Below are 57,671 nucleotides of genomic sequence, written 5' to 3' on the forward strand. Positions count from 1 at the left end.
TATCTTTACAATGGAGATGGATTACTCACAGAGAGAACAGAAGATGGGGAAACCACTCGCTACTACTATGACGGTCAAGTTATTATTGCGGAAGCGACGATAGTCAATGATAACCCGGAATTAAAAGCAAGGTATATTCGAGGTAAAAAATTAGAAGCGATACAATATGAAGATAACACCAAAGCCTATGTACTATACAATGGACATGGGGATGTAGTAGAACTACGAGATGAGCAAGGGAACGTACTCAACGAATACAGCTATGACATATGGGGTAACCCAATTGTCGAGAAAGAAACCGTGCATAATCCATTCCGTTATTCTGGAGAACTATGGGATAGTACTACAGAGTTGCAATATTTACGTGCACGCTGGTATGATCCTAGTGTAGGTAGGTTTATTAATGAAGATAGTTATGAGGGCACACTTACTAGTCCGTTAACGCACAATCTGTATACGTATGTGGAGAATAATCCATTGAAGTACATTGATCCAAATGGTCATAAACCAATGTACTTCTATGATTATGATGAGAGTCTTGATCAGCATTACTATTATTACAGATCTTCTGTAGAGGGTTTGGATGCTATTAACACTATTTATGGCTATTTCCCTTTTGGTAGTGCTCTGAATTTTGGTATAAAAGAATTACATGAATGGGCTAGAGATTATGAAAGTGATGAGTTAGATTTAAATATGCATGAACATGGGGAATTCCTTCAAGGTACAGAGTTTGCTACTATACTTGATACAGTAGGGACGTTTACAAAGTCAAAGATATTAAATGTGTTTACAACATTTCTTGGCAGTACTTTGACAACAATGACATTAATTGAGGATTGGGTAAATGAGGATCAAATGGATGATTTGGTACAGGATTTACTACCAGAAGATCTTATGAAAACATATACACTAGAAAATTTAGAGACGAAATATTTATTGGCATCTGGCTATATACAAGCTTTAACTGATGAAGGGATATTGGAATATTCCTATTCAACTGGGGGCAATTTAACCCATAATTTAGATGAAGAAACTCATCTACAATTAATTATTGATTTAAATGTCTTGTTTGCTGATTTAGGACTTGATAATTAATTATGTAAAAAGGAGGAGATTCTTCTGAAATATATCGGTAAAAATGTATTTAAGATATTAATTTGTTTTTTAGGTATATATTTTATTTATAGTGGAGTACAAGGGCTAATTACTGAAGAAGTAGCATTCCATAAAAGAAATGGAAGTAGAGTAATTGCTGAGTATCCTGAAAATGTATATATATCAATTTTTTATATTTTATCTGGTCTATCTTTTGCCGCATATTTTATTAAGGAACAGATAAAATATTTTAAACAAAAATAGGCTCTATACTAGCATAGTTGGTTGACAAATTGGAATGTAACGAGTATTGCTACAATGAATGAAAAAATGAATTTATGTTATGAAAGGCTATGTCAACCAACGATTTTGACGTTGAGCAGAAAAATAACACACCTGTTATTAGATGAATTATTGTTCCACAGGCGGGTTATTAATCTGCTTGTGGCCTTTTTCATGTTTGTGATAAGTGTTTGTTTCCAATAAGGGGACGGGTAAAAGTATAACCGCCGCCGACATTGTATTCAGTGTTCAGCAAGGGTGCATATAAAACCCAAGTAGCGGACAGAGGTTGGACAAATGATTCTATTGCAGATGCAATGAATAGTCCCTATAAGACAGGTAAATCCGAGAACAAGTACACAGGAAATTCTGTTACAGCTTATTTTGTAGACGATGTGCACTATGTAGCAGTAGACGCCGTTACAGGTAAAGTAATACAGGTTTCAGATTTAAACGAAGACGTGTGGCATTTTGACTTAAGAAAATAGAGGTGAGGATATGGTCACTCGTAAAAAAGGCATTATAAATGGTATCATTTACGATCATACAGTTTATCATGATGGAAAATACAGAATGTATCCAAGTATTATAGGCTTGAGAAATTTGGTTAAAAGAATTATTGAATCTGGATCAACCACTGAATATATTAGATTCAATCCATTTTATAGAAATGCAAAAATTAATCGGCAAATAGAATTGGATGAGTATATGTTCTATATGGAGTGTAGAGAGCAGTTTGATGGCAAAGATTTTGAGGAGCATATCGGAATTTGCCTAGATAAACCATATATTGATCTTAGTGATGAAGAAATCAGATGGGGAAAAACGTTGTACCCATTATGTCGTTATGATGATGTAGAAGGATACAAAAAAGCACTTGAAACGTATGATCAATTTTTATTTGAGTTAATCCCTAAATTAATGGAAATGGCTAAATATAAAATGGATTTGAAGGATGAAGATTTAGCTTTTGGTTATTTTTGTTTTGAAGTACACAGTGGATAAGCTTCAATTGATTTAGTAAACAATGCATTAGACCTAGACCTTGATTGGCTTTGTGCCTTTCAAGGTTTTTTTCTACCAGTTAAAGTCAACCAACGATTTTGACGTTGAGCAGAAAAATAACATGCATTTTTGAATGATTAGATGTTTTCCGATTAAAAAATGCTTTCTTTGGAATTTTTTTATTAAGTGGACAGATGAAGTTGTTGATCTGACATTAGCATTTTGATGCCACTTGCTTAAATATCGTTATATTGATAAAATATGCATATATAATTGGAGGTGCAAGAAATGCCTAACATCAGACCAAGCTCCGACTTAAGGAATAAATACAATGAAATATCTGAATTTTGTCATAAATACTCGGAGCCTGTTTATATTACCAAAAATGGACAAGGTGATTTAGCTGTTATGAGCATCGAAACTTATGAAAAGCTTATAGGAAAATTTGAACTATATAAGCTAATCGAAGACGGTACGGAAGCGATAAAAAACAATAAACGAAAGCCTGCTGAAGATGTTTTTGATTTTATTGAAAATGAGCTTACTGAATGAAGCATTATAAAGTATGGGTGTCTCATCCAGCGGAAAATGATTTAAAAGAAATTGCGTTGTATATTGCAAAAGAGTTAAAAGAACCTCTTATTGCCAAAAGCTTAATTAGTGAAATGAAACAAGCAATAATGAATTTATCTACATTGCCGACTCGCCACGAGATTGTTTCTGATGAACGTTTGGCTATGCAAGGAATTAGAAAGCTGTTTATTAAGAACTATATTGTGTTCTATACCATTTCAGATGAAGAGTTAGCAGTAAATATTATAAGAGTGCTTTCACATAGACGAAATTGGCTTCATTTGCTCTAGTTTTGGTTTTGTAAGGTTCATCATTGAACCTTAGAATCCATTGTATCACCTGATCAGTATAGATAAAGCCGAACTTGTTCCCGCAATTCCTAACAAGAAGTTAGTGGGGAACAGGTTCGGCTTTAAACAATGCCATCCTTCAAGTAGTCAACTAAATGAATCTTTTTTAGCATGAACTACCTAGTTATTTAACCGACATAGTCAACCTTTGCAGTATCATTTCCTTTTACAACGATAGACTGACCATAGATCAACAATGCTGTATCGTCATTGCTTTCATTTGTTATCGTAATTTCTTCGGAAGTGGTGCGGATGTTAAGTGTTGCACCTTTAAATACAATTTTAAAGGAGAAAGATTTCCACTGATCTGGAATCAAAGGATTCAAAACTAGTTTCCCGTCTTTCACTTTCTTCCCGCCAAATCCTTCTACGACGGACATCCATGTTCCTGCCATACTTGTCGTGTGACAACCGTCTTCTGTATCATTGTTGTAATTATCTAGATCTAAGCGAGATGTTCGCAAGTACATTTCATATGCTTTTTCCTTATATCCAAGCTCACATGCTAAAATAGCATGAACACATGGAGACAGAGAAGACTCATGCACTGTTAACGGCTCATAGAAATCAAAGTTTTTCTTCTTCGTTTCTAGGTCATATTGATCTTCTAGGAAATATAAACCTTGCAACACATCTGCTTGTTTAATATAGCAAGAACGTAAAATTCGATCCCAAGACCAGTTCTGATTTAACGGTAGATGTTTTGCTTCTAATTGTTTTACTGGTAATAAATCTTTGTCCATGAACCCATCCTGTTGCAGGAATATTCCCGTTTCCTCATCTACAGGATAGTACATATGGTCGATCATGTGCTGCCATTTGTCCATTTCATCTGCTGATAACCCTAGTTGTTCCACTAATGTATTGTAGTTCGCTGCATCGTTACTTTGGATATATTTTACTACCTTTAACGTATATTCTAGTGTCCATGCAGCAATACGATTGGTGTACCAGTTGTTGTTTACATTGTTTTCGTACTCATTCGGACCTGTAACTCCAAGCATCATGTACACGTTTTTGTGCTTCACAAACTGTACGCGTTGTGCCCAAAATCTTGAGATAGCAGCCAATACTTCCAATCCATATTCTGATAAGTAAGCATGGTCATCCGTATAACGAACGTAATTGTAAATCGCATAAGCGATGGCTCCGTTGCGGTGAATCTCTTCAAACGTAATTTCCCACTCATTATGACACTCTTCACCGTTCATCGTCACCATAGGATAAAGTGCTGCACCGTCTGTAAATCCAAGCTTTGTCGCATTTTCTTTTGCTTTCTCCAAATGTTTATGACGATAAACAAGTAAATTACGTGCAATACTTGGGTCCGAAGTACTTAAATAAAACGGAAGGCAGTATGCTTCTGTATCCCAATACGTGCTACCTCCGTATTTTTCACCCGTGAATCCTTTTGGACCAATGTTGAGACGAGCATCTTCTCCTGTGTATGTTTGATTTAATTGGAAAATATTAAAACGGATTCCTTGCTGAGCTTCTACATCACCTTCAATGACGATATCACTGTCTTTCCATTTTTTCGCCCACGCTTGTGCTTGCTCAACTAGTAACGCGTCGAATCCTGTTTCCACCGCAGGATGTAATACGTCCTTAGCTACAGCTTGCAGTTGTTCTACTCCATGATCACGGCAAGTCACATTCGCCACGTATTTGTATAAAGTAATTTTTTGACCAGCCTTTGCCTTTACTGTGAACGTCTGTGAGACAAATTTCTCCTTATTCACAAGTTGCGGCGAGTAAGCTGCTTTCACTCCATCAACATGGACTTCGATTTGCATCGTAGAGCATACGTGAAAATCTAATTTTTTCGTTTTTACCGTTAAGGAAGCGCAATCATTTTCGTTCGTTTTTAAAACTTCATCCCAGAACTTTTCATCATAATTGCTATCTTTATTTTTAACGTCACCATCTAAATATGGTGTCAAAGTAATTTCGCCTTCAAAATTAAGGGGAGTAACGGCATAGCGAATAGCTCCTAGCTCTTTTCTTTCCAAACTAACGAATCGCAGCGCTTCTACCTTAACCTGTTTGCCGTCATTCATTACTGCGATAAAACTACGCTTCAAGTAACCTTCTTTCATGTTTAATTCTCTAATAAAGTCTTTTACTTCACAATGGTTTAAGTCCAATACTTCTTGGTTAATGTGAACATTAATCCCAATCCAATTGGTAGCGTTTAATACTTTGGCAAAATACTCTGGATATCCGTTTTTCCACCATCCTACGCGTGTTTTATCTGGATAGTATACACCGGCAACATAATTGCCCTGTAGGGTTTCTCCGCTATATTGTTCTTCAAAATTTGCTCTCTGTCCCATATGGCCATTGCCAATGCTGAATAGACTTTCAGATATTTCATGGTACTTAGCATTAAACCCCTCTTCAATTATTTTCCACTCATCACTTTTTAAATATTTGTGCATGAGGTATGCTCCTCTCAACATGTTTTTATGGAATCGTTTGCATAAACAATCAAAAAAACGATATTTTGCATGAATTTTCTTGAATATACAAGCACATAAACGATATTTTGGATGAAATCGTTTGCACAAACGATCAAATTTTTTTTCTTACACTTCCAATGGTAAACGGTCCAATGACATCTCTAGAAAAGATGAAATACTGTAATTTGCTTTTTCTAACGAATTGGATTCACCGACTCCTATAGTATACATCTTAGCTCGGATAGCTGCCTCAATACCTGCTTCGGCATCCTCAAAAACGACACAGTGGCTAGGATCTACATTTAACGCTTTTGCAGCTTGCAAAAAAACTTCAGGATCAGGTTTGGCGTTGGACACTTTATTCCCGTCGATAATGACTTCAAAATCATCCAGCATATTCATATTTTCCAAAATAACCATTGCATTTTTACTCGCTGAACCTAAGGCTGTTTTTATACCAGCTTGACGAATGGATTCAATGAAAGTTTTCACACCAGGAAGTATTTCAGTTTCATCCATCTGATGAATATATTCCAGGTAACACTCATTTTTCTCTTGAGCTAGCTGGTTTTTTGTTTCATCGTCGAGTTGTAACCCTCCGATTTCTAACAATATATCCAACGAGCGCATACGACTGACACCTTTTAATTGTTCATTTTGCTCTTCTGTAAAAGTAAAGCCAAGCTTATTTGCTAATTTGTTCCACGCCAAATAGTGGTACTTCGCAGTATCAACAATCACTCCATCTAAATCAAAAATACATGCTTGTATTGCAGTCAAGTAAAGAACCCCTTTCTCTCGATTATTATCGCATCATTGTAATTGTAGATGATTAAACGTTTTAGTTTAATCAGCATGTTCACTTATCTCGTCTTTGACTTCACCAATAATGGTGTATAAAGTCATCATTCAAACTTGTAAAACTAAAATCGGCGTATAACCCTTGACAATAATAGAACGAATTACCGATTTAATATTAAAGTTGGCTTTTAATTAGTTTTAACATTTTGTTGAACTGTTGATATACAAACCACCTAGTGTTCGTTGACCAATGTGACATCGGTTCTGCCAAGACAAGATGATGTGCCTTGAGAAGACACTTGTATGAAGACGAATAAGAAATCATAAGAATACTTTTCATTTCTTTTGTAAATGTAGAAGTGACTTTGACTGTTTTGAAAACCACTTCAATGTTTCAACGAATACGGTAAGTACGAATTTGTTCAGAAATTCAGCAATCCGTGCTGAATATCTCTAGCTTGTCTCTTTTTTACATTATTGGTGGTTAAGTATACCAAGTATTCATTAACACAGCTTCATTATACCAAGTGAGGTGTCTTTTGTATACATAGATCATTTGTCAAAAAGCTTAATAAATCACCCATGATTCCACGATATTACTTACTTCTATAGAATAACTTAGGTGCAAATTTTTAGTTAAAAAATATTATCATGGAGTATGCCAAACAAGTGAAATGCTGGTACAGTAATTGAAAGTATTGTATTTTCGAAGCCACAAATCATCATTAGAATCTGTTATTCCATTTATTTGCTCTGGTACTGTCATACAAATGAAAATAATAAATGATAGAGATTGCGTATCACAAATAAATAACGCATATGATAATGCAGTGAAAATTTTAAAAATTATGCTATTATTGTTCACCTATATTGCATTTAAAGTAAATCTCTTCAATGTAGCGCTGTTTATGTCCTATGTATTTTTCTATGTTATCTGGAAATAGTTTAGCACCCTCCAATTTTATCATTCCGTACATTTCTCTCTCTTTTGAATGGGTTTGTAAAAAATCACGAAATGCAATATGTTTTTTTAATTCTTGAGAATTCTCTGGACAAACATATAGATGATGCTTCATTAGATGATCTTTGTTATTGTATTTAAAAGCTTCTCTACCTTTTATGCCCAAATCACCTTCATGTTGATAGCCAATTCCATTTAAACATTCAATCAAACTAGAAAAACAATCATAGTTTGGTATGATGACATCTATATCAATAATCGGCTTGGCGGCCAATCCTACGACGGATGTACTTCCTACATGCTCAATACCAGTAATAAGATCACCTATCACTGGGAGTAATTCTTGTTTAATTTTTTCAAATTCTGCTATCCAAGTTTCATCATAAGGTAATACAACAACGTTTCTTGTTCTCATATGTATTCCTTCCGAAAAATTTATTTTACACAAAATTATAGCAGTATGCACAACATTAAGGCAATAAGAAGGAAATTGAAAGAGGAAGTACAGCTAGTTTGGCAATTCAAATTTTCATACCTAATCAGTGGGTTATTGCTGCTTAGTATCCTATTTAGGATTTACGAGAAGGATGGATGATGGGCTTCAAAGTGTTACAGGATATAGGGTTTTGCCTAAGGACGAATGAAGATAGGGGAATATTTAATCTATATTTTCAACTTGTTTAAGCGGTCTGTTAAAACATAAAGGAATCATCAAGCAGGATGAAATGCTATTGTCTATGAAGGAGCGTATAAAGGAGAGTTTCTTAGTTATGCAAGATGTTAACTCCCAACTTTTTACCAAAAGTGTAGAAGAAGAATTGTTGCTGAGCGTAAAAAATGAATCGAATGCTTCCCTAGAAGAAATTGTAACGTTATTAGGTTTGGAAGAAGATAAAGAATCCCATCCTATGGCTTTATCTGGTGGACAAAAACAAAGGGTAGCCATCGCCTGTGCAGCTATTGCTGAAAAACAATTCATTGTTTACGATGAACCAACGAGCGGTTTGGATTATGAGAATATGATAAAGATGAGTAAATTGATCGCTAAAATGAAAGACAATACTTATGCTACCATTGTTATTACGCATGATCTTGAACTAATACTGAGTTCTTGTGATCGCGTCATTCACTTAGAAGATGGAACTGTAAAAGAAGATTATGAACTAAATGCAGAAGGCATAGAAAGAGTTAAATTCTTTTTTATCCATCTTTCATAGTCACATATAGTTAAGTGCAGTAAGTGATATATTTATATTTTATTACTGTAAAGCATGCACCTCTCACATGGAATTTACGTGGTTTACCACTTTACATTCAATTTGTATAAGTGCATGCTTCTATTTTCAAAGGATAATAGAGTAGATTATGGCATACTATTTATGGTTATTTCTTTTCATCGTTCTTGCCCTCATTCTTGCTTTTCGTTTTATCTTTCTTATAAGAGCAAAAGGTATTTTACTATTAATAAGCTTCCCTTTCTCGTCAACTACTTGAACCATGAAACTCTTTCTACTGTTGTTTTTAACGTTTGGGTAAACAAAGGTTGTTAATTTTATACAATTTTTTCTTGGTGTAGTAACCATCGTAATCTGATAATTTTTACTAGGTGTGTAGCTCAACGCACCTCTACGATTTAATGTTACATTCGCATTTGTTATCGTTACAGAACCAATGCAAACAGCATTATTTGGAATAGGGATAATTAAAACGCACAAGGTACAATTTCCACCACAAGGATTGTTATCAAATATACAACATGTATCCCCACATGGATCGCCACTATCAGGTGTTTGTCTAACTCTAAACGTTTGTGTACTTACCTTTACTTTGTTTCTGATCATAAAATCGCCTCCTCTTAAGATATATTCATAAAGGTATATTATGTCCTGTGCTGTTGGTGCCCCTCATATTAAAATTTTTGTCCCCATTCTCAATCATTCATCAACTCCACAACCAATCGTTTTTATCTCAAACAAAACGTTGTCATACTATTACGTTTTATGTTTTGATGCCCAAAAAGGCCATATCAAATCTCCATTACAAAATTTCTACATAAACTATCTATATAAGCTGAATGAACTTGTTCATACAACTTATTACCACGATGCATAAGATGAAAAAATCTCAACATCACACTTTTTACGCGTGGCTACTGAATCGTAAATTTGTATTAGATCATTTCTTCATCTTATATAGAGTGCTTGGAGGTGAAAATCAATTTGAACCATATTAGAAAACATACAAAGCGGGTTAGACGAGTGTCTGGGAGAAGTCCATTTCCAAACTGTAGAATTCAAACCCCTGGTATTCGTTTTTTAAACTCGGCGGTAGAGCCCTTTATCGATGCCAATCCTAAAACGGTGAATAATACAGGAAAGGAAAATTTGCTCAGTGTATGGCAGGCAGATCGTTTTTCTAATGGTGGGACAAGTGGGCTCGTAGCTGGAGCAAGTTTCAATGGAGGAAGAACGTGGAAAATTACAGGACTTCCTTTCAGTGAATGTGTTCGGGGAGGTGTGCCTTTCCCTCGTGCATCAGATCCTTGGGTTTCTTTTGGACCCAATCGGAAAGCATATATATCAGGAATTTCAGCAAATTTAGCTAACTTAAACACAGCTATTTCAGTGGTGACGACAAAAGATGGTGGAAGAACATTTAGCAGACCTACAGTGATTGTGCAAGATAAGGGAAAGCGAGCCGTAAATGATAAACCATCCGTGACAGCAGATCCTATTCAATCTAACGTAGCTTATGTAGTCTGGACACGTACGCAATTTATTTCTGGAGGTAATTATAGAAATGCTGCCCGGCTTGCCAAAACAACCGATGGAGGAAGGACGTTTCGATCTAGAAATATTTTTAATGCGGGAATAAACAACAATACGATAGGAAGTATCATTGTTCCTAATCCGAAAACAGGTGTACTATACCATTTCTTTGTTTTTGTAAAATTTAATGGCAACAAATCCACACACTTTAATCTCCTTCAAACCTCTAGAGATAGAGGAGAAACGTGGTCCAAAGCTCGAACCATTAGTAAAGTGACGCTGCCTCTTACTTTTGAGATAGATTCGGGTGGAAATGTAGACAGTTCGTTTACCTTTTTAGGTATTCCCTTTAGAACCGGCTCTGCACTTGCTGTTTCAGCAGCAATAAATAAGAAGAATGGAGACTTGTACGTCGTTTGGGAGGATGCTAGATTCTCCAATCGAAAAGTGCCTGAAGTAGCTATCTCGGTGTCAAGGGATGGAGGTAGAACATGGAGTAAACCGCGTAGAGTAAACCGACCACTCCTTACTCCAGCTTTCACCCCCACTGTAAGTGTCAACGATCAAGGTCAAGTAGGGGTGACCTATAGCCAGAGTTTAAAAAGAAAATCTATCAACACCTTGCCCACCCAATATAAAATCAAATTTTCCTTCGATGGTGGTAGAAGCTTCTCTAGTAAAGAAACCAATCTAGGTAAACGATTTGACTACTTGAATGCCCCATATTCAGAACCAGGTTACTTCACTGGTGATTATCAAGGTTTGACGACTCTCAAAAATACTTTCGTTCCTTTTTTCTCCAAAGCAAACCCTACAAACGTTCGAGCTAAAGCAAGTACGTTCGTAGCTAAAGTAAAACCAAAAAAATGAACAGTTTAAGATAAAGTGAAATAACACACAAAACTAAAAATTAAAATCGTGACTAAGTAGGTGAAGATAAGAAAAAAGTCCATCTAATAAAACGAAGACGAAAAGCCATCAAAATAAAAAAGGGGTCAATGTCTATGAAACCATTCACTCCTTTTTACTATTTATTTACTTTTGTTTTGAAATAACCTGAAGTTTGGAGTTGATTTAATAAGTCATTGAAAGCTGGAATATCTAGTTGTTGTTTTGCATCGGATAGAGCCACTGCAGGATGCGGATGCACTTCTACCATCACGCCATCTGATCCTGCGGCTAATGCAGCTTTTGCAGTAGGTAGCAGCAACTCTTTGACTCCGGTAGAGTGCGTGACGTCTACGATAACGGGAAGATGTGTTTGTTGTTTTAATATGGGGACAGCAGATATGTCTAACGTGTTCCGCGTAGCCTTTTCATACGTACGAATTCCACGTTCGCACAAGATGACATTATTATTTCCGCCTGACAAAATGTATTCAGCAGCATAGATAAACTCTTCAATGGTGGCAGATAATCCTCTTTTTAACAGAATGGGGTGATTAACTGACCCTGCAGCTTTTAACAGTTCAAAATTATGCATGTTTCGAGCACCGATTTGAATGACATCTACATATTCGGTAGCTAATTCTATATGTTGAGGCGCTACAATTTCGCTAACGACAGATAGATTGTATGCTGACCCTATACGCTTTAAAATCTCTAGTCCTTCGATTCCTAACCCTTGAAAATCATAAGGTGAAGTTCTAGGTTTGAAAGCTCCTCCTCGTAAAAATTGTAGCCCTATCTGTTGATGATTTTTAGCTATTTTTTCTACTTGCATATAACTTTCCACTGCGCACGGTCCAGCTATGATCACAGGCTCACCGTTTCCTATGGCAAAACCTTTTACGTTTACAACCGTATTGTTAGGTTGAGATTGACGACTGACGAGTAGCTGTTTGCTATGGCTATCTTTCTTCTCTTCTAGTGATGCGTTGAAAATTTGTTTGTACAAATGTTGTATAGTAGAAGTTTCATAAGGTCCATCATTGCTTTGTGAAAGTGTATCTAGCATTTCTTTTTCTAGAATGGGATCAAATGCGTGTAAATCAGCATGTTGTTCTGTCTTACTGATTTCTTGCAACACTGCGCCTCTTGCATTGATGAGTTTCATTATCTCTAAATCTATTTCTTTGAGTTTATTTATCAAAGACTCTGTATGTTTGTTTTTCATCACTTTTACAACTCCATTTTCTAGTTTTGAATAATCTTTTTGAAAATTGACTAAACCTTCTTTTTCTCCTTCTTCATATAAATCTCTTCGTTTTATTCTTTTAAAATTTTAGTTGTTGTAATTATCCCTTTATTTACATTATTTGAAAATGTTTTTACGGTATACTTTTAAGTTGATACGAAAGACGCATACTCACACAGAAAGTCTGCTGTTTTATTGCGTTTTAAAAACATAAAAAAGGAATGTTGCATTTTTTAAGCAATGAAAACATGGTAAGCATACAAAGTCATTTCATATTAAATTATTAATTTGAAACAAACATTCGTATATCTATGGTGTAATTAGGTTGTCTGCATATGTTGAGACTGAAACACAGCCATGTTCATATTCACTAAGTCTTGTAAGTATTGTTGTCCTTCTGGTGATGTGGATCTCATCGTTTGTTCACAGCAATCAATTTCATCTGGTATTTGAAAAATACGTTCAAATAATAAATCAATAACAATAGAAATGGTTGTTCCTTGTTCATCTATTTCTGCTTTGGTTATTTTAACCCAGTCTTTGAGTTGAATTTCTTCTTGTACAACATCTTTATGGTGACTCTCATTTGGAACGTCATCATTAAATTGCGGATTTACATTTTCAACAAGTCGATATAGTCGCTGCAAACGTTCATCATGAGCAGCGCCACTTTCATAAGAAAAGGAGTAGCCAACACGACCCATACCATAACTAAAGTCAGGATTTCCTTGCAATTGTTCGGTGCTAGTTTGCTGTAAATCGTATTGTTCTGGATTCCGACTTAAAAAAGTATCGGGTTCCATCACAAGCATCTGTACAACATCAATGCCAATTTTATTTTCATTTGCTTGTAAAAACTGTTCTGAAGCCAGTGCTTCTTCATCGGTTTCTGACGGTAATCCTCCCATGACAGATAGCCTAATTTCAATCCCTGCTTCATGTAAATTATCTATAATTTGTTGGTAGTTATCACTGTTAACCCCTTTATTCATCATATTTAACAAGCGTTGCGAGTTCGTTTCGTATCCAACGGACATCTGTACAACACCGTATTGGCTTAATGTTTTACAAAATGTAGCGTCTAGTAATATATCTTCTAGGCGATTTCTTGTACTGAATGTAGCGCGATAGCCTTTATCATAAACAATTTTAAGCGCTTTACAAATGAGTTTTAAATTTGTATTTTCATCTACAAAGTTAATTCGATGTGTCGGATAGAGGTCCAAAATATGTATGCATTCTTTGGCGATTTGAGATGCGGTTTTTTGTTGATAATGATGCTCAAATTTAGAGCGGTTACCATAAGAACAGAAAGCACATTTTCCCCAATAACAGCCGACACAAGTGATCAAAGCAAATTGTATATTATCTGATAAATATTTTTTGAGAGGTAAGTTGGTAAAGTTGGGGGGTGGTACATCGGTAATGTTCATTTTCTTTTGATAAATGGTGGACTCTTCGGGATCGTCATGTATCCAAATGATGTTTGGTACTTCTTCTTTTTTTCTCTCACCTTTTACATAATGATGTAACATAGATAAGGTTTCTTCTCCGCTACTTGTACCAATGGCATCTACCCATCTTGAAAGATCGGGAAGTTTTCGTAAAGTAGAATGTCGGAGCATTAATTGTTGACCTCCCAAAATAACAAACGTTTCTGGAGATTTTATTTTAATCCATTTTGCCATCATAAGCGAAGGGAACAATTGACTATAGTATGGAATGGAGATAGCAACGATGTTTGGTTTTGCTTCATCTAGCATGCTTTCTACCATGAGATGTAACACTTGCATAGGGACATCATCTGTAACATCATCTATATGTAATGTATTTACTTCTTCTAACATTTCTTCTACATGATATCGATGTTTCGTTAAAAGAGAACCTTCTAAAATAAGCTCAATGCCTCTTCTGACGAATACAGTTTCTGAACGATGAGTTTGTTTTTCATCATATGTTGTATTAAAAATGGGCTCATATAATGCATGATATTGTTCTATTAAATAGAGAACTAGTGATTTTCGGTACTGATCTGCAATGTCTAAAGAGGTTTTGTTATTTATTTTTTCTAAATGACTCCGAAAAATTTTCGGATGAAAGAGTTTATGGCATAATTCAATGTTCATATCTTTTTGGTCTGCATGAATGTTTTTATCCATTAAATAAGACGTTAACATCGGCAAACTTAAATAAGGGAAAAATCTAGCTTCTGATATGGGTGGAAATAAAGTGAGTACGTCTACTTTTGTCAAGTCTGTCCCCTCCAATATGACATCTGATATATTGTTATTTTACAACGATAGTGCAAAAAATGATATTTTATGTAATAAAATTAATAAATGTAAAATTAATTTTGTATAAAAATACAAGAATAAAAATGTAAAAGGTCGGGTTAAATCATTAAAAGAGAATATAGAAAAAGTGTTTACGCTAGGAAGCGCAAACACTTTTTCTATTCGTTTCTTAGTACTTGTACTTGTAAGATGCGTTATCCAACTTTACACTTTTTGTTGAAATTTCTAAGTTTTTAGTTTTCATATTCATCCTCCTATGCTATTATTAAAAATAAAAATTAATTATTTTAATTAATAGTTTATACTTAGTTAAATATGTTTGTCAACATAGTTTTCAGAATTATTTAACTTATGATTATATTATCACAATAATAAATATTTAGGAGAGAGTCTCGTGTATAAATATGTCGAGCTAAGTAATTTTGTAAACAATAAGGGGATTACAACTGCTTCTTCTGCAAAAAAAAGTTCGTTCGCTTTCGGGGGCTGGTATTCATTACCTAGAGAGCATTTTTCTAAAGAGATGACACTTAAAGAAGACATTCCATTTCAATTTCATTTAGAAGAAAATGCAGATAATATGGAACTTGAGGGTCAGTCTATTTTGGTTGAAACTAGTCATTACGATACTTTATATATTCTAGGAGCTAGTAATAACGGAAACTTTTACGAATCACTTTCTTTTTTTCAAGACGACAAATTATGTTACACTGTCCCTATTTATTTTCCTGATCTTACTTCAAATATTCCAATTCATCACGAAAAAATAGCAATGACCATTCCATTTATGCACAATCAATTCGGCGATGTACATCATAGTAAAGCATACTTATGGTTAAATACCGTGTCGTTAGAAGATTGTAATCGATGGAATACGATCAAATTCCCAGACAATCCTTCTATTCATATTTTTGCTATGACACTGAAAGGAGGCTCCAGCATTTGAATCCATCTAAAATTAACTATGACCCAAATCTCAATTGTTATTTTCTCACTGTCCGGGGTATATTACTACGTCAATTAGATGATAGAGATGTTTCCTTGCTTTGGAATCAATCCGGTCTTATTTATGAAAAAATGCAAGATAATATCTTATTTACACCGTATTTCACTAGTTTATCTGACTCATTATCCCTTTATTTGAATGTAGAAAAAAAGAAACAAACCGAGGAGGATTTCTCCGTTTTTCTACAAAAAATAAAGGAGCGTATTTTAAGTGGAAGTACGGTGTTAGTGTATAGTGACGTATTTGATCTACCACATACGTTGTATTATCAAAAGAAACATAATAATCATGCCATTGAAATTTATCATGTTGGCAATGACGAAGTTGAAATTGTAGATCATTATTATAAGTTTGAAGGCAACATGTCTATTTCGCAATTGAAATTCGCATTGGAAAAGACGAATGAAAAAAATAATGTTTCTGCATTTGAGTTCGCTTATTTGGATACAACGAAAGCTGTTAGTCCGGATATGCTTCCATATTTATGGGATACGCTTCATTTTCATCGTAAAATCATGAATGGTAAAGATCCATATGATGATGAACAGCATCAGAAATGGTATGGCATGGAGGCAGTAGAAGCATTTACACGCTACATACATCATGAGGTTTTTGAAGATGGATCGAATGTAGATATCTCCTATCATGGTTTGAAAGAATATGGGGGTTCCAAAAACAACATGGCAAAAATATGTTTAGATTACGGACATCTGTTAGAAGGATTAGAGGAACTAGGAAGAGATTATCAACATATTGCAAACAAAGTACTTACCATCGCTAATATGATTCTGAAATGTTTTATTTCTAAAAATTTTGATCATTATGAAACAAGAATAATGAACAAATTACAGGAATGGAAAGAGGATGAGGAGAAAGCGACAGAGAGGTTGAATGCGCTATTTGAGCTCCATCATTATACGTTAAACACTTGAAACGGAGGTGAGCGTATGTTTAAAGTGAACGAAACATCATACACAGCATTAGAAGTGGAACAGTGGCACAAATCTTTGCTCAGTAAGCTACATTCGTTCGATGCAGTGACATCTCTTGCCATGTGTATGGACAAACCTAGTCTTCAATTAGCGTATATTTTATTTTGCAAACAGTTTCAAATTTCACTGCTTTTGCTTGAGTCGGGAACACCTTTAGAAACTGCAAAGCAAAAAGCATCACAGGCTGGTTGTGACGTTTTAGTATATAGCGATGATGAGCAATGGTTAAACATAGAAGAAACAGACAGTGCAGTTCAAATTAATTCGCCTTCCATAGCATCGCTGATGGTATATAGTTCTGGAACGACAGGTCAACCGAAACTGATACGTCGAAGTTATCAAGAAGTAGATGAGGAAATAGATGCCTATAATAGTCATCTAAGAACATCTGCTGAGGAAGTACCCATTATGCTCGTTCCAGTGACACATGCCTTTGGGTTGATTGGTGTTTTAGCTGCGCTGGCAAGGGGTGTTAAACCCGTCATTGTATCTTCAAAAAATCCAAAATATATGCTTAAAATAATAGGAAGTTACGAACAGCATATCGTATATGGCGTACCTCATTTATTTCAAATATTCATTCAAATGGGAGGGGATAATCACTGCTTCCATAAAATCATTACAGCCGGCTCTCTTTTGCCTTCTTCATTGTTTCAATTCTTGCAGGCAAAAACAAAAAAAGCCATCATGCAGCAATATGGAAATTCGGAGCTAGGGTGCATTACGTTGGGTAATCGTATTACCGCTCCACAAGATGTTGGAACCCCGCTTACCCATCTAACTGTAGAAATTGTAACAGCATCAAACAATGAAATTATAGTACGTCATCACGATGATGTCATTCATACTAATGATTCTGGATATTGGGATGAAAATGGACATTTACAATTGAATGGTAGAATCGATGACATCATACTCGTAGGCGGAAAGAATGTCATTCCTTATGAGGTAGAACAAGTGATACTACGACTTGACGATGTAAAAGAAGTGGTTGTCTACAAAACAAATCATCCCGTATTAGGAGATAAAGTAAAGGCAAAGGTTGTCATCCATAAAGGGAATAGGGAACAGAAGAAGAAACAAATACAGAATTGGTGTTTAGATCTTCTTCCTAGATATAAAGTGCCAGCTGAAATTCACATCGTAGAACACATACCAAGAAACAAGATGGGTAAAATCAGTAGAAAACATTTACAAGAATTGGAGATGACGAAGTCATGAAAAATACAGAAATTATTGCAAAATTAAAAGAGATTATTGAAGAGGATTTGGAGCATGAATTACCGGAGCAATTAAATGAATCTCACCAAGTGTATGAGGATCTAGGCATAGATTCTATTATGGTATTGCAATTATTAGTATACGTGGAAGAAGCGTTTAACGTTGCTGTTCCTGAGGAAGATGTCGATCCAGAAACATTCCAAACGATTGGGAACTTAGTAGCCTTTATAAAGCAATTGCAAGCAGAAACAGCATAAGGTGGAGGGATGTTCTTTGGAAAAAACATTGAAGTTAGGCATCATTGGTTTTGGTAGAATTGTCGAACTCATTCACATTCCTATTTTACAAAAATTAAAGTCGCAGATGGAGATTGTCGGTGTTTACGATGTGACGGAAAGTCGTTTGAAATTAGCTGAAAAGCGAGGATATGCCATCTTTTCTGATTTACATGCATTTTTTCAGCTGGAGATGGATGCCGTCGTCATTGCTACCCCACCAAACTCTCATTTCGATATAGCGATGCAAGCAATAGAAAGAAAGAAGCATGTATTAATAGAAAAGCCAGTTACATGCACGTATCAAGAAGCATTCACATTGCAAACTGTTGCAGATAAGCATGGAGTCGGTGTTACCGTTTTTCATAATCATCGTTTTGATCCAGATTTTTTATTCGTACAGGAAACGATAGCAAAAGGGACACTCGGATCATTAACTTTTCTGCAAAGAAATCATCATAGTAACCAAACGGGAAGTAACTTTGGCGTAAAGTCATTTGATCCATCTTGGCGAGTACAGAAAGCATATGGAGGGGGAGCGCTATTAGATTGGGGAGTCCATTTAGTAGATCAACTCTTGCATTTGCAATTAGGTGAAATCGCTTATATAGATGGGAAAGCTATTTCATTACCTTTAGCAGAAGGGGAAGTAGATGATTTTGTGTATGTATATTTACATATGAAAAATCACATGATGGCATCTCTAAATATAAACTTTAGAACACAATTGCCACAACCAGCATGGATGGTAGGTGGTACGGAAGGCACGATGCAAATAGATGGACAAACCGCTACCATCAAAACGATAGACGGTGAAATAGAAACGTTTAGTATAGCGAAACCTTCTCGCCTTTCTGCCAAACACATATACGAATCATTTCTTAATTTTATGATAAAGGGAACTCCGCTGCATGTCCCATTGTCAGATGCCGTGGAAGGGATGCGTATTCTCGAGCATATTCAAATTCAAAATGAACAGGCAAATGTATCAATATAAAGGAGGAGAATTATGGGGGTTTTATTTTCTTCGGCACAGTCTGAATTTGAAATCATTAAAGATAAATGGATGCAGGAAGTAGAGAAGATAGGAATGAAAGGTCAATTCGTTGGAGGTAGACCTGTTGATCAATTTGAAAAAAACTTCGCAGCTTATGTAGGAACAAAACACGCTGTTGGTGTAGGGAATGGTACTGACGCGTTGTTTCTATCGTTAAAATCGTTAGGTGTTGGACCTGGGGATGAAGTCATTACGGTAGCGAATACGTTTATTGCAACGGTGGAAGCTATTCATCATACTGGGGCTACACCCGTGCTAGTAGATTGCACTGCAGATACATATTTGATGGATGTAGAGCAAGTCAAACAAAAAGTCACTGCAAAGACGAAGGCGATTATACCCGTTCATCTCTATGGTCAATGTATGGATATTCGGGAGCTAACACAATGGGCACGTGATAGAGGCATCTATATTATTGAGGATACTGCACAAGCGATAGGGGCAGATGTAGAAGGGATGAAAGCAGGTAGTATGGGAGATCTCGCTTGTTTTAGCTTTTATCCTGGTAAAAATTTGGGCGCGTTAGGTGATGGCGGATGTATTGTGACGAATAATACGGAATTAGCAACCCAGCTCAAAAAATTAAGAAATCATGGAGGACAGCATCTATATGATCATCAATGTCCGGGCTTTAACAGTCGCTTAGATGTGATACATGCTATCGCTTTAAATGAAAAGTTGCATTATATGAATGAATGGACAAAGCATCGACAACGATGTGCGGAACTTTATATTGAACAATTGAAAGGGTCTTCCGCAGTGAGCCTGCCGTTTTATGAGCAGATCGAGAGACATGTTTTTCATGTTTTTGTCATTCGTGTACAAATGGAAAATAGAGACGCACTTAAAAAGCATTTGCTTAAAAAAGGTATTATTACCACGACTCATTACCCAAAACCTATTCATCTTACTGGGGCATTCTCGTATCTTCCATATGAAGAAGGGACTTTTCCGATAGCGGAGCAATGTTCACAAGAGATGCTTTCTTTACCGATGCATATCGCACTTAGTGAAGCAGATATAACAGCAGTATGTGAAGCCATCAAAGAACAGCTACATGAGGAATGAAATTTCGATAAAGGGGTGATTACGATAAATAAAAAAAACATCAGTAAAGATGAAGTCGTTTCTTTTATTACAAATCAAATTGTTGAATTGTTAGAAAAGCCAGAGTTAAAAAACACTTTAACGTTGGAAAGTGATTTGTTTGCTGCCGGATTAGACTCGGTGATGATTGTGAACTTAGTTATTCAATTGGAACAAGGCATGAATATCTTTTTTGAAGATGAAGAATTACTTGCTGACCATTTTGCAACGATAGAGATGATTACGGGTACCATGATGAAAAAATTGGAGTTGGAAGTGCAATGATACATATTCACTGTTTTTTAGATTGCTTAGCCGCTATTATTAAACCGAAAGTGAATCCAAATCCATTATATTTCGGCTCTTGGGATACGCCATTTGCAGTGACAGAGCAAAACAAGTTGACATATTATTCTACGCATCTCTCATCGGAAAAAGATAGAAAAAAATTTGAAACGATATATCAAGGTAGAGTAATAGAAGTATACGATCACGAAATGACAAAAGAGGAAAACTATGAGCATATTATACGTGATCTAGCCCTATTACCGTCTGATTGGCATATGGTAGTGCAAATCGATTTATTCTACATTCCGTATGAGTCTAAAACCTATCAAAAAAAGCATCAACCACACTTTGTTATAATTAGGGATGACAAAAATGGAGTACATGTTCATGATCCATCATTAGGTTTTGAAGGGTCATTAGAAGAACAAATAATACACGATGCTATCGCTCAAAATGCTTTCGGCGCTGCTTACATTATGGATACGTCAGATATAGTGAATCCAACCAAAGATAACATACTTTCATGGATCATGCCTACGTTGCAAGCTGACCAGCATTCATTAACACATAAAGTACTGGAAATGATAGAGCAGATACAACATGGTAGAGATGGCATGGAGTTGAAATCTTTACCTATATATTTTGGTGATCTCGGTATTCTTGCTAAATGGAAAAAAAGTTACATTCCTGCTTTTCAATATTTTCAGACCGATAATTCCGAACATTACATCACGAAAGTGAACGAATTAACAAGCAAATGGAATGGCTTTGCTTTTCAAGCCATAAGAGCCTCTGTTACCAATAATACAAGTAGCTTGGAGCACTTAAAACAATTAGTGCACGACATAGAGCAGAGAGAACACAACATCAAATCAGATTTGATTTCTTGTATTGAACAGTGGAAGGTGACATATGAGTAAATTAAACGTTGCTTATATTTCTGGCAGTGCAGCAAAAGTAAACGAAAAAGTCATCGATGATCAATGGACACAGTATCTAGGGGAACATGTAAATCTTATTGGGATACCTCCTTTTCGCTTTTTCAAACTATTCGGAGGATCGCTTAAAAAGTGGGTAGATCATTTTCCAAGTGGATTAGAACAATCAGCACATGAGTTAGAACAACTCTGCGAGAGGTTTAAGCTTGATGCCATATATATTAATGTTCCGTTGCTGACTCCTTATTTGATGCTTTGCCGAAATGTAAAAAAATTAAATGTTACGTTTATATCGATTGCTCATTCTGTTGCTTCTCCATACTGGTTAAAACATTGGCTCGCTGTTGCCCCGTGGGTGACGAATAAAGATATTATTTTATCTAGCACCCATTCTTGCAAAGATGCATTACTGAATATTTCACGGAAATATGAAACGGTGCGTTATCTGCCACTTTGCATACGTCACGATGCGTTAAATGATAAAAAAGCGGCAAAAAATGAAAATATGATTTTTTCTATTGGAAGAATTCAGGTAGTGAAAAATATCCACGTCTTATTAGAAAGTTTTGATCTCATAAGAAAAGCCGTACCGAATGCAACATTAGTGATAGCGGGAGAGTATACGGGCAACAATGAACAAGAAATAGCTCATTATCAACAGAGAATACAAGATGCCATATTGCATTATGGTCTCGAGCAGGCGGTTCATTTTACAGGGCCGATAACAGGGGAAGAAAAAAAATATTGGTTTAACAAAGCAAAAATATTAGTCAACCTATCTACTGATCCGGGAGAAACGTTTGGGTTTAATTTATTAGAAGCGAAAACCATTGGCCTACCTGTTGTCTGTAGTAATTGGAACGGTTTCAAAGAACTAGTGTTACACGGTAAAGACGGATTACGGGTACCTTGTTCATGGGAAGGGAGCATGCCAACGGTAAATAAGGAGCATGTTGCGAATGCTTGTTTAAAGCTCATGGAAGATGACGAACTGTATAAGACTATAAGTCAAACGGCAATGGAGAGGGCAAAGGATTATGATGATCAAAATGTGATGCCACAACTCGTATCAATGATAGAGAACGCGCAGCAAACCGGTATAGAAGCTCATGCTGACGAGGATGTGGTGAATGTAGCTAGAACCAGTATTGCACAAGGGGAAGACATCTATGAGATGCAGAAGGTGAAGCATATGATGATGGTGCATGACATACCTTTGCAACGGTTATTAGAAGATGAGCAAGTGCATGATGAATCGTGGATGAAAATGGTGAAGCCCATCATAAGTCATTTTGCAGGGGGAGAGCATGTTGGATAGCATCAAACTGTATTTAAAAATCATTCCATATATTCATGCTAGAGTAAAACTTACTACGGTTGCTTATGTTTCCTTAATGATTCAACTCGTTTTAAGAATGCTGCAACCATTAATATACGCTAAAGTGATTGACGATGTTTTAATACAACGTCAAACAGACATGCTATTACCTTTAATAACGTGGTCTTTCGGATTAGCACTGTTATCTTTTATATTTTCTTTAGTACATGCTATTATATTTCGTTATTTAGGGATTAAGCAAACACTCGATATAAGAGATGTTCTCATGAAAAAAATTAGAAAAATAGATATTAATGAAATTGAAAAAGAAGGCGCAGGTAAGTTTTCTGCATTGCTGGGCATGGATACGGCAACATTAGGTAATTTTATGAATCATGTGATGGTGCAGATGGTATCCCTATCTCTTCAATTTATCATTGCTTTAGTGATTTTATTTCAACTAGATTGGCAACTAGGGATAGTCGCATGTATTTGTATTCCCATTTTATTCTTTATCCCAAGACTGTATAAAAAACCGTTGAAAAAACATATTGACCATGTACGTACGCATAATGAGGAAATTGGAACGCGATTAATTGAAAACATAGATGGATCAAAAGAGATTAAAGCGTATGGCTTAGAAGAATGGGAAGAACAGCGAAATGATAACATGTATAAAGGACTAGTTAAGTCAAGTACAAAAGAGGCGATGTTTCGGGCTCTGACGCAACAGCAAAGCTCGCTGTTTATTAGTTTGTTCATTGTCATTGTGTATTGGATCGGAAGTCAGCAAGTCATGGCGGAAGTCTTGACAGTCGGTGCCATGGTAGCTGCCATCACATATTTACAACAATCTTTTCAACCTATTTTAGGTATGAATCAATTTTTTGGACAATTGCAACAATCAGAAGTAGCCTTGAAAAGGATCATGGACTTTATTCATAAACCAAATGACATCCTCAGCTTAGCAGAGCGAATGGACGCTGATTATGTAGTAGAACAAGATCATGCACCTGCAATTCAACTGCAAGATCTATGTGTCACATATGAAAAAACACATATTTTACATTCACTGCATGTGCGTATTCCTAAAGGGGACACGGTAGCGTTTGTAGGTAGAAGTGGATCCGGTAAATCCACCTTGTTTCGTACCATCCTCGGATTTATGACGAAGGAAGGGGAGCTAAGGATTCATGGAAACGAAATAGAGCAGTTAACAAGGCAATACTTGAATGAAAAAATAAGTGTTGTGTTTCAAGAAACATTTTTATTCAAGGGGACGCTACTAGAAAACATTAACATTGGGAGATTAAAAGCGACAGAAGAAGAAGTATTAGAAGCGGCCCAAAAAGCGAACTTGACTTCATTAATAGAGCAGCTTCCCGATGGACTGCATACGGTTATCGACAATAATGGCTTTCAATTGTCTGGTGGACAACGTCAACGTGTTGCGATTGCCCGTGCTTTTCTCAAAATGCCAGAAATACTTATTTTAGACGAACCAACTTCATCTTTAGATAGATTGACAGAAAATGAAGTGATGGAAGCATTAAAACAACTAATGCACGGTAAAACAACCCTTATATCTACGCACCGATTAGATACGATTATGGATGCAGATAACATCGTGGTGATGGATAAAGGGAGAATCATAACGGAAGGAAAACATGAGCATGTATTAGCGACATCTCCGTTATATGCTTCCATGGTGAATGAATTTCAGCATAAACAGCACAAGCACTCTATGGGAAATTAGGTGATGCAGTTGAAATTAACACAATTTTTTGAACAATATGCAACAGAAAAAGCGGGAGTATTCACGCATAATTCTGATCATAAACCGCCATCATTTCAATCTTACTATAGTATCTTACACCAGGCTAAAAAACAAAGCGAGCGTTGGAAGGCGTATCATGTAAAACCTAAATTTATTGCGGTTATTTGGATGGATCAAAGCGTTGAAATGATACAAACGATATTGTCCGTCATCTATGCATCTGGCATTCCTGTTCCGCTTCACGCCAATATGAAGGAGAGTGAAGTAGCTGCTGTTATTTCACAAACAGAAGCAGATATCGTTATGCTGTCTACCAACAAAATATCGTTAGTACAACCATCTTTTTCATCTTGTATGTATGTGGACGCAACAATGAATAAAGTTATTCATGATCAACGCCGTGTAAGAACGTATCATCCTCCACCGGAAACGAGTATGATCTTTATGTCTTCAGGATCAACAGGCAAAGCCAAAGGAATTATGTTAAGTGATCATAATATGATAGCGAATGCGATTGCGATTCAACAATACGTACGGTTGGATGATAAGGATCAAATTTTACTTTTTAAGTCGCTTGCTTATTGTTCCTCATGGAGCGGAGAATGGTTGGTAGCTCTTCTAAGTGGTGCAAATACCCTGCTACGAAAACCATTTGTACACGCATTGGAAATGGTTCAATTTATTAAGCATCATCATCCAACATTTTTATGCACCATTCCTTCATTGCTCATAGCGATGAACAAAATTAATTGGAAACCAGAAGATCTTCAATCGTTACGAAAAATGGTGATTGCAGGAGGTAAAATGCCAGCCACTATGTTAGAAGAATATGTAGAGAAGCTACCTCATATCCAGTTTTATCCTTCCTACGGATTAACGGAAGCAGCTCCAAGAGTGAGTTATTTACCGCCTGACATGGTAAAAGACAACCCTTCATCTGTGGGATTTCCCGTTGCTGGTGTGCAAGTGAAGATTATGGCAGAAGGGAAAGAATTACATAGCAATACAGAAGGGGAAATTGTCGTTGCTGGTTCCAACGTGATGCAAGGGTATTATCATGATCCGCAGCTTACGGATTCAACATTGCAGAATGGGTGGTTACATACATCGGACATAGGGTACAAAGATGAGCGTGGTCTGCTGTATGTTACAGGTAGAAAAGATCATCGTCTTAACGTTAGTGGACATGCCATTTATCCAGAAACGATTGAAAACATTTTACTAAACCAAAGCTTAGTTAAAGAAGTCGCTATCGTGGGAGAACAGCATGAAGTATGGGGACAGCAAATTATAGCACTCATTGTCCCGGAGGAAACTAGAGTCACCCAAGAAGATCTGTTTTCCTTGTTTCGAACTTGCTTGCAGCCCATTTTAAGACCGAAAAAAATAAGGTTGCTCTCATCATTACCAAAAACGAGTCTCGGAAAAATAGATAGAAAAAAGTTACTACAAATAGTAGAGGGGGATGAAGATGGAAAATAACCAACAAAACGAGTTTATTGTAGAGCAAACGAAAAGTCTCTTATCACAAATAGCCAATATACCAAGTGAACAAATTCAATTACAACATACACTAGCGGATGATTTAGGTATAGACTCCATTCAACTCCTTGAAATGTTTGAGCAAATGGAAAAAGTGTTTGAGATTCAACTGGGAGTAGACGATTTTAATCCTTCATTTTTTCACTCTGTACAATCTTTCATATCTTTTGTACAGATGAGGAAGAAGTAAAGAACATGATAAATAAATTAAATCAGTTTGCAAGTGAATTAAAAGAAACGTATCCATTTTATCAAACATTTTGCAAAGAAAAGCAACTACATAGTAAACCCATTGACTTCTTTCAGCTTCCTGTGATAGATAAGCAGTGGATGAAACAACACTATGATCAATTTTTACATCCAACGATGGAGGCAAGCTACGTATCTTATACTTCTGGAAGTACAGGTACGCCATTTAAATGTATTAAATCTGCCGAAGAGCATATGAAATTATCCTTAGCTATTTTTAAACAAAGAAGAAAATGGGGGCTTCCGATAAAGCACAACAAACTCGTTTTAAGTAATCGATTATTATCCGGTGAGAACTCCTTATTGCATTATGCTAATAAAATGGCGAAGGACAAGCCTCATATGATTCAAGGTAGAGCATCGAGCCTTGTCGCTTTTGCAAGCTATATTCAAAAGCATCAATTGAGCATTCCTCCACAGCTTACGTTTGTGCAAAATAGGGGAGAAGCATATACGATGCAGCAAAAAAAGTTTTTGGAACACGTATTTAACGTTCCGTTTATGGACTATTACGGACTGGAAGAGCTTTGGGGAATTGCATTTACTAATGATCACGAAGAATTGGAAGTGGATATGGATAGTGTGTTTGTGGAGGTAGTTCATCCGGACACCTTACAGTCGCTTCCTCCTGGAGAATACGGTGAAGTCCTCGTCACTTCTTTTATCATGAAAAGCTTACCTTTCGTTCGCTATCGAACAGGAGATATAGGTAAATTAGTACTGAAAAATAATAAGGTAATACTACAATTGCTTCCGGTGAGAACGTCACAGATTACCTTACCAGAAAAACAGTTTCATGCTTCTATTTTTCGTTATTTAGATCGCTTTTTTTATGAACTTTCATTAGAGAGCATGCAGCAATATCAAATTTTGCAAAAAGCACCCGATGATTTTCAATTTTCCTATATTGGAGATCGTCAAATCGATGAGGAACGTATCTATTCGAAGCTACAATCTTTTTTGAAGCAGTATCTGGGCACTCCTGTCAAGTTAACGATTGCAAGAGTAGAGCAATTAGTTAGTGACGAACATAGTGGCAAAGTACATTTTTTCCGAAGTCTAATTGATGAAAAAGGTGGGAAGGAATCATGAACGATAATATCAATAAAAAACATATCTTCAATCTTGCGCCAATGGAATGTACCACCTCATGTATTCTTACGTACTTAAATATGAAACAAAAAAATAGTAGTTACTTTCTATTAAGCTATTGGCATTTGACTTACTATCAACAAGTGCTAATGTCAGGAACAAAAAAAAGTAATTTAAATTCCCTATACGGCGTAAAACAAACGTACTACGAAGCATCAGTGGCAAGCATAGTAAACTGCTTACATAACAATCAACACGTTATTTTAATGTGCAGACCAGATAGATTAAACTATTTTCCTAGAGAAAATTTAATATTCAACAATTTAAACTTTATGCATGCCATTCTCATCTATAACGTCGATGAAGAGGAGCAGTTTCATTTTATTGATCCTACAGAAGATTATGTTGGAACCATGTCAGCAACGGAAGTTGAACATCTCATCCATCGAAAAGCAATGTGTCTAGCTTTAGATGATAAACTCGATGTCAAACAAAACGAAGAGGAACTAATTTTATCCAGTATTCAAGAGGTGTATAGAACGTATATGTCTTACAGTGTACATGCTCTTCATCCGTTTAAAAAAGATTTTGCTTACTTAAATTCATGGAGTGCATTGCGAAGAGAGCAATGGCTAAAACAACATAATGTCATGATTAGTGCGATTGTAAAGACGAGAAAAGCAGTTTGGCAAGCATATGAGGATGTAAACTTCTTTACACCTGCTCAACATAAAGAGTTGGAACAAGGAATGAACAAACTGTTAAAACAATGGATGTACTTAAATTTTTCGTTATTAAAGTTTAAAAATAATTCCTCACAACAACTCATTGAAAATATTTGTCATGTTATTGATGACATAGCCAGGAGAGAAAAAGATTTTATCTTGCTCTTGAAACAATATGCAGATGAAACGAAGGTTGCATCATGATTCCGCAAGCTAGTATTTCTAGTTGGCTTGCAAACAAAACAGAAAAAGTTTGGTTTTCCAATATCAATTGGGAACAAAATGAAGGAAATGCCGTTCAACTGTTTCCATCTGTAAAAAATAAAGCAATCGACGCACTTGTTTCACAAATGGACGCACATCAGTTGCTTTTAGCACATGCAGAGGATACAGTCATGGTATCTCATCAAGTAGATCCATATTTTTTAGAGTATTTGACGCAAGCAGGGATACAACTTCCTAAGGTTATCATAGGTAGTATGGAAGAACATACTGCCTCCATCAGAGGAAAAACCATTCTTCCCTATCTTGTGGATGAGAAGTTAGAGTCATTTTTACAGAAGCAGAAATGTACTATGATGGGACCGTCTGCTGCTTTATCTTTGAAATTAAATCATAAGTTAAGGACGAGATCCATTTGTGAAGCAAACCAAATTCCCGTCACAGAAGGGCAAATTTGTTCCAATGCAGATGAATTGAAAGACGCTTATCTTCATTACAGTCATGGTGGGGACAGCAGGGTCGTCATTAAGACAGGATATGGATCGTCAGGAAAAGGGATGTATCATGTACGTTCCACATCGCAATTCGATTCGCTTATGCTCTACTTAGCTCGAAAAAAAGATATACCATTTGAAGTTTCATTAGAGACATGGCATCCCACTGAAATGACGCTAAATGCCCAATTACTCATTTTAAAAGGAAAAGCATCATTGCTTGCGATCACACAGCAGCAACTTACTTCTACAGGTATATATGAAGGTAGTCATCTTTATCCACATCTTCCAGCATCCATTCATGAGGAATACTTACATTGGCTAACGAAAATTGGCGATTTGCTCGTCCGTTTAGGGTACGAAGGGGTAATAGGAATCGACTCTATCGTGGATAGTCATAAGAAGATCATTCCGGTAGTGGAGTTTAATGCTAGATTAACAATGGTGACGTATCTTTTATCACTAAGGGAGAAGGCGATAGAAAGAGGATTCACACACATTCATAATTGCTATTTTGATGTGGAGTGTACAGAACAGTACAACTTTAAACAATGGCAAGCGATGTTGCTTCATGGAGGAATAACAACGGAACATATGTTGATTTATGGATTTCACGTGCACCAAAAGGACGAGTCATACTATTATCGAATGTTCGTGATGCTATGGGGCACGAATGCAGAACAATTAGAAGAAAGTAAACAGCACCTCACGAATTTGATGCAAATGTTACATAAAAAGTGATGATGAATGCTCTGTTTTCTTATCACCAGTTAATACCACAGTGGAAATGTTAAAGAGAGGAAGGGGAAAAATGAAAACATTAAATCACAGTGCAGAACAATTGATAAGAAGTAATGGTTCTACGACTGCTTTTTTAGAAGAGATGTTGCAAACGAAGCTATATGTGGAAGTGCTCTCTCAACAGGAACTAACGCACAGGGCACTTACTAGTGATGTTGTTGAAGCACTACTTCCTTCCAAACAGAATATATTTATGATGAGAGAATCGCAGTTACATACTAGCGATAATAAAATTGTATCTTCTAATCGTGTATGGGTATCTATTGGCGATAAAGACACATTTAACTATGATTTGCTAGATAAAAATATTCCTTTAGGCAAGCAACTTGCTATGATGCCTCATCGAAGAGAGTTATATCAATGCGGGCAAAAAAAGTACTTGTTTCATCAAGAGGAACAGTATTGTCCCTATAAAGCATATGTCGTTCACTTTTCCAATCATAATAAACTGTATATTCACGAAGTGTTTCTACCAAGTCTTTTTGTTTGAAAAAAGCAGCATAGTTATCGTGATTCTGCAACATTCTTTACGATAACCATACTGCTTATTTTTTTATGTGACACGCCATCGATGTGTACTTTTTTCCTTTCTAATCAAGGAAAAGAACGAAAGTAAGACTACACACTAGTTGTACGTATAGGTAACGGTGTCGTAGGCTAGATTGTCTTTGATGAAGGTATAAAAATATTGCATGCTGCTGCCATCATAATTTGGTATCGTATATTCCCAACTGCCATTGTTGTTAGTGCAACGTACGTTTTGCTGCACTTCTCCTTGAAGTGTGTAGTGCAAGTCAACGAAGGTAGAGGGAGAGGTAGGTGTAAATGTAATGTGTAAATCTCCCTCTGCCGTTTCTTTCAAATGAATGGTGTAATCATCAGTGACAACAGTATCGTCACCGCTAACATCCGTCGTAACCTGTATGACTTCGCTAGGTTGAGAGGTGTTGCCTGCTGCATCTTTGGCAATCACCGCAAAGGAATAGGTGGTGTTTGGTTGCAGGTTAGAAACCTTGACAGTAGTGTCATTAGCCGTAGCTACTACGTTCCCTTGTTCGTAAACTTCATAACTCGTTACCCCTACGTTGTCATTGGAAGCTTGCCATTGTAAGGTGACGGCATTACTTGTTGTATTTGTCGCGATGACGTCGGTAGGTGCTGTTGGTGATTGATTGTCTATAGAACCGTCTCCACCACTGTTAAACGTATAGGCATACCAAGGAGAATCATAGGCCAAACCGTTTTTCTCATACGTGTAGCTATGGTCAATAATATCGTCTGCACTTATATTAGGAATCGTAAATTCCCATACTCCATTTACATCGGTCATTGTGTAATTCAGCTGCTGTCCATTATTTAATACGTAATGTATATTCACAAAGGCAGCAAAGCTAGCTGGTGTAAATTTCAAGGTGAGAGTATCGTCTGTAGATTGGAATGAAACGGTATAATCATCGGTTACAATGTCATCGTTAGGATCCGATTCTTCATTTGTGGTGGCTTGTATCACATTACTGCTATCGGAAACATTCCCCGCGTTATCGTATGCTTTTACAACATATTGATAATCGGTATTTGCATCTAATCCACTGTCTACATAGCCCGTAGAGCTGAATGTACCGATGAATACATCGTCTCGATAAATCTCATAACCTGCAACGCCTACATTATCTGTGGAAGCATCCCATAACAATGTGACACTAGAAGTGGTAATGTTTGAACTTCTTAGATTGGTGGGTGCGGTTGGAGCTTCATTGTCATCTGGGCTATCTTCTTTCTCCACATAAAAACGGTTGGGTTGTGCTTGCACCACTTTCCCATCGGAAAATTCCACACTTCTCGTTTGATTCGTCATGTTATATACAACATACGTTTTACTTCCTTGCTTATTGAACACAGTAGCAATGGGATAGTCGGCTGTAATGGATGTATCCACATTCCCCATCTCCGTCAAGTTCGTGATCCAATGATACGTGTTCGCTTTGGAATTTCCTTCTTCTGGTGTTAACGATGCAATACCTGCATCAAACTGATTTTTTGCGTCCGTTGGATTCGATATAGCTCGATACATCCATATGAGATCACTCCAAGCATCCCAATTCGTTCCTCCATTGGAATCCACTAAACCTGCGTAGTTTTTTTGTGCATAGTCAGGATAATGGGTGAGGTACAAGGAACCTGAAGTAATAGGCAGCCAGTTAATCCCGTGTATTTGTTCTGGATTTGCGGTGAACCATGTGGCATTAACACCTTTTCCTCCCCAAATCATCGTGACAACGGAAGTGGTGTAGTCTGGATGGTGCGTATCATTGTTTACATCAAACCAATATTCTTGAATCGCGTTCATTTCTGTCGTATATAAATAAATGCCTAGATCTCGTATCGTTTTGTTGCCAGTGGCTTCACCCCAAAGAATTAATCCTGTCCATGCATTCATCGCTTCAGATGAAGATTCATTATTATTTCCATCACCGAAAAAAGAGTCACCCGATGCCCATGAGTGTCCAGCATAAATATCAAAGTTTCGTAAATAAGGGAACATGGTATCATTTCTATCCCAATTCGCAATGTCTCGAATGAGCAATTCCACCATGCTGCCCCAATTCTCATCCTCAGCCCACGTTGGATCTACTCTGGCAATTTCAGAAGCAGCTTTAATAAAATATCCATAATGGAAATGATGGTCATTTAAAGAAGTGTCACTGCCGAAACTGGAAGGATATCCGATAAGACTTCCCCAATTATCGTTATAGTAAAATACGTTTCCGTTACTATTATTGGGATTTCCGTTGCTATCTTTCGCTGTAAACCAATCTTGCAGTGTGCTTTGTATTTCAGATCTAAATGTATCGGCTGCCGTCGTATCACCAAGTTGATCTGCGATCGGAGCAAGCACCGCTAATTTCCCCATTCGCTTTCCGATCCAATACGTATCCGTGCTTCCTTGATAAGTGTCTCCTTCTTCTTCATCAATAAAATGTTGCATCGATGCATCATCTATGGATGGTTGGTCTGGCAGACTAGGCAGCACACCGGAAAATGTCATGGTTGTGGTAAAAGCATTTCCTTCCGCTAATTTCATTTCTCCACGCACAGAGTCATAAGAATATGGCAGTAAGGATTGGGAAGTATTTCTCCACTGATGCGGATAAAGCGCGAAAATAGTACCTGTCGTTGTACCTTCCTTCGCGATGGTTGTATACGCATATGTCGTTTCTACTAAGCTACTAGACTCATCATAATCGTACGTCGCCTTCGTATCTGAAATATGAGCATAAGCATATTTTTTGAATTGATTTAGCGCACTGGAAGTATTTTCAGGTAATAATGCGATGGAAAAATAGTCGGCATTTACAGGTAAGTTGTTGCTTATTTTGCTACTTCCTAAACCTGACCATGTGGAACCACTAGGACCAAAAAGAGCGTAATGGTTATCATTGATTGTAATGCCTAAAACAGGGCTGTTGGCATCGCCAGACCATATGGTAGGTGTAGATGGAAAAGTTAAGGTTGGATTTCCACCTTCAAAAATGCCGTAAACGAAAGGAGATCCATGGCCGTAGGAGATGTCTATTGACTTGGAACCGCTTTCAAAACTAGAGGTAACAAACCAATCGCTAAAGTCTTTTACTTTAGCATCTGGGAAAGTAGATTGTGCACTATGGCCCAAGATGAAGTCATTTTTTTCATTGAAATCCATATATCCAAAAATACCATTTTCATCGGCGAATATAGAGGTCCCAGGATAGTATACTTGAAATCCTTGTGACTTTGGCCATACAACAAGAGGGTGAGGATATTCACGTTCGGAAAATGGCTTCCAAGCCAGATTACTCCACCAATCGTTTGTTGGCATTTTTTTCGTTAAATCGGATGTCTTGTAAATGGTGTCTTGCACATCATACGCTCCTGCAGGTAAAACGGTGGTATATGAACCCGCGCCTGTTGACACTTCACCATTAGCTTCAGCTAGATGATGAAAAAAAGGGGTGAAAAGTAAAAGTATACTCATACTTAATATTGCAACGAAATTTTTCAAAATATAATCCTCCTATTATGTTTAATCTATAAAATCTATGAATCATAATTGGTTGATCTACGAGTCATATTTGTCATGACGAATGGTATCGGTTTCATCCTCACATAGCATAGAAAACATCACCTCCTTGAAAAACACGCGTTCAAAAGTGTAAATAATATCAGATTATTCAGTATTTTTTTGGAATAGATGATGATAATGCAAAAGTATAGACACTAGCAATTCATTACGGAACCGGTTTCGATAAAACCATGTTAACTCGAAATCTATTTCATCGTCAATACAAAATATAAAAATTTACGGATGATAAAAAATCGTTGCAAATGGTAAAAATGTATTTTATAATAATGTTCGAAAGCGCTTTCGTAAAAATGATGAGGTGGACATCTTGGTCACTATTTATGACATTGCAAAAAAAACAGGCTTTTCCGTTACGACGGTTTCCAAAGTATTAAATAACTATTCGGATGTAAGTGAAAAGACGAAGAAAATTATAACCGAAGCAGTGGAAGAAATGAATTACTTTCCGAATTCTTCTGCTAGAACATTGAGTACGAAAAAATCATGGACCATTGGTGTTGTATTTGCTGAATCTTTAAATATTGGCATCAAACATCCATTTTTCAATGAAGTCATTGAGAGTTTCAAGCAAACAGTGGAAGTATATGAGTATGATTTGCTGTTTGCTTCTAGAAATTTGCATAATCCTAAAAAAAGTTACTTAGACCATTTTCGTTATCGTGGAGTAGATGGAGTCGTGATTGTCTGCTCCAACACAGATGATCAAGAAGTGAAAGAATTGATGAAAGACTCTATTCCGAGTGTTGTCATTGACTTAAATAGTAAAACGTCAACGGTCGTGTACTCCGATAATTTGCAAGGAAGTAAACTTGCGATAGAACATTTTGCTTCCTTAGGTCATACTCAAATCGCACATATTGCTGGAAGTCAAACGACCTTTGCGGGTCAGCAAAGATTAAATGGTTTTTATGAAACGATGAAGCAACTTTCATTAGGTGTAAATGAGGAATATATCGTCGATGGGGAATATTTTTCTCATGAAGGCGGCTACAAAGCCATGGAACAACTATTATCTCTGCCTACCAAACCTACGGCAATTTATGCAGCTAGTGACAGTTTAGCCATTGGTGCAATGGAAGCGATAAAGGATAATGGGTACAGCGTTCCAAAGGATTTTTCGCTTATTGGTTTTGATGATATTGTGTTAGCGGCTTTTGTACATCCTAAATTAACCACGGTGAAACAACGTACAGATATTATTGGGCAAAAATCTGCGGAGCTTTTACTTAAGCAAATTAATAATAAAAAGAAAAGTATAGAAATTGTGCAGATACCGGTAGAACTTATCATAAGAGAAACGTGTAAAAAGCTATAAAAAAGCAGATGTAATTTTTTTAACTTAAATCGAAAACGGTTTCGTAACAAAACGGTTTCGTAACGTTAACTACAGTTTGGTCCATGTTATTTTATATCGTCATTCATCGTTATTTATTTTTATTTATCTTTTGTAAATAAAGTAAGCATCAACTTGTAAGCGCTTCATTTATATTTGTTTTATGCCAATAAAATTATGGAAAATGGGGGTTTTAAAATGAAAAAGTTCTTCATTGTATGTATTTCAATCACATTGATGTCAGTTTTTGCTGCTGGATGTAGCAGTGACTCTGAAAGTAGTAGTGGTAAAGACGTGTTGAAAATTTGGTCCTTTACAGATGAATTAGAAAAATACGGTGCAGTTGAAAAATTCGAAGAAGAACACGGGATAGAAGTAGAATTGACTATCGTCCCCATTGCGGATTACCCAACAAAGCTTAGACCGGCACTGGAAAGCGGGGTAGGTGCACCAGACGTATTTACTGGAGAAGTGGCTTTTATCAAACAATGGACAGAGCGAGATTACTGGGAGAACTTATCAGCGGAACCATACAACGTAGATGAGTGGGAAGATGACTATGTTCCTTATGTATTTGATCTAGGGAAAGATCCAGAAGGAAATGTGAAGGCACTGTCATGGCAAACGACGCCAGGTGGTATTTTCTATCGCCGAAGTATTGCGAATGAAGTGTTAGGGACAGATGATCCAGAACAAGTAGGAGAAATGTTCAGCACTTGGGAAGGGTTGTTTGAAGCAGGTGAAAAGTTGAAGCAAGCAGGATATCGACTATTCGCGGATGAAGGTGCAATACGTTGGTTTGCGAGAGGTGTGGATTCACAACCGTGGGTAAATGAAAATGATGAGCTCATCATGACAGATGCAAAAGTAAGTTATTTTGAGCAAGCAAAAATACTTCGAGAAAATGATTATACCGCTTTTGCACCAGAGTGGTCCCCATCTTGGTTTGCTTCGATGGATGGTCCAATCGCTTACAACGGTGGATGGGAAGATGTTAATGAAGAATCCAAAGATAAAACGGAAGTATTTGCGTATCCCTTACCGACATGGGGTTTACACAGTGTGTTGAAAGAAAATGCTGAAGCAACGGTTGGAGATTGGGGGCTTGCGACAGGTCCGAATCCATATTTTTGGGGAGGAACATGGTTAGGGGTGTATAAAGATTCGAAGAAAAAAGATTTAGCGTTTGAATTTGTGAAAATGATGACTCATGACGAGGAATTTTTAACCAATTGGGCGAATGAAACAGGTGACGTTCTCTCTTTCCTACCTGTAACGGATAAAATCCAAGATACCGTGAGTGAAGATTTCTTAAGCGGACAAAACAACTATAAGTTTTTCCTAGAACAAGCCAAAGCAATCGATGCGAATGCAGTGACGAAATATGATCAAGAAATTGACACGCTGCTCGGCACGCACGTGCAAGAATATGTTGACGGTAAAAAGTCCAAGGAAGAAGCAGTTCAAGATTTTTATAAAGCAGTAAAGAACGCTTATCCTAACATCAAAACACCTTAGTATAAGACTGCGTACTTCATCTATAGGGATAAGGACTATCCCTATTTGTTTTAGCCAAAGGAAGGCGGGGATAGACTGTGAAAAACATTAACTACAAAGGATACTACTTTATAGCGCCATTTTTTATCGTGTTCCTCATTTTTAACGTATATCCTGTTTTTTTAACGTTTTACTATACGTTCACACAATACGAAGGGTATGGCAAACCAACCTTTATCGGCTTAGACAACTATGCTCGTATCATCACCGATACGTATTTTTTAGAAGCTTTTATGAATACGTGGAAAATTTGGGGTTTTAATTTTATTTTGCAGCTTGGCATTGCTCTTTTATTGGCCGCATTATTTTCCGATTTGCGTTTTAGAATTAAAGGTCTAGGCTTTTTCCGAGCGGTGTTTTATTTACCCAATTTAATTACGGTCAGCTCTGTTGCACTTTTATTCGGTATTATGTTGGATTGGCAATATGGTTCCATTAATCAATTACTATTAAATATAGGGATTATTTCCGAACCTATTCATTGGTTGAACCAACCTTTTACCGCTCAATTATCCGTTTCTCTCATTTTGACATGGATGTGGTTTGGATTTACGTTCATCGTGATTATGGCCGGTGTTTCTGGCATTTCGAAAGATTACTATGAAGCTGCTCTAATGGACGGGGCCAATAGTAGACAAACGTTTACGAAAATAACGATGCCATTATTAAAGCCGATCTTATTATACGTGCTCATTACTTCGCTAATTGGAGGTCTTCAATTATTTGAACTTCCCATGCTCATGTCGAAGAACGGATTAGGAGAACCAGAAGGCTCTTTAAATACGATGGTTTTATATTTGTATAATCAGGCATTCCGTTACAATAACTATGGTTATGCAGCAACCATCGCTTATGCACTATTTTTAATCACTGTCATTTTTTCAGCCGTTACATTTAAATCGATGTACCGTGATGCAAAAGTGATGAAGAATAGGGGGGAATGAAGATGAAAACACAAAACGTGCTTAAAACAGAAAACCAAATGATCCATACACCGAAGAAAGTCAAAAATTCAAAAAACAAAACTATAAAAATAATCATTTATGTGCTGTTAATTGTACTGACGATCATTAGTGTTATTCCTTTTTATATGATGATCATTAACGCGACGCGATCAAATAAGGAAATCATTCTAGGATTCAGCTTCATTCCCGGAAGCAGCCTTATAGATAATTATAAAACGATGATAGAGTATGTGAACATATGGGTTGGCTTCAGAAACAGTTTGTTCGTATCTGTATGTGTCACGCTCTTGAGTGGGTATTTTTCAGCATTAACCGCTTTCGGTTTTGCGGTATACCAATTTAAAGGTAAAAATATATTGTTCTTATTTATGCTCATCATGATGATGGTTCCAGGGCAACTCGGGTTAATTGGCTTTTATGAGTTAAACAAATTTCTTGGCACACTGGATACGTATATTCCGCTCATCATACCAGCCATCGCCAGTCCGTTTGTCGTTTTCTTTTTACGTCAATATTTGTCATCTACGTTGCATCCATCCTTATTAGAGGCGGCTAGAATGGACGGAGCGGGTGAGTTAAGAATTTTTCATACGGTAGCCTTACCGATTATGATGCCAGCAGTAGCTACGATGTCTATTTTTACGTTTATTGGTTCTTGGAATAACTATCTCGTTCCATTAGTCATGTTATTCTCGCCAGATAAATTTACGTTGCCCGTTTTAATGGGCTTCTTGAAAGGTTCTCAAGTCGCGGAGAATTTAGGTTCTTTGTACTTAGGTATTGCCATTTCTGTTGTACCGATTATGATCGCGTTCTTATTTTTCTCTAAATATATTATTAACAATATATCAGCAGGTTCAATCAAAGAATAGTAGAGGTGTTAAACATGAAGCAATTTACAAAAGAGTTTATTTTCGGAACAGCAACATCATCGTATCAAATTGAAGGAGCAGCTTTTGAAGGTGGAAGAACACCTTCGATATGGGATACATTTTCTCGTACACCTGGAAAAGTGTTAAATGGCGATACAGGGGATATTGCTTGCGATCATTACAACCGGATGGAAGAAGATATTACTATATTAAAACAATTAGGTGTGGATTCATATCGATTTTCGATCGCATGGCCTAGAATTTTCCCGCAACAAGGCCAGTATAATGAAGAGGGAATGGCATTTTACAAAAAACTTGCCACTCGTCTAGTAGAAGAAGGCATTCAACCAGCCGTAACGTTATATCATTGGGATTTGCCGCAGTGGGCTTATGAGCTTGGTGGCTGGATAAATCGTGATGTTGTGACTTGGTTTATGGATTTTGCTAGTGTTTGTTTTCAGGAACTAGATGAGGTGGTATCCATGTGGACGACACATAACGAACCATGGTGTGCCTCTCTGCTTAGCTATCACCAAGGTATTCATGCACCAGGTCATACAAACTTAGATGAAGCCATTAGAGCAGCACATCATATTTTATTATCTCATGGAGCAGCCGTTCATTTTTATAAAGAACAGTTTGGTGGCAAAAAACCGATAGGTATTGTACTCAATTTGGGTCCCACTTACGCTATGAGTGAAAGTATCAATGATCAATTAGCTGCGAATAACTGTGATGGTTATTTGAACCGATGGTTTTTAGATCCCCTTTTTAAAGGAGAATATCCGACAGATATGATGAACTTATATTCAAAATTCATTCATAACTATGACTTTATGGAAGACGGGGATTTAGATCTCATTTCGATAGAGTGTGATTTCTTAGGTGTGAACTTCTATAGTCGTTCTCTAGTAGAGTTTTCGGGGGCATCAGAAATGCTGTATAAAGGTGGATATTCCGATCTACCTAAAACGGGAATGGGATGGGATGTTGTCCCAGAGACGCTTCATGATTTAATCTATCGTCTGCGAGAAGAATATACAGACCTTCCAATATATATTATGGAAAATGGAGCTGCGTATCCAGATGTATTAGAAGAAGACGGGCAAGTGCACGATATCCAGCGTACAGATTACGTGGAAAAGCACTTACATGTGGTGGCAGATCTGAATGAACAAGGCATGAATATTGCTGGATATTATGTATGGTCACTGCTAGATAACTTTGAATGGGCATTTGGGTATTCTAAACGATTTGGTATTGTGTATGTGGACTTCGAAACGCAGAAGCGTTACCTGAAAGACAGTGCGAAGCGGTATGCAGAAGTCATTCAACAACGCAGTATATAAGACAGCATGGTTTAAACTTGAAAAATAACTACAAAGCCTTCTTTCTACTTCTATAGAAAGAAGGCTTTGTTTTGCATGTGTGGTTGATTTGTATATTTGTTCATCATGAAACTGCACAAGCACTTACAAGCCTTCCGGCATCTACTAAAGCAAAAGGAGGTAAAACTATGTTAAGAAGTCAAAGAACTGGACACGTTCATGTGAAAAGAAGAGTAGTGACTTTACGTCAGATTAGAAGTGTGGATTGCCCAACTGATAGTATTTGTCAACAATTTACCAATTCCCCTTGTAGACGGGCGATCCAGCAAGGTTGCTTTTGTGAAGGTATTGTCGTTGGTGTTTGCAGAATAGTGGGTTCTAGCTTATTCACAAACGCAAACTTGCATTTTAAAAAAAACGGAGAGATACACTTTACACCAAGTGAATACCTTCAATACACCATTGTAAATACGCCTAAAAGAGGAAAATTTATAGTAAGAACATTTAGATTCAAGATGAAAAATAAAAACAGAAAAAGCTTCATTTCACAAACAGTAAACAGTAAAGGTAAATTAGAAAGTAAAAGAATAACGTTCAAACAAGCTAACAGATGTAATTCTTGTAGTAAAAAGAGAGGATAACACAAAAGATACCTACTAATTAAAAGGTGGCTAATTGGATGTTTGACTTATCACTTAGTCAAATATCTAATGCAGACTTACATTTTAGGAGAGAAGGATGCAATCGCACAAGCAAATGTTAGCCTCCTTACATCTAATAAACCAAAAGGAGGCTAGATTCATGTTAAGAAGGCATAGCAGTGGCACAGTGAAAGTGAGTAGAAGAGTAAAAACATTAAAACAAACTAGGGTAGACTGTCCAGCTAGATTTTGTATGGTAGTAGGTAATAGACCCTGTAGGGATTTTGGTCCTGGTTGTATTTGCATAAGCCTCTTATTACCGGTTTGTGGAAGTTTTGCACCGGCTCAAATTACGAATGCAGACGTACACTTTAGAAGAAATGGTTCTGTCTTTTTTACACCGAGTAAATATTTACAATACAGTATTATTAATTTTAGAAAAAATCGATTTATCATAAGAACGTTTAGATTTCATATTAGGAACAAAAATAGAAAGAGATTTACATTTCAAAATTTGAATAGAAAAGGTAAATTAGTAATTAGAAGGATGGCGTTTAAAGAAGTGAATGCTGGTTGTGCGTCTTGTGCTAAAAAAAGAAGAAAATAAAGAAAAATATCTCTAACCTGGATCATGAGCGCGATAAAAAGCGAATAGACCTAGGTTATTGATCGTGAGCCTTCTTCTCATACCCAAATTTATTCAGTATGCAATAGCACAAGCAAATGCTAGCCTCCGTACATCTAATAAAGCAAAAGGAGGTAAATATATGATAAGAAGTCAAAGAAATAACCACGTTCATGTTATTAGAAGAGTGGAAAGGATAGCGCAGAGAAGAAGACGCCCATGTCCAGATGGTCGATCTTGCAATATTATCGATAATTTTCCATGTAGGCAATTTGATTCTTGTCTTTGTATAGGAATACCATTCATTCCTGGGCTTAATGGTTGTTTGGATTTATCTCTTAGTCAAATATCTAACGCAAACGTACATTTTAGGAGAGACGGTGCTATATATTTTACACCTAGCAAATATCTACAATACAGTATTATTAGCACACCTAGAAAAGGACGTACGATAGTAAGAACGTTTAGATTTAAGATTAGAAACAAAAATAGAAAGAGCTTTACAATCCAAAATTTAAATAGAAAAGGAAAATTAGTGAATAAAAGGTTCACGTTTAAAGAAGCGAATGCTGGTTGTATGTCTTGTCGTAAAAAAAGACGGAAGTAAATATAAACAAGATTCTAGATTGATGTAAAGAGAGTGGATCTAGGATATGGATGTTGATTGTCATTCCCATATTTTATTCAGGCTGCAATCGCACAAGCAAATGTTAGCATCCTTACATCTAAATAAAGCAAAAGGAGGTTTGATTCATGTTAAGAAGGCATAGCAGTGGCACAATGAAAGTGACTAAAAAAGTAAAAACATTAAGAAGAATTAGCGCAAACTGCCCATCTGGAAGGTCTTGTAATCCATTAAATAATAGACCGTGTAGTCAATTTAATCGATGCTTGTGTTTCGGTATTCCTTTTGAATGTTTAAATTTAGAATCCAGCCAAATATCTAATGCTAATGTGCATTTTAGGAAAGATGGTTCTGTCTATTTCACACCAAGTAAGTATCTACAATACAGTATTGTCAATAGCTCCAGAAAAGGAAAAACGATAATAAGAATGTTTAGGTTTAAGATGAGAAACAAAAATAGAAAGAGTTTTGTTATTCAATATGTAGATGAAAAAGGGAAACTAGTGAGTAGAAGATCTACGTTTAAACAAGCGAATGCCGGTTGTACGTCTGGTCGTAAAAAAAGACGGAAGTAAATATATTACATGCTGCAAGCGGTTATAATAGACTGTTTTTGATTTTCAAGGTTATAAACCTTATAATCAAATTAAAAGGATAGTATGGATCATAATGGATACTATCTTTTTTATGCTGTTTTTCAATGTTTCGTCACACATACACTAATATATTACGTCTATTTGTTTTGTAACGCCTTGACAAATAATTTTTTTTAATTATAATTATTACTAGATTAAAATTATTATTAACTAGCACGGTATTTGAATTTAACATCTACCGTGAAAAACATATTAGGAGGAATTTCAATTATGTCATTAATCGGAAAAGAAGTACAAGCCTTTACAGCACAAGCATACAAAAACGGTGATTTCATCGAGGTTACGGAACAGCATTTAAAAGGGCAATGGAGTGTATTTTGTTTCTACCCAGCAGATTTCACATTTGTATGTCCAACAGAACTTGAAGACCTTCAAAAAGAATACGCTGGCTTGCAAGAGCTAGGAGTAGAAGTATACTCTGTATCCACGGATACACACTTTACACATAAAGGATGGCACGATAGCTCCGAAGCAATTGGTAAAATTACTTATGCAATGATTGGTGATCCATCTCAAGCTATCTCTCGTGATTTTGAAGTTTTAGATGAGAACACAGGTTTAGCAGATCGCGGTACATTTATTATCGACCCAGACGGTGTCATCCAAACGGTAGAAATTAACGCAGGTGGCATTGGCCGTGATGCATCCACGTTAATCAATAAAGTAAAAGCAGCACAATACGTAAGAAACAATCCAGGTGAAGTTTGCCCAGCAAAATGGGAAGAAGGCGGAGAAACATTAACACCAGGGATTGACCTTGTCGGCAAAATTTAATGACCTTAAAGGAGTAGACAGCAATGGTACTTGAAGCAAAAGTTAAAGCACAATTAAACGAATATCTTCAGTTAATGGAAGGCGATATCGTATTAAAAGTTAGTGCAAATACAGATAACGTATCGAAAGATATGATGAATCTAGTAAATGAACTTGCTTCAATGTCGCCTAGAATTACAATAGAAGAAACAGAACTAAAAAGAACACCTAGCTTTAGTGTGAATCGTACAGCAGAAGATACTGGAATCACTTTTGCAGGTATTCCATTAGGACATGAATTTACTTCTCTTGTGTTAGCGATATTGCAAGTGAGTGGAAGAGCTCCTAAAGTAGATTCCGCTGTGATCGATCAAATTAAGGCGATAGATGAGCAATATCACTTTGAAACGTATGTCAGTTTGAGCTGCCACAATTGCCCTGATGTTGTGCAAGCATTAAATATTATGAGTGTGCTTAATCCTAATATTACGCATAGTATGATTGATGGTGCTGTCTTCAAAGATGAAGTAGAAAGTAACAATGTGATGGCAGTTCCTGCTGTATTTTTAAATGGCGAATTTTTTGGTGGCGGTCGCATGACACTGGAAGAAATTTTAGCGAAGCTAGGTTCTGGTGTCGATGCAGAAGCGTTTGCAGATAAAGAACCTTTTGATGTGCTGGTTGTTGGTGGCGGACCTGCTGGGTCAAGTGCAGCGATATATGCTGCCCGCAAAGGCATTCGTACCGGCATTGTCGCTGAACGATTTGGCGGTCAAGTACTCGATACGATGAGCATCGAAAACTTTATTAGTGTGAAACAAACAGAAGGGCCAAAGCTTGTAGCAAGTCTAGAAGAACATGTGAAAGAGTATGATATTGACGTCATGAATCTGCAACGTGCCAAACGTCTGGAAAAGAAAGATCTCTTTGAACTGGAACTCGAGAACGGTGCTGTGTTAAAAAGTAAGACAGTCATTGTTTCTACTGGTGCACGCTGGCGCAATGTTGGTGTCCCAGGTGAAGAAGAGTTTAAAAACAAAGGTGTAGCTTACTGTCCTCATTGTGATGGTCCATTATTTGATGGGAAAGATGTAGCGGTTATCGGTGGAGGTAATTCCGGCGTAGAAGCAGCGATTGATCTTGCTGGTATTGTAAAACATGTAACGGTACTGGAGTTTATGCCAGAGTTAAAAGCAGATGAGATTTTACAACAACGTTTGTATAGTCTTCCTAATGTTACTGTGCTCAAAAACGTGCAAACCAAAGAAATTACAGGTACAGACAATGTAAATGGTATCACGTATATCGAGCGTGATAGTGAAGAAGAAAAGCATATCCCATTACAAGGGGTGTTCGTTCAAATCGGATTACTACCTAACACTGATTGGTTAGGAGAAATTGTTGAACGTACTAAATTTGGTGAAGTGGTGGCGGATAAACACGGTGCTACCAATGTCCCAGGATTATTTGCTGCTGGAGATTGTACGGATACTCCTTACAAGCAAATTATCATTTCTATGGGTTCTGGTGCAAATGCAGCTCTAGGAGCATTTGATCACCTTATTCGAAACTAATGTTATAACGCCAACTTTGCATGCAAGTGATGGCGATCATTATATATGCTTTGCAACATACATGAATCACTTTATTGTAATACGTTGCACCAAGGATGTCTGATGGATGGTAGTGCTTAGATGACTAAGCGGTTACCTCATCGGGCATTCTTTTTTTGTGCTATGAATGGAGTAGTGGTATATCCTTCTAAAGTAGTATGTCCATCTCCACCATGATGCCGATGAAGCAGAGAATAGTTTCAGTTAACATAAGACATATAAACAATAGAGATGAAATCAAGTGGAGGCGAAAAATATAATGAAATCAACATTAACGACACGTACAAACATGACACTTCCTATCTTATCTGGGGTACTTGGATCTATCATTGCTGGACTAAGTTTTTTATTTTTAAAACAAGTAGTAGATGCTGCTTCATTACTCAATATACTGGCTTATCGTTTTAGTATTGCTTTTCTGTTTATGTTTGTTCTCGTGTTATTCAAAGTTATTAAAGTGAATTATAGGAATAAGCGTATCTTACCATTGTTACTTGCTAGTTTATTACAACCCGTTTTGGCATTTACGTTGCAATTATATGGTATGAAATATGCAACAGCTAGTGAAGCGGGACTCATAACAGCACTATTCCCCATTATGGTTTTGATACTTTCAGCATTTCTATTAAAAGAATATACTTCACTTCTCCAAAAAATTTCAATATTATTTTCGGTTGCTGGTGTACTTTACATTGGGGTGATGAAGGGAGTAGATGGGGAAGCCAATATGATAGGAATGACACTCATTGTTCTTTCCACGTTGGCAATGGCATTGTTCTCTGTATTTGCGAGAAAATACTCCACTACGTTTTCGCCGATGGAAATGACGTTCATGATGATGTTTGTTGGTATGTTGATGTTTAATTTAATACTGTTTATTTCCCCAGAAAAAATTGACTTTGCACTGGCTACTGACATGTCCTTTTTAGGACCTATTTTATATCTTAGTATTCCCTCGACTTTTTTTACCGCAATACTGACTAATTATTCTTTATCGAAATTATCCGCCTCTCGATCAGGTGTGTTTATGAACTTAACCACTATTGTGAGTGTTTTAGCAGGTGTACTTATTTTACATGAACCATTTTATTTCTATCATTTCATTGGTATGTTATTCATTATTGGAGGCGTAATTGGCGTGAATATGCCGAAGCATAAACGCAAGCAAAAGAAAGAATGGACAGAAGTGACTCCTCAAGTGTATGCCTCAAATGGAGAACTAGAAGTAACTTCTTCATCAAAAAAGTAATGTATGAATTACGTTCCAACGTACATGTGCCTATACGATATAGATAAGAGTTGAATATACATAAAAGTAGGATAAACATCTACGATGTGGATGAAGAGAAAGGAGTCTACTGATGAAATGCAATCGACAGGAGATAGGCATATGCTCCACCGCATTAGGTGAAAATACGGTTGCGAAAGGAAGAGCATCACTAGCAGAAGGAGCTGGGACGAAAGCGGAAGGATTTGCTACGCATAGTGAAGGATGTAATACGTTATCGATCGGAATTTGTGCCCATGCCGAAGGAAATACCACCACGGCAACAGGCGTTAATGCTCATGCCGAAGGCATTCTGACAGAAGCTGTTGGCGATGATGCACATGCGGAAGGATGCAGTACGATAGCCAATGGAATTTGTTCTCATGCGGAAGGAAACATCACCGTTTCTAACGGTGTGAATGCTCATGCAGAAGGAATACTTACCGTTTCAGAAGGGGATAATGCACACGCGGAAGGGTGTAGCAGTATGGCACTTGGTGCTTGTGCGCATAGTGAAGGAAGAGATACGAAAAGTATGGGGACGGCTGCACATGCCGAAGGGAACGGCACTACCGCTAGTGGAGAGGCTTCACATGCCGAAGGTTGGAATACGTTAGCAAGCGGAGAAGCTTCCCATAGTGAAGGGCTCCATGGTATGGCAAGTGGAGAAGCAGCACACAGCCAAGGCTTAAATACGATGGCAATGGCTACAGGTTCTCATGCGGAAGGAAGTTTGACCTTTGTTAGCGGGTTTGCTGCACATGGGGAAGGTGTTGGATGTACCGCTACGAATATTGCTGCACATGCGGAAGGTTTAAATACGATGGCTTCTGGTCAGCATGCACATAGTGAAGGGGAAAATAGTATCAGTAGCGGACAGGATAGTCACGCAGAAGGTGCAGGAACGTTAGCAAGTGGAGACGCAGCCCACGCGGAAGGGAGTTTAACGACGGCCAGTGATTCTCAATCTCATGCCGAAGGCATGGGAACGGTCGCTTCGGGAGGAGGTGCGCATGCGGAAGGCATGGGGAGTATTGCGAGTGATACTGCAGCTCATGCGGAGGGACACAACAGTATGGCACTTGCTGCATCTTCTCATGCGGAAGGGGAAGGAGTCACAGCAAGTGGAAACAGTGCGCATGCAGAGGGCAGCGCTACCGTAGCTAGTGGGGATAGTACACATGCCGAAGGGATGTCAACAGAAGCGATAGGACTCGCAAGTCACAGTGAAGGATTTCGCACCATAGCAATGGGGACTTTTTCTCATGCGGAAGGACAGCTTACTACAGCAATGGGAAATGAAGCCCATGCGGAAGGATCAGCAACGATAGCGAACGCTAACAGTCATGCGGAAGGGGAGAGTACGACATCCATTGGCATTGCTTCGCATGCGGAAGGATCAAACAGCGTCGCAATGGGGAATAACGCCCACGCGGAGGGGAGTGGTACGACAGCAAGTGGAGCTCAAAGTCATGCGGAAGGCAGCATGACTTTGGCAGAGGGGACCTCATCTCATGCGGAAGGAAGTAGCACGAGAGCAAGTGGATTCGCTAGTCATGCCGAAGGCATCGATACATCAATAGGTTCAACGTTATCTAGCGCACACATTATGGGCAATAGTGGAGCAGCTAAGTTTGAAAATTCCTGGCATTTAGCAGCAGGTGCTAACATTACTGGCAACGGCATAGCTGCATTTATTCGCGGAGATGCAGGTAATGAAGGGGATGCATGCTTTAACACGGTATCGATGGGCGGCAATTGCAACAGTTGTGATGTTGCTGAAATGTTTGAGTCCGTGGACGGTATGGCGATAGATGTAGGATACTTTGTCACATGCCAAGGGAAAAAGATACGAAAAGCAACAAGCAGTGATAGCTATGTGTTGGGTATTACCAGTGCAACGCCTGCCGTCATTGCGGGGGCATCGGATCTACATTGGCAAGGACAATATGTGACAGACGAATGGGGAAGATATGTGTATGAAACGGTAGTTGTAGAACAATTAGATGCTTCAGACAACGTCGTAACCCCTCAACAGACAACAAAACGAAGAATAATAAATCCAACATACGATCCAAACCAAACTTACCTTGCACGTGATGAGAGAACAGAGTGGATTCCAGTTGGATTAATCGGTCAGCTTCGTGTGCGAGATGATGGAACTTGTCATGTGGATGGTTATTGCAGACCAAATGATCAAGGCATGGCGACTAAAAGTGATTATGGCTATCGTGTGTTAGCGCGCACAGGAAACAATCAGGTGCTCCTATTGTTTAACGGAAATCACATTAAAGCCATGTTTTAAGCTACTTGTTTACAAGCAAAAATGCAACGAAAAAAGTATCCTACACATAAAAAGTAAGGATACTTTATTTTTTTCTTCTATTATAAATGTCATTTAATTCGCTTTAGATGCCTGCGTGTTAAATAATGTGAAATCACCGGTTGTTGTGTTCACTTGGATTTCATATAACCCTTCCTCTTTTTTAGCGATGATTTTATGCTCTTTTTTTGTTTCATACGTTAATTCATCTATATTTAGTTTCGCCTCACCTGTAATACTACCAAAATTTATATTTACAGAAGGAATGGTTTCTTCTATATCTACCTTTACATCTCCACTCGTCGTTGTGGCTTTCATATTGCCAATTAATGTATCATCTATCACATGGATATCACCAGATACATTTGAAAAATTGTAATGTTCAGAAGATACATTGTCCATCTTGATATTTCCACTGGTCACTTTAATGTTGGTTTGCTTTGCTGTACTGTCGCTTAAATAGATGTTACCACTGACCACGTGCATGTCGATTTGCTCTGCTATACTATTTTTTACGTGAACATTACCACTCGTAGACTCTAGTAATAACACATTAGTAAGAAGACCGTCTATTGTTGTTTTTCCCGTTATGGATGTGAGGTGAGCTTTTTCATAGTTGTAGTTTTTAGGAATGGAAACTTGCAAGTTTAAGTTTGCGTTGATGTTACGTATGTTATGAGAATCTAATGACACCTCTACCGTGATGGTGTCACCTTGAGATTGGACGTCGAACAGAAGATACTCTTTGATGCTTTCGCTTATTTTTCCATCTAATACGATATGTATTTCATCTTGTTCTGAAACTACCATATCTATATTGGAAATAGTGGTATGAATATGGATGCCTTTAATGTTTTTGTTTGATACGGTTTCTTCTCGTAAAACATCAATAGTGGTTGAATTAACTTCTGCATAGGATTCAAAAGGGAATTTTTTAAGCTTTTCGTTAAGTTTATCTTTAAATTTCTGGGCTGAATGAAATGAATGATCAAAGATATCTTTAAAGCTGTCCATATCAAGAGGATAACTGTATTTATTATATTTATCCGATTTGAAACCATTAACATTGGGATCAGCAGAGTCATCAGCAAACATTTCTTTTGCTATTGTCTCAGGATGTCCAAGCTCTTCTATAATTTCCTCTTCTGTTTTTCCAGCCTCAAGACCCGTCTCAAAATACTCATGTAAATCATATAGTAGTTCTTTTCGATCCTCTTGGGATATATTTTGTAGCAATGATTCTAACTGACTAAAATATTTGTCTTTATTCATGATTTTTATACTCCTCTCGAATTAGCTTGTCTACATTTTTAGTGAAAATCTCCCATTCATCAATTAGTTCGTGCATTTTCTCCTTCCCTTTACTTGTTATCGTATAGTACTTTCGCTGTGGTCCCTCAGAAGAAGCAGCAAAATAAGTAGATAAAAATCCGTCTTTTGTTAATCTTCTAAGGAGGGGATACAACGTTCCGTCTGCAATTTGGATGCTTTCTGACACTTGTTGAGCCAATTCGTATCCGTAACGATCTTTTGCATGAATGAAAATAAGTACACACATCTCCAATGAACCTTTCTTAAACTGTACATTCAAATATAACAGCCTCCGAATGTTGAATAATTGTAGTCTGACTTAACATAATGTAACTTTAGTAGTAATTATAACTCACTAGTAAACATTATTCAATACATAATATAGATCAATAGATAGCAAATATAAAAAATCATATCAAAGAAATAAATGATGACATACAAGTTTACGCCTCAGTAGCGAGGCGTAAAGGTTGTGATGTTGAAATTTCTTCATCTTATGATTAGCGGTAATAAGTTGGTTGAAGAAGTTGATTCAACTTATATAGTATAAATATGTTTCTTCTATTATAAATGTCATTTAATTCGCTGTAGATGCCTGCGTGTTAAATAATGTGAAATCACCGGTTGTTGTGTTCACTTGGATTTCATATAACCCTTCCTCTTTTTTAGCGATGATTTTATGCTCTTTTTTTGTTTCATATATCAATTCATCTATATCGAGTTTCGCCTCACCTGTAATACTACCAAAATTTATATTTACTGAAGGGATGGTTTTTTCTATATCTAATTGTACATCTCCACTCGTCGTTGTCGCTTTCACATTTCCAGTTAATGTATCATCTATCATTTGAACAGAGCCAGATATGGTAGAAAAAATGTAATTTTCAGCAGTTACATTGTCCATATTGATATTTCCACTGGTTACATTGATGCCGGTTTGCTTTGTTGTACTATCGTCTAAATTAATATTCCCAGCGGTGGAGTTTATTTTGATTTGTTCTGTTGTGCTGTTTTTTAAGTCGATATTCCCACTCGTAGATTGTAGCGATAATGCATTAGTAAGAAGGCCGTCTATTTTTGTTTCTCCAGATATGGATGAGAGCTCGATATTTTCATAGTTGTAGTCTTTAGGAATGGAAACTTGTAAGTTTAAATTCGCGATGATGTTACGAATGTTTTGAAAATTTAATGACACCTTTACCGTGATGGTGTCACCTTGAGATTGGACGTCAAAAAGGAGATATTCTTCGATGTTTTCGCTTATTTTTCCATTTAATACAATATTCACTTCATCTTTTTCTGATGTTACGATATCAATATTGGAAATGACGGTACTAATTTTAATGTTTTCAATGTCTTTGTTTTGTATGGTCTCTTCTCGGAAAACATCGATAGTAGCTGAATCGACTTCATCGTACGACTCAATAGGAAAATCTTTAAATTGATCGGTAAACTGCTGGACTGAATTCACGGAAGTATCGATCATATCTTCAATGCTGTCCATATATTCAGAGCTACTATAGTAGCTATATTTATCATAGTCAAAGCCATTAACATAAGGATCAACGGAGTCATTAATGAATTCTTCTATTCCATCTAAAGAAATAAAGGGCTCTTGTTGTGATTGTAAGGTTTGTATTGATTTCTCTGGCGCACTGACTAGTAGCAGTCCAGTGAGCGTTGAAACGGTGATAACGAGAAAAAAGATGACAATGGCGGACAGTGTAATGTAAAAAGGCAGTTTCTTTTTTTTGGTGATAATGACTGGAGGTAGTGGGCCCTTTTGATGTTGTAGTGGATGTTGATCCGCAAGCATTTCTTTCGCTATTGTCTCAGGATCTCCAAGCTCTTCTATAATTTCCTCTTCTGTTTTCCCAGCCTCAAGACCCGTCTCAAAATACTCATGTAAATCATATAGTAGTTCTTTTCGGTCCTCTTGTGATAAACGTTGTAGTAGTGATTCTAATTGACTAAAATATTTGTCTTTATTCATGAATTTTATACTCCTTTCGAATTAGCTCATCTACATTTTTAGTGAAAATCGCCCATTCATTGATTAGTTCTTTCATTCTTTCCTTCCCTTTATCTGTTATCGTATAGTACTTTCGCTGTGGTCCCTCGGAAGAAGCAGCAAAATAAGTAGATAAAAATCCTTCTTTTGTTAATCTTCTCAGAAGAGGATACAGCGTTCCGTCTGCAATTTGGATACTTTCTGATACTTGTTGAGCTAATTCGTATCCGTAACGATCTTTTGCATGAATGAAAATCAGTACACACATCTCCAATGAGCCTTTCTTAAATTGTACATTCAAAATACAACAGCCTCCGAATGTTAAATAATTTTAGTTTGATTTAACAAAATGTAACATCTGTAGTAATTATAACTTGGTAGTGAACATTATTCAATACATAATATAAATGAATAGCTAACAAATATAAAAAATGAAGATATATAAGTATACGTCTCAAGTGCCAGGGGTAAAGGTTGTCTTGTTAAAATTTCTCCATTTTATGATTAGCGGTAATAAGTTGAACTTGTATCTTCAACTTATCTATATTATTTCACATAGAAAGGGGATGTTCCCATGATGTTACTACCTTAATTGGCATAGAGTGGAATAAAAAAAGCGATGGTTTAATTAGTTTAAACAGTTAATAAAAAGTTGAATAAATATAATTTAAAAATGTTTTAAATGCATTTTATAAATAAGTAAACAATAAAAAGAGTAAATATAAATAAATTTAAGCTAAATTTTTAAAGATGGAAGTACGATAATATAATAGACAGCGCTGATGATAAGTATTTTAAGAGTGAAAAATAAAAGTTATGCCCTTTTTATATAAATGAAACTAGAGTAACAGATGATAATTGGCAGAAATAACAACCTAATGTTTCTAAATTGGAGTGAATTAATCCAATTAATGGTTGTTTTAGTGATTCTATTGACTTTGATCTTGAAAGAAAATAGGATTGTAGTCGTATACAAAAATTGTTCAAGTATACAAAACAAAAAACTAAGGGACAGGTGATCAACATGAAATGGATTAAAAACAATCATAAGAAAGTCATCAAAGGAAGTGTATTAACTTTAGCCCTCGGTTTAGCTTTCGCTACGCAAGCAGAAGATGCTTCAGCCCACGGGTATATTAAAGAACCTGCATCAAGAAGTTACACTGGTAGTTTGATGAAGCAGCAACTTGGATACAATGAAGCATTATCCATATATGGTCTTGCTATTAATGCTCCGCAAGCAGTAGAAGGACCAAAAGGTTTTCCAGCAGCAGGCCCTGCTGATGGCCAAATTGCATCCGCAGGTGGTGGATTAGGTCAAATAGATTTAAAGTTGGATCAGCAAAATGATAGTATCTGGAGCAAGCAAGATATGACAGGTGGAGTAAATACGTTTACTTGGAATTATACTGCAGCTCATGCTACATCAAAATGGCATTACTATATTACGAAAGCAGATTGGAACCCAAATGATCCTTTAGAACGTTCTGATTTTGAACTAATTGGGACAGTAGAACATGATGGATCTGCTGCTAGTAACAACCTATCACACGACATTAACGTACCGACGGATCGCAGTGGCTATCATGTCATCTTAGGTGTATGGGATGTAGCGGATACACCAAATGCATTCTATCAAGTTATTGATGTGAACTTGCAAAACGGTAACGTAGAAGAAGATACACAAGCACCAACTGCACCAACTAATGTGAATGCAGAAAACGTTACTTCTAATCAAGTTCAATTAGCATGGACAGCTGCTACAGATAATGTAGGTGTAAGTAAGTATGAAATCTATCGTGATGGTAACAAAGTAGGTACGACGACAACGACAACATATACAGATAAAGACGTAACTGCAAATACGAAATATGAGTATACGATAAAAGCATATGATGTTGCAGGAAATGTCTCTGAAACTAGCAACGCTTTAAGTGTTACAACAGATAAAGTCGTTGAAAACGATACACAAGCACCAACGGCACCAACTAATTTACACACCATGACGGTGACAGATAGTTTAGTAGAGTTAATGTGGACAGCTTCTGAAGATAACGTAGCAGTTACATCTTATGAAATTTATCGTGATGGTAAACAAATAGGTACAACATCCAATACGATGTTTAAAGACACTACAGTATCTGAGGGTACAAGCTATAGTTACACTGTAAGAGCAGTAGATGCAGCAGACAACGTATCCAACGCAAGTGATAAACTTGAAGTGACAACGGAAGAAGCTGCTGACAATGGTAACGGAAACGATAACGGAAACGATAACGGTAATGACAATGGAAATCTTCCAACTTGGAATGCCAATGACGTTTATGTAGCTGGTGATCAAGTCACGTATAATGGCTTGCAGTACGAAGCTAAATGGTGGGTTCGCAACGTGAAACCAGATACAATGAACGGATGGAAATTGTTAAGCACGAATGCTTCATTAGATTGGAATGCAAACACGGTATATACAAGTGGTATGGTAGTAGACTATAACGGAACAAAGTATGAAGCAAAATGGTATACACAAGGTGATACACCAGGACAAAGTGATGTATGGAAGAAAGTGAAGTAATATGCTTCATGCATTATTAAAATAAATGTGATCAAAAGCAAACATTAAAAGCAAAAGACTATTCTACATGTCATGTATGTGACGTGCTGGAATAGTCTTTTTTATATCCTTAATGTGTAACTTTGGTTGACGCTGATTCATGTTGATCAGAGTATAGGGTGACATTTATAATGTTTGTTCTCTAATTTCATCTATGAAGGTTGTAGCAGCTTTGGATAAGTATCGCTCTTGTTGATAACCAATCACGATAGTACGTGTAGGAGCGCCTTCTATTTTACTATAATGAGGAACCAAGTCCCCTCGCTGTGAATGACGGATCATATCTGGTACAAAAGCAATTCCCATTCCTGCTGCCACGAGAGCTTGTACTGTTTCAATATTGCTGCTTTCAAATACGATATTAGGTTCAAAGCCAGCTTGTCTGCATAAACTTAATGTAATGTTTCGAAAGCCTTGTCCTTGTTTTAGAACAATAAAAGGCTCTTCTTTTAGCTTGCGAATAGAAACTCTTTCATGTAATGTATTCTCGGAATGTGAATGTAGTGCATGCCCTTCTGGTAAAGCTAAATAAATTTCTTCTGTAATAAGAGGTTTATAGGATAGAGATGGCTCTTGTATTGGTAAGGTAAGCAAACAAATATCTACTTTACCTTGAGTCAATAGCTGCTCTAATGTAGAAGATGCTTCTTCCACTAAATTAATTTCAATACCAGGATAACGCTGCTGAAAGGAAGGCAACACTTTAGGTAAAATGTAGGAACCCGTAATAGGCAAGCTACCAATCGTTAATTTTCCTTTCTTCATACCTGACATATCTTCTAATTCATTGGTTAGAGCAAGTACAAGGTCTAAAATTTTCTCGGATCGTTTAATGAATACTTCTCCAGCTGGTGTCAATTCCACTCGATTTGTACTACGCTTAAATAACGTCACACCAAGCTCGCTTTCCAACTTGGCTAACTGTTGGCTTAATGAAGGCTGAGCAATGTGAAGTTGTTCCGCTGCTCTAGAAAAATTTTTCTGTTCCGCAATGTTGAGCACATACCTCATATGTCTTAATTCCATGAGTATATCTCCTTTTCTACTCCATTATAGTATTATAGTTTCAATCTATCACGATTATAGATATTATATCTTGGATCAATGAGAAAAGAAATGATAACATGTGTTTAACTACTTTAATAAGACGTGTAGGTGATAAAAAATGAGTAAAACATTATATGAAAAAATTTGGAATAACCATGTCATCATCGAAGAAGAGCATAAACCAAGCATTATTTATATTGATTTGCATTTAGTGCATGAAGTAACTTCACCACAAGCATTTGAAGGTTTGAGATTAGCAAACAGAAAGGTTCGCAGACCTGATTTGACCGTTGCGACGATAGATCACAATGTACCAACGAAAGATCGCTTTAACATTAAAGATCCGATATCCAAACAACAAATTGATGCGTTGAGCCGTAATTGTAAGGAGTTTGGTGTGAAGCTATACGATTTACATGATGTCGATCAAGGCGTTGTGCATGTTATGGGACCAGAACTTGGGCTAACTCATCCAGGAAAAACGATCGTATGCGGAGATAGTCATACTTCTACGCACGGTGCTTTCGGTGCACTAGCTTTCGGTATTGGTACGAGTGAAGTGGAACACGTGCTTGCTACACAATGTTTGCATCAAGCAAAATCTAAAACAATGGAAGTGCGTATTACAGGTGAGCTAAAGCCAGGATTAACGGCAAAAGATATTATACTTGGCATTATTGCAGAGCATGGAACAGACTTCGCTACGGGATATGTTATCGAATATACAGGAGAAGTTATTTCCAACCTTACGATGGAAGAAAGAATGACGATATGCAATATGTCGATTGAAGCAGGAGCAAGGGCGGGATTAATTGCACCGGATGAGACGACATTTGAATATTTAAAAGGAAGAGAATATGCACCAACTGGAGCTGACTTTGAACAAGCGGTGCAACAGTGGAATGAACTGCGCAGTGATGAAGGAGCAGTCTACGATAAGTGTATTCAATTTGATGCTGCTGCACTCGTTCCACAAGTAACATGGGGCACGAGCCCAGGAATGGGGACAGATGTAGATAAAGTGGTTCCTGATCCAGCGGCTTTTACAACAGAAAACGAGCGCAAAGCAGCGGAAAAAGCGTTGGAGTATATGGGATTAGCGCCAAATACAAAAATGACAGATATTAAAATTGATAGAGTATTTATCGGTTCTTGTACGAATGGTAGGATAGAAGATTTAAGAGCGGCAGCGAAAGTAGTGAAGGGATACCACGTATCGAGCCATGTCAATGCGATGGTTGTACCAGGTTCAGGAAGAGTGAAGATTCAAGCAGAAAAAGAAGGGCTAGATAAGATCTTTATCGATGCAGGCTTTGAATGGCGTGATGCTGGTTGCTCCATGTGCTTGGCGATGAACCCAGATTATTTGGAGCCAGGTGAACGATGTGCTTCTACATCCAATCGGAATTTCGAAGGAAGACAAGGAAGAGACGGCAGAACACACCTTGTTTCTCCAGCTATGGCGGCTTCGGCAGCAATTAAAGGGAAATTCGTTGACGTTAGAAACTGGGACTTTTTATAGATCATAGAGAAGGAGAGATGGGGAATGGAAGCTTTTAAACAACATAAAGGTTTAGTAGCACCTGTTGATCGGGTAAATGTAGATACGGATGCGATTATACCAAAGCAATTTTTGAAGCGAATTGAAAGAACGGGATTTGGTCAATATTTATTTTACGAATGGCGGTTCACGCTGGACGGGAAAGTGAAAGAAGATTTTTCTTTGAATCAAAATAAATATGAAGGGGCATCCATTCTAGTTTCACGTGCGAATTTTGGCTGCGGATCATCGAGAGAACACGCACCTTGGGCGATATTGGATTATGGTTTCAAAGTCGTGATTGCACCATCTTTTGCTGATATTTTCTATAATAACTGCTTTAAAAACGGTATTCTACCTATTGTATTAAGTGAGGAAGAAGTAGAAACATTGTTCCAAGCAACAGCCAAGCAAGACGGATACGCCTTACACATTGACTTAGAGCAAAAAATCATCTCAGACAATGCAGGATTGCAGATTCAGTTTGACTTAGATGAACATAGAAGACAGTACTTATTGCAAGGGCTAGATGATATTGCACTCACTTTAAAATATGAAGAGAAAATAGCAGCATATGAAAAGCAGCAACCTGCTATATAAAGTGAAGAAATAATGAGATATAAGTTTACGCCTCAGCTGCTAGGCGTAGCAGAAAAAGA

General features: G+C 37.0%; 50 protein-coding genes. 38 read left to right on the top strand and 12 right to left on the bottom strand.

Translation table 11 applies throughout. From position 1 onward, the window contains the following. The 5 genes from D1Z92_RS08705 to D1Z92_RS08725 all read left to right on the top strand — a co-directional run. The coding region (locus D1Z92_RS08705) for an RHS repeat-associated core domain-containing protein (RefSeq protein WP_164931521.1) at window positions 1-1,098 on the top strand (1,098 nt) is incomplete at its 5' end. A 527-nt stretch (window positions 1,099-1,625) separates the two neighbouring features. After that, complete coding sequence (locus tag D1Z92_RS08710; protein ID WP_164931522.1) at window positions 1,626-1,868, top strand: colicin E5-related ribonuclease; 243 nt, start codon at window positions 1,626-1,628, stop codon at window positions 1,866-1,868. A 10-nt stretch (window positions 1,869-1,878) separates the two neighbouring features. Next, complete coding sequence (locus D1Z92_RS08715) at window positions 1,879-2,385, top strand: hypothetical protein (protein ID WP_128895281.1); 507 nt, start codon at window positions 1,879-1,881, stop codon at window positions 2,383-2,385. A gap of 288 nt (window positions 2,386-2,673) precedes the next feature. After that, window positions 2,674-2,937 carry a type II toxin-antitoxin system Phd/YefM family antitoxin gene (locus tag D1Z92_RS08720; protein WP_128895282.1) on the top strand — a complete coding sequence of 88 codons (264 nt, stop codon included), beginning with the start codon at window positions 2,674-2,676 and terminating at the stop codon, window positions 2,935-2,937. Beyond that, window positions 2,934-3,248 carry a type II toxin-antitoxin system RelE/ParE family toxin gene (locus D1Z92_RS08725; protein ID WP_128895283.1) on the top strand — a complete coding sequence of 105 codons (315 nt, stop codon included), beginning with the start codon at window positions 2,934-2,936 and terminating at the stop codon, window positions 3,246-3,248. The genes D1Z92_RS08720 and D1Z92_RS08725 overlap by 4 nt, the downstream gene beginning before the upstream one ends. Before the next feature lie 188 nt (window positions 3,249-3,436). Here D1Z92_RS08725 and D1Z92_RS08730 read toward each other — a convergent pair whose 3' ends face one another. From D1Z92_RS08730 to D1Z92_RS08740, 3 genes are all read right to left on the bottom strand, one after another. Further along, the gene (locus D1Z92_RS08730; protein WP_128895284.1) at window positions 3,437-5,749 is read right to left on the bottom strand and encodes a glycoside hydrolase family 65 protein; all 2,313 of its coding nucleotides are present in this window, start codon (window positions 5,747-5,749) and stop codon (window positions 3,437-3,439) included. A 147-nt stretch (window positions 5,750-5,896) separates the two neighbouring features. After that, window positions 5,897-6,550 carry a beta-phosphoglucomutase gene (gene pgmB / locus D1Z92_RS08735; protein ID WP_128895285.1) on the bottom strand — a complete coding sequence of 218 codons (654 nt, stop codon included), beginning with the start codon at window positions 6,548-6,550 and terminating at the stop codon, window positions 5,897-5,899. A gap of 875 nt (window positions 6,551-7,425) precedes the next feature. Continuing rightward, the gene (locus tag D1Z92_RS08740; protein WP_128895286.1) at window positions 7,426-7,947 is read right to left on the bottom strand and encodes a GrpB family protein; all 522 of its coding nucleotides are present in this window, start codon (window positions 7,945-7,947) and stop codon (window positions 7,426-7,428) included. 250 nt (window positions 7,948-8,197) lie between these two features. Here D1Z92_RS08740 and D1Z92_RS08745 point away from each other — a divergent pair, with 250 nt between their 5' ends. Beyond that, a complete protein-coding gene (locus D1Z92_RS08745; RefSeq protein ID WP_370741253.1) occupies window positions 8,198-8,749 on the top strand; it encodes an ATP-binding cassette domain-containing protein in 552 nt (183 codons plus the stop codon). A gap of 156 nt (window positions 8,750-8,905) precedes the next feature. Here the strand turns inward: D1Z92_RS08745 and D1Z92_RS08750 are convergent, their stop codons facing one another. After that, a complete protein-coding gene (locus D1Z92_RS08750; protein ID WP_128895288.1) occupies window positions 8,906-9,373 on the bottom strand; it encodes a hypothetical protein in 468 nt (155 codons plus the stop codon). A gap of 378 nt (window positions 9,374-9,751) precedes the next feature. Here D1Z92_RS08750 and D1Z92_RS08755 point away from each other — a divergent pair, with 378 nt between their 5' ends. Then, window positions 9,752-11,170, top strand: coding sequence for a sialidase family protein (locus D1Z92_RS08755; protein WP_128895289.1), 1,419 nt, complete (start codon window positions 9,752-9,754; stop codon window positions 11,168-11,170). Window positions 11,171-11,327: 157 nt separating this feature from the next. Here D1Z92_RS08755 and D1Z92_RS08760 read toward each other — a convergent pair whose 3' ends face one another. Both D1Z92_RS08760 and D1Z92_RS08765 read right to left on the bottom strand, forming a co-directional pair. After that, entirely contained in the window at window positions 11,328-12,416 is a 1,089-nt protein-coding gene (locus D1Z92_RS08760; protein ID WP_128895376.1) for a bifunctional 3-deoxy-7-phosphoheptulonate synthase/chorismate mutase, read from the bottom strand. A 341-nt stretch (window positions 12,417-12,757) separates the two neighbouring features. Continuing rightward, window positions 12,758-14,689 carry a B12-binding domain-containing radical SAM protein gene (locus tag D1Z92_RS08765; protein ID WP_128895290.1) on the bottom strand — a complete coding sequence of 644 codons (1,932 nt, stop codon included), beginning with the start codon at window positions 14,687-14,689 and terminating at the stop codon, window positions 12,758-12,760. 436 nt (window positions 14,690-15,125) lie between these two features. Here D1Z92_RS08765 and D1Z92_RS08770 point away from each other — a divergent pair, with 436 nt between their 5' ends. From D1Z92_RS08770 to D1Z92_RS08845, 16 genes are all read left to right on the top strand, one after another. Then, the gene (locus D1Z92_RS08770; protein ID WP_128895291.1) at window positions 15,126-15,677 is read left to right on the top strand and encodes a beta-sandwich domain-containing protein; all 552 of its coding nucleotides are present in this window, start codon (window positions 15,126-15,128) and stop codon (window positions 15,675-15,677) included. Further along, entirely contained in the window at window positions 15,674-16,669 is a 996-nt protein-coding gene (locus D1Z92_RS08775; protein ID WP_128895292.1) for a hypothetical protein, read from the top strand. Before D1Z92_RS08770 ends, D1Z92_RS08775 begins: the two co-directional genes overlap by 4 nt. 15 nt (window positions 16,670-16,684) lie before the next feature. Next, window positions 16,685-17,950 carry an AMP-binding protein gene (locus D1Z92_RS08780; protein ID WP_128895293.1) on the top strand — a complete coding sequence of 422 codons (1,266 nt, stop codon included), beginning with the start codon at window positions 16,685-16,687 and terminating at the stop codon, window positions 17,948-17,950. After that, on the top strand, window positions 17,947-18,207 hold the full coding sequence (locus D1Z92_RS08785; protein ID WP_128895294.1) for a phosphopantetheine-binding protein: 261 nt from the start codon (window positions 17,947-17,949) through the stop codon (window positions 18,205-18,207). The genes D1Z92_RS08780 and D1Z92_RS08785 overlap by 4 nt, the downstream gene beginning before the upstream one ends. A gap of 16 nt (window positions 18,208-18,223) precedes the next feature. Then, window positions 18,224-19,222, top strand: coding sequence for a Gfo/Idh/MocA family protein (locus tag D1Z92_RS08790; RefSeq protein ID WP_164931523.1), 999 nt, complete (start codon window positions 18,224-18,226; stop codon window positions 19,220-19,222). A 12-nt stretch (window positions 19,223-19,234) separates the two neighbouring features. Further along, the gene (locus tag D1Z92_RS08795; RefSeq protein WP_128895296.1) at window positions 19,235-20,350 is read left to right on the top strand and encodes a DegT/DnrJ/EryC1/StrS family aminotransferase; all 1,116 of its coding nucleotides are present in this window, start codon (window positions 19,235-19,237) and stop codon (window positions 20,348-20,350) included. A gap of 15 nt (window positions 20,351-20,365) precedes the next feature. Then, entirely contained in the window at window positions 20,366-20,653 is a 288-nt protein-coding gene (locus tag D1Z92_RS08800; RefSeq protein WP_128895297.1) for a phosphopantetheine-binding protein, read from the top strand. Beyond that, window positions 20,650-21,576, top strand: coding sequence for a DUF6005 family protein (locus D1Z92_RS08805; RefSeq protein ID WP_128895298.1), 927 nt, complete (start codon window positions 20,650-20,652; stop codon window positions 21,574-21,576). The genes D1Z92_RS08800 and D1Z92_RS08805 overlap by 4 nt, the downstream gene beginning before the upstream one ends. Beyond that, window positions 21,569-22,912, top strand: coding sequence for a glycosyltransferase family 4 protein (locus D1Z92_RS08810; protein WP_128895299.1), 1,344 nt, complete (start codon window positions 21,569-21,571; stop codon window positions 22,910-22,912). Before D1Z92_RS08805 ends, D1Z92_RS08810 begins: the two co-directional genes overlap by 8 nt. After that, window positions 22,902-24,668, top strand: a complete 1,767-nt coding sequence (locus D1Z92_RS08815) for an ABC transporter ATP-binding protein (RefSeq protein ID WP_128895300.1) — start codon at window positions 22,902-22,904, stop codon at window positions 24,666-24,668. Before D1Z92_RS08810 ends, D1Z92_RS08815 begins: the two co-directional genes overlap by 11 nt. Window positions 24,669-24,677: 9 nt before the next feature. Next, on the top strand, window positions 24,678-26,171 hold the full coding sequence (locus D1Z92_RS08820) for a class I adenylate-forming enzyme family protein (RefSeq protein WP_164931524.1): 1,494 nt from the start codon (window positions 24,678-24,680) through the stop codon (window positions 26,169-26,171). Further along, window positions 26,161-26,421, top strand: a complete 261-nt coding sequence (locus D1Z92_RS08825; protein ID WP_164931525.1) for an acyl carrier protein — start codon at window positions 26,161-26,163, stop codon at window positions 26,419-26,421. The genes D1Z92_RS08820 and D1Z92_RS08825 overlap by 11 nt, the downstream gene beginning before the upstream one ends. A 5-nt stretch (window positions 26,422-26,426) precedes the next feature. After that, the gene (locus D1Z92_RS08830) at window positions 26,427-27,572 is read left to right on the top strand and encodes a phenylacetate--CoA ligase family protein (protein WP_128895303.1); all 1,146 of its coding nucleotides are present in this window, start codon (window positions 26,427-26,429) and stop codon (window positions 27,570-27,572) included. Further along, entirely contained in the window at window positions 27,569-28,501 is a 933-nt protein-coding gene (locus tag D1Z92_RS08835) for a hypothetical protein (protein WP_128895304.1), read from the top strand. The genes D1Z92_RS08830 and D1Z92_RS08835 overlap by 4 nt, the downstream gene beginning before the upstream one ends. Then, complete coding sequence (locus D1Z92_RS08840; protein ID WP_128895305.1) at window positions 28,498-29,754, top strand: ATP-grasp domain-containing protein; 1,257 nt, start codon at window positions 28,498-28,500, stop codon at window positions 29,752-29,754. Before D1Z92_RS08835 ends, D1Z92_RS08840 begins: the two co-directional genes overlap by 4 nt. A gap of 70 nt (window positions 29,755-29,824) precedes the next feature. Beyond that, a complete protein-coding gene (locus D1Z92_RS08845; RefSeq protein WP_128895306.1) occupies window positions 29,825-30,304 on the top strand; it encodes a hypothetical protein in 480 nt (159 codons plus the stop codon). A gap of 135 nt (window positions 30,305-30,439) precedes the next feature. Here the strand turns inward: D1Z92_RS08845 and D1Z92_RS08850 are convergent, their stop codons facing one another. Continuing rightward, a complete protein-coding gene (locus D1Z92_RS08850; protein WP_128895307.1) occupies window positions 30,440-33,853 on the bottom strand; it encodes a glycosyl hydrolase in 3,414 nt (1,137 codons plus the stop codon). Between the two features lie 379 nt (window positions 33,854-34,232). Here D1Z92_RS08850 and D1Z92_RS08855 point away from each other — a divergent pair, with 379 nt between their 5' ends. The 12 genes from D1Z92_RS08855 (at window position 34,233) to D1Z92_RS08910 (ending at window position 48,474) form a co-directional block, all read left to right on the top strand. Next, window positions 34,233-35,249 carry a LacI family DNA-binding transcriptional regulator gene (locus D1Z92_RS08855; RefSeq protein ID WP_306438814.1) on the top strand — a complete coding sequence of 339 codons (1,017 nt, stop codon included), beginning with the start codon at window positions 34,233-34,235 and terminating at the stop codon, window positions 35,247-35,249. Window positions 35,250-35,465: 216 nt separating this feature from the next. After that, complete coding sequence (locus D1Z92_RS08860) at window positions 35,466-36,785, top strand: ABC transporter substrate-binding protein (RefSeq protein ID WP_128895309.1); 1,320 nt, start codon at window positions 35,466-35,468, stop codon at window positions 36,783-36,785. Between the two features lie 77 nt (window positions 36,786-36,862). After that, a complete protein-coding gene (locus tag D1Z92_RS08865; RefSeq protein ID WP_128895310.1) occupies window positions 36,863-37,768 on the top strand; it encodes a carbohydrate ABC transporter permease in 906 nt (301 codons plus the stop codon). A gap of 38 nt (window positions 37,769-37,806) precedes the next feature. After that, window positions 37,807-38,661: a carbohydrate ABC transporter permease gene (locus D1Z92_RS08870; protein ID WP_128895377.1), complete on the top strand. Its 855-nt coding sequence runs from the start codon at window positions 37,807-37,809 to the stop codon at window positions 38,659-38,661. A 14-nt stretch (window positions 38,662-38,675) separates the two neighbouring features. Beyond that, window positions 38,676-40,010 carry a GH1 family beta-glucosidase gene (locus tag D1Z92_RS08875; protein ID WP_128895311.1) on the top strand — a complete coding sequence of 445 codons (1,335 nt, stop codon included), beginning with the start codon at window positions 38,676-38,678 and terminating at the stop codon, window positions 40,008-40,010. A 167-nt stretch (window positions 40,011-40,177) separates the two neighbouring features. Continuing rightward, the gene (locus tag D1Z92_RS08880; protein ID WP_128895312.1) at window positions 40,178-40,630 is read left to right on the top strand and encodes a hypothetical protein; all 453 of its coding nucleotides are present in this window, start codon (window positions 40,178-40,180) and stop codon (window positions 40,628-40,630) included. A 160-nt stretch (window positions 40,631-40,790) separates the two neighbouring features. After that, window positions 40,791-41,237, top strand: a complete 447-nt coding sequence (locus tag D1Z92_RS08885) for a hypothetical protein (protein ID WP_128895313.1) — start codon at window positions 40,791-40,793, stop codon at window positions 41,235-41,237. A gap of 771 nt (window positions 41,238-42,008) precedes the next feature. After that, entirely contained in the window at window positions 42,009-42,455 is a 447-nt protein-coding gene (locus D1Z92_RS08890) for a hypothetical protein (protein ID WP_128895314.1), read from the top strand. A 291-nt stretch (window positions 42,456-42,746) separates the two neighbouring features. Then, complete coding sequence (gene ahpC / locus D1Z92_RS08895; protein WP_128895315.1) at window positions 42,747-43,310, top strand: alkyl hydroperoxide reductase subunit C; 564 nt, start codon at window positions 42,747-42,749, stop codon at window positions 43,308-43,310. Window positions 43,311-43,333: 23 nt separating this feature from the next. Then, the gene (ahpF, locus tag D1Z92_RS08900) at window positions 43,334-44,863 is read left to right on the top strand and encodes an alkyl hydroperoxide reductase subunit F (protein ID WP_128895316.1); all 1,530 of its coding nucleotides are present in this window, start codon (window positions 43,334-43,336) and stop codon (window positions 44,861-44,863) included. 298 nt (window positions 44,864-45,161) lie between these two features. Continuing rightward, window positions 45,162-46,151 (top strand): DMT family transporter, encoded by a 990-nt coding sequence (locus tag D1Z92_RS08905; RefSeq protein ID WP_128895317.1) that lies wholly within the window; start codon window positions 45,162-45,164, stop codon window positions 46,149-46,151. Between the two features lie 112 nt (window positions 46,152-46,263). Further along, window positions 46,264-48,474, top strand: coding sequence for a peptidase G2 autoproteolytic cleavage domain-containing protein (locus tag D1Z92_RS08910; protein ID WP_128895318.1), 2,211 nt, complete (start codon window positions 46,264-46,266; stop codon window positions 48,472-48,474). Window positions 48,475-48,567: 93 nt separating this feature from the next. On the opposite strand, the gene D1Z92_RS08915 is transcribed toward D1Z92_RS08910, so the two are convergent. The 4 genes from D1Z92_RS08915 to D1Z92_RS08930 all read right to left on the bottom strand — a co-directional run bounded on the left by D1Z92_RS08915 (window position 48,568) and on the right by D1Z92_RS08930 (window position 52,115). Further along, window positions 48,568-49,764 (bottom strand): DUF4097 family beta strand repeat-containing protein, encoded by a 1,197-nt coding sequence (locus D1Z92_RS08915; protein ID WP_128895319.1) that lies wholly within the window; start codon window positions 49,762-49,764, stop codon window positions 48,568-48,570. Next, window positions 49,757-50,083: a PadR family transcriptional regulator gene (locus tag D1Z92_RS08920; protein WP_128895320.1), complete on the bottom strand. Its 327-nt coding sequence runs from the start codon at window positions 50,081-50,083 to the stop codon at window positions 49,757-49,759. The genes D1Z92_RS08915 and D1Z92_RS08920 overlap by 8 nt, the downstream gene beginning before the upstream one ends. A gap of 297 nt (window positions 50,084-50,380) precedes the next feature. Continuing rightward, the gene (locus D1Z92_RS08925; RefSeq protein WP_128895321.1) at window positions 50,381-51,796 is read right to left on the bottom strand and encodes a DUF4097 family beta strand repeat-containing protein; all 1,416 of its coding nucleotides are present in this window, start codon (window positions 51,794-51,796) and stop codon (window positions 50,381-50,383) included. Next, window positions 51,789-52,115, bottom strand: coding sequence for a PadR family transcriptional regulator (locus D1Z92_RS08930; protein WP_128895322.1), 327 nt, complete (start codon window positions 52,113-52,115; stop codon window positions 51,789-51,791). The genes D1Z92_RS08925 and D1Z92_RS08930 overlap by 8 nt, the downstream gene beginning before the upstream one ends. Before the next feature lie 723 nt (window positions 52,116-52,838). Between D1Z92_RS08930 and D1Z92_RS08935 the strand changes: the two genes are divergently transcribed. Then, a complete protein-coding gene (locus D1Z92_RS08935) occupies window positions 52,839-54,386 on the top strand; it encodes a lytic polysaccharide monooxygenase (protein WP_128895323.1) in 1,548 nt (515 codons plus the stop codon). A 165-nt stretch (window positions 54,387-54,551) separates the two neighbouring features. Here D1Z92_RS08935 and D1Z92_RS08940 read toward each other — a convergent pair whose 3' ends face one another. Then, window positions 54,552-55,451, bottom strand: a complete 900-nt coding sequence (locus D1Z92_RS08940) for a LysR family transcriptional regulator (protein WP_128895324.1) — start codon at window positions 55,449-55,451, stop codon at window positions 54,552-54,554. A 139-nt stretch (window positions 55,452-55,590) separates the two neighbouring features. Here D1Z92_RS08940 and leuC point away from each other — a divergent pair, with 139 nt between their 5' ends. Together leuC and leuD are read left to right on the top strand one after the other, a co-directional pair. After that, complete coding sequence (leuC, locus tag D1Z92_RS08945; RefSeq protein ID WP_128895325.1) at window positions 55,591-56,994, top strand: 3-isopropylmalate dehydratase large subunit; 1,404 nt, start codon at window positions 55,591-55,593, stop codon at window positions 56,992-56,994. A gap of 24 nt (window positions 56,995-57,018) precedes the next feature. After that, window positions 57,019-57,612: a 3-isopropylmalate dehydratase small subunit gene (gene leuD, locus D1Z92_RS08950; protein WP_128895326.1), complete on the top strand. Its 594-nt coding sequence runs from the start codon at window positions 57,019-57,021 to the stop codon at window positions 57,610-57,612. Window positions 57,613-57,671 lie beyond the last annotated feature (59 nt).

Source organism: Longirhabdus pacifica (assembly GCF_004115085.1).
Lineage (GTDB): Bacteria > Bacillota > Bacilli > Paenibacillales > DSM-105158 > Longirhabdus > Longirhabdus pacifica.

Coding starts and splice junctions, on each gene's coding strand:
- leuD (WP_128895326.1), top strand. CDS start 57,019: ATGGAAGCTTTTAAACAACATAAAGGTTTAGTAGCACCTGTTGATCGG.
- D1Z92_RS08825 (WP_164931525.1), top strand. CDS start 26,161: ATGGAAAATAACCAACAAAACGAGTTTATTGTAGAGCAAACGAAAAGT.
- D1Z92_RS08845 (WP_128895306.1), top strand. CDS start 29,825: ATGAAAACATTAAATCACAGTGCAGAACAATTGATAAGAAGTAATGGT.
- D1Z92_RS08750 (WP_128895288.1), bottom strand. CDS start 9,373: ATGATCAGAAACAAAGTAAAGGTAAGTACACAAACGTTTAGAGTTAGA.
- D1Z92_RS08720 (WP_128895282.1), top strand. CDS start 2,674: ATGCCTAACATCAGACCAAGCTCCGACTTAAGGAATAAATACAATGAA.
- D1Z92_RS08815 (WP_128895300.1), top strand. CDS start 22,902: ATGTTGGATAGCATCAAACTGTATTTAAAAATCATTCCATATATTCAT.
- D1Z92_RS08860 (WP_128895309.1), top strand. CDS start 35,466: ATGAAAAAGTTCTTCATTGTATGTATTTCAATCACATTGATGTCAGTT.
- D1Z92_RS08740 (WP_128895286.1), bottom strand. CDS start 7,947: ATGAGAACAAGAAACGTTGTTGTATTACCTTATGATGAAACTTGGATA.
- D1Z92_RS08935 (WP_128895323.1), top strand. CDS start 52,839: ATGAAATGGATTAAAAACAATCATAAGAAAGTCATCAAAGGAAGTGTA.
- D1Z92_RS08875 (WP_128895311.1), top strand. CDS start 38,676: ATGAAGCAATTTACAAAAGAGTTTATTTTCGGAACAGCAACATCATCG.
- D1Z92_RS08835 (WP_128895304.1), top strand. CDS start 27,569: ATGAACGATAATATCAATAAAAAACATATCTTCAATCTTGCGCCAATG.
- D1Z92_RS08730 (WP_128895284.1), bottom strand. CDS start 5,749: ATGCACAAATATTTAAAAAGTGATGAGTGGAAAATAATTGAAGAGGGG.
- D1Z92_RS08890 (WP_128895314.1), top strand. CDS start 42,009: ATGTTAAGAAGGCATAGCAGTGGCACAATGAAAGTGACTAAAAAAGTA.
- D1Z92_RS08805 (WP_128895298.1), top strand. CDS start 20,650: ATGATACATATTCACTGTTTTTTAGATTGCTTAGCCGCTATTATTAAA.
- D1Z92_RS08830 (WP_128895303.1), top strand. CDS start 26,427: ATGATAAATAAATTAAATCAGTTTGCAAGTGAATTAAAAGAAACGTAT.
- D1Z92_RS08760 (WP_128895376.1), bottom strand. CDS start 12,416: ATGAAAAACAAACATACAGAGTCTTTGATAAATAAACTCAAAGAAATA.
- D1Z92_RS08715 (WP_128895281.1), top strand. CDS start 1,879: ATGGTCACTCGTAAAAAAGGCATTATAAATGGTATCATTTACGATCAT.
- D1Z92_RS08780 (WP_128895293.1), top strand. CDS start 16,685: ATGTTTAAAGTGAACGAAACATCATACACAGCATTAGAAGTGGAACAG.
- D1Z92_RS08905 (WP_128895317.1), top strand. CDS start 45,162: ATGAAATCAACATTAACGACACGTACAAACATGACACTTCCTATCTTA.
- D1Z92_RS08785 (WP_128895294.1), top strand. CDS start 17,947: ATGAAAAATACAGAAATTATTGCAAAATTAAAAGAGATTATTGAAGAG.
- D1Z92_RS08915 (WP_128895319.1), bottom strand. CDS start 49,764: ATGAATAAAGACAAATATTTTAGTCAGTTAGAATCATTGCTACAAAAT.
- D1Z92_RS08810 (WP_128895299.1), top strand. CDS start 21,569: ATGAGTAAATTAAACGTTGCTTATATTTCTGGCAGTGCAGCAAAAGTA.
- D1Z92_RS08870 (WP_128895377.1), top strand. CDS start 37,807: ATGATCCATACACCGAAGAAAGTCAAAAATTCAAAAAACAAAACTATA.
- D1Z92_RS08795 (WP_128895296.1), top strand. CDS start 19,235: ATGGGGGTTTTATTTTCTTCGGCACAGTCTGAATTTGAAATCATTAAA.
- D1Z92_RS08885 (WP_128895313.1), top strand. CDS start 40,791: ATGTTAAGAAGGCATAGCAGTGGCACAGTGAAAGTGAGTAGAAGAGTA.
- D1Z92_RS08925 (WP_128895321.1), bottom strand. CDS start 51,796: ATGAATAAAGACAAATATTTTAGTCAATTAGAATCACTACTACAACGT.
- D1Z92_RS08910 (WP_128895318.1), top strand. CDS start 46,264: ATGAAATGCAATCGACAGGAGATAGGCATATGCTCCACCGCATTAGGT.
- ahpC (WP_128895315.1), top strand. CDS start 42,747: ATGTCATTAATCGGAAAAGAAGTACAAGCCTTTACAGCACAAGCATAC.
- D1Z92_RS08840 (WP_128895305.1), top strand. CDS start 28,498: ATGATTCCGCAAGCTAGTATTTCTAGTTGGCTTGCAAACAAAACAGAA.
- D1Z92_RS08880 (WP_128895312.1), top strand. CDS start 40,178: ATGTTAAGAAGTCAAAGAACTGGACACGTTCATGTGAAAAGAAGAGTA.
- leuC (WP_128895325.1), top strand. CDS start 55,591: ATGAGTAAAACATTATATGAAAAAATTTGGAATAACCATGTCATCATC.
- ahpF (WP_128895316.1), top strand. CDS start 43,334: ATGGTACTTGAAGCAAAAGTTAAAGCACAATTAAACGAATATCTTCAG.
- D1Z92_RS08940 (WP_128895324.1), bottom strand. CDS start 55,451: ATGGAATTAAGACATATGAGGTATGTGCTCAACATTGCGGAACAGAAA.
- D1Z92_RS08725 (WP_128895283.1), top strand. CDS start 2,934: ATGAAGCATTATAAAGTATGGGTGTCTCATCCAGCGGAAAATGATTTA.